Source organism: Nocardia sp. NPDC059154 (genome assembly GCF_042755705.1).
Taxonomy (GTDB): Bacteria; Actinomycetota; Actinomycetes; order Mycobacteriales; family Mycobacteriaceae; genus Nocardia.
The window spans coordinates 57,535-115,205 of the sequence record NZ_JBHZCS010000020.1 but is presented as its reverse complement, the minus strand read 5'-3'; the positions used below and the strand labels follow the sequence as shown (position 1 = coordinate 115,205).

Here is a 57,671-nt window from a genome sequence, read left to right as displayed (position 1 = left end):
CCGCCGCCAGCCGTACCGGATTGCCGTCGCGGTCGGTGCGGCTGTGCCACTGGGTGTCCTCGGCATCGGCGGCCTGCTGCGCGAGTCCGGTCAGGTCCGCGGGCAGTCCGGATCGCCTGTGTACGAACAGTTCCTGCCAGCGGCCGTTCTGGTCGCGGACCAGAATCGCGACTGCGCTGGGGCCGCTCGCCAGATCGTCGTCGCCGCGCACAGTCTCCAGATCGATGCCGCCGTCCTCGTTCCAGTACACCTCGCGCGCCAGCCCGGTCACCACCCGGTCGACGCCCGCATCCAGGGCCTTCTCCCGCGAATGCCCATCGATGGAGGCCGCGAGGGACGCGAGCACGATCAGGCAGACGGCGGTCAGCGCGGTGAACAGCCCGGTCAGCAGCCACCGCGTGCGCCGCAGCCGGCCCGGCGTGGTCGGTTGCGACGTGGGCCTGCTTCGCAGCCGGCGGGCGAGCCGGCCGCGCGAATCATGGTCGGCCGCACCGGGATCGGCGTCCGCCGGTCGCGCGCCCGCCTCACCGGGACGGCCGTGGGATGTCGTGCGCCGCCGGAACTTCACGGCGTGATGGTGAAACCGGCGCCGCGGACGGTTTCGATGAGGGGCGGGGCGCCGAGCTTGCGGCGCAGCTGGGCTACCACGACGTCGACCACGTTCGACGCGGGTTCGGCCATTTCGTCCCAGCAGCATTCGATGAGTTCGGCGCGGGTCACGACGGTTCCGGCGCGGACCGCGAGGAGCTCCAGGACACCGAACTCCTTGGGAGTCAAGGTGAGCAGTGTGCCCGCGCGGTGGACGCGGCGGCGCGGCCGGTCCACCACGAGGGTGCCGACGACCGTGCGGGTGGGTGCGGGCAGCTCCCGGCGGCGGCACAGCGCGCCCACGCGGGCGGCCAGTTCGTCCATGGCGAACGGCTTCACGACATAGTCGTCGGCGCCGTGGGCGAAGCCGTCGAGCCGGTCGGCGAGGGCATCGCGGGCGGTGAGCATGACGACCGGGGTGCGCTGCCCGGAGTCCCGATGGGCGCGCACCAGGTCGAGGCCGTCGCCGTCGGGCAGGCCGCGGTCGACGACCAGGCAGTCGTAGGTGTTGACGGTGATCTTCAGGTCGGCGTCGGCGCAATCGCGGGCCAGGTCCACGGCGAAACCGGCCGCGCGCAGCCCGGCCGCGACCTCGTCGCCCAGATTCCTGTCGTCCTCGCACACGAGTACCCGCACCTGCGCAATTACAGCATCCGTACCGGTCACGCGGCCACGACCCCGGGCAGCGGACGCGGGGAACCGGGCAGGACGTCCCCGGCCGGGACGCCGAACCAGCTCTCGGCGAGGGTGGCGTAGAACTCGGTCATATCGACCGTCGCGCGCAGATTGCCGTCCGCGTCGAGGGCATGCAGTGATGGTGTTTCCCCGAAGACGCCGGGATTCGTCGGCCCGAGCAGCAGGGCCGTCCCGGCCGCGCCGTGGTCGAGGCCGTCCGAGTCGTTCACCGGGACGCGGCGGCCGAATTCGCTGTACGCGGCGACGAGCACGCGATCGGCGATACCCCGGGCGGCCAGGTCCCGGCGGAAGGCGGCCAGCGCCGTGTCGAGCTCCCGCATCAGGGTCTCGTAGCGGCGCGGGTGCTTCGAATGGGTGTCGAAGTCCGCGCCCATCGGGACGTGCACGATGCGCAGGCCGTGGTTGTCGTCGGCGAGCAGCCGTGCGGCCAAACGCAATTGGACCCCCAGGTCACTGCCCGGGTAGCCGTCCGCGGCCGCCGGGAGGGTGGCCGCCACATCCGAGAACCGCAGGGCGGACGCGCTGCCCGCCCGGGCGGTGGCGAAGAGCGGTGCGTCGGCGCGGTCGGGGTGCGCCAAGGCCCGCTGGGCGGCCAGCCAGGCGGCGCGGACGTTCTCGTCCTCGAAAACCGGGAACAGGCCGTCGTTTCCGGCATCCACGGACAGTGTGGTGACCCGTTCGCAGGCGAGCGCCGGTGTGGCGCCGACACCCAGCGACACGCCCACCGCGGGTGCGGCCGGGTCGCCGAGATGGTCGCAGAGCCGCCCGAGGAATCCGGTGTCCGGGCGGGCAGTGCCCTCGGGATCGCCGGTCTGCCAGCGGTGCAGCATCTCGAAATGCGACAGATCGGGTTTGGCGGTGCCCACGCCCGGAATCACCGAGACGCCTGCGGCGGCCAGTTCTCTCAGCTGCGGATGCAGGCCGAGCGCGCCGTCGATGGCGTGCACGTGCTCGGCGGCGATGGCGGTGCCGCGTCGCAGGTCGCGGTAGCGGGAGTCGGCGTAGGGCACGGCCATCGACAATCCGTCACTGCCGCCGGCCATTTCGATCACCACCAGCCGCCGCTTGTCGAGCGCCGCCGCCCGTACCGGCGCCGGCGGATGCCAGACGTCCGGCGCATCTGAAGAGCCGAGCAGCCGATGGCCCGCCACCCCGCCGACTGCGGCCACCGCCCCGGCGCCGATACCCGCCCGCAGCACAGTGCGCCGATTCAACGAGACCATGGAAAGTCCTTCCGGTTCATACCAGCGTGAATTCCGGCGAGGTGATGACCAGGGCCAGCAGGGCCGTCGCGGCCTGTTCCGGGTACCGGCGCAGTTCGAACGCCAGATCCCGGGCGGCGGTGCGGGTTCCGGGGCTCGGGTCGAAGATCGAGGCGCGGGTGAACGCGGCCGCGACCGGGTCGCCGGCCCCCGCGATCTCGGTCAGCGCAGGCGCGTTCACCGCCAGCGCCGCTCGCGCGACGGCCGTACCCGGCGCGACCCACCGACTCCCCGGCGGCCAGCCCGCCACATTCGGCGGATAGAACGGCGATTGACCGAGCGCGGTCATCGTCTCGAAAGCGGTTGCCGCATTGTCGATCCCGCAGACGGCGAGGGCGGCGGTGACCCATTCGACCGGATAGCGCGGGCGCGTGTACCTTGCCTCCGCGAACGACGGATCGTGCAGGATCGCCGCCACCAGGGGCCGAATCTCCAAGCGCGCCTGCGTGAATACCGCAGCCAGCTCGGTCAGCCGCTGGTCCGAGGCGACCCGGCCGACCAGGAAGTGGTGCAGTTTCGCGGCGATGAACCGCGCGCTCTCGGGCCGATCGCACAGCACGTCGACGGCATCGCGGACGGTGGTCACCCGACGTCCCAGCAGCTCCACGGCCCGCTGATTCCCGGATTCCGGATCGAATGCCACCGACCCGTGGTCGTCGACACTCCACCCCGACAACGCGACCGCCGCGGCCTCCACATCCCGCTGCGTGTAGTTCCCCCGCCCAAGGGTGAACAACTCCATGAGCTCCCGCCCATGATTCTCATTGGGCGCCTGCGCCACCGACCCGGCACCGTCGAGCCATTGCAGCATGGCCCCGTCCACGGTCACCGCCTGCGCCAGCTCCCGGAAATTCCCCAGCGCGAATTTCCGGAACAACAAATGCTGCCGCCACATCAGGTCCCAGGTATCGACCTTGTCGTGACTCGACGTGAAATGCCCATGCCAGAACCACACCATCTTCTCGTGTACCCCGGCCGCCGGATCCGCCACCGCCCGCAGCCACGAACCAACCGGCCCGCTCGACGCGGCATCGGCCTCCTCGTCGAACACCGGCGGCGCCGGCGTCAGCGGAGCGGCGGCCAGCACACTCTCGACGACATCCCCGCCACCGCCCCGGCCCACCAGGTCCTCCACCCGCCCCGGAAAGGGCCCGAAGGTGGTGCGCCGCAACACATGCGCAACGGCAGCCAACTCATCCATGCCCCCAGCATGCGGAACCGCCCGTTAGAAATTCATGAGGCAACCCACCCGCCACCTGTCCTCAGCATCGCGCCGGCGGCACTTCGCGTCGCCGGTGCGGCTAACAGACGGCGAGGATTGGTGCCCTACGAGGCACTGGCCCACCCCACCGATCGCTAGGAATGGGTCAGGAGGTGGCCGGCGGTCCAGGTCCGGTCGAACCAGGTGGGGGCGGCGGCGGTGAAATCGGGGGCGGGCCAGGAGCCGGCGCCGGCGGGGATGGAGCCGATGAGGTCGACGCCGGTTACGGCGGGGAGGTCGGTGCGGTTGCACTCGGAGGCGAGATCGGGGGTGGCGGGCCAGGATCCGATGACGAGACCTGCGCAGGGGACGCCGGCGGCGGTCAGGGCTCGGGTGGTCAGTTCGCTGTGGTTGAGGGTGCCGAGGCCGGGGGCCGCTACCAGTAGCACCGGGGCACCGAGTTTTTGGGCCAGGTCGAGGAGGGTGAAGTCGCCGATGCGGACGAGCAGGCCGCCGGCACCCTCGACCAGGACGAGGTCCGCGTCCGCGCAGGACTCGATGCCGGCGATGGTCTCGGACAGGGTCAGCAGCGGTTGGCCGCAGCGCCGGGCGGCGGTGTCGGGGGCCAGGGGCTCCGGGTAGCGGGCCAGTTCCAGGGTGCGGGTGACCCCGCTCAACCGGGTGATTTCGGCGAGGTCGCCGGGTTCACCGGGGGCTACGCCGGTTTGGGCGGGTTTGCAGACGGCGACGTCCAGACCTGCGGCGCGGACGGTCGCCGCCAGGGCCGCGGTGACGATGGTCTTGCCGACGTCGGTGGAGGTTCCGGTGATGAACAGGAGGCGGCTCATGCCGGGACCACCTGCCGCCCACGGGCTTCGGCGAGGACCTCGCCGAGAACGGTTGCGATGGTGGCCAGCTCGGCCTCGGTGAGGTCGGCGCGGGCGGTCAGGCGCAGGCGGGAGGTGCCCTCGGGGACCGACGGCGGGCGGAAGCAGCCGACGCTGAGACCGCGGGCGCGGCAGGCCTGAGCGGCGTCGTAGGCGACCTGGGCATCGCCGAGGACGACCGGGACGACGGCCGAATCCGGTTGGCCGACACCGGCGATGCGGGCCAGATCGGCGGCGCGGTCGAGCACCCGCTGGGCCATCTCGGGGTCGCGGCGCAGCAGCCGCAGGGCCGCGCGGGCCGCGCCGACGGCGGCGGGCGCCAGGCCGGTGTCGAAAATGAAGGTGCGGGCGGCGTCGATGAGGTGGGCGCGCACCCGTTCGCTGGCCAGCACCGCGCCGCCCTGGGCGGCAAAGGCTTTGGAGAGGGTCGCGGTGATCACCAGGTCGGGCTCCCCGGCCAGCCCGCACTCCTGCACCAGGCCGCGGCCGCCGTTGCCGCGCACCCCCAGGCCGTGCGCCTCGTCCACGATGAGCACCGCGCCATTGGCCCGGGTCACCCGGTGCAGTTCGGTCAGCGGCGCGAGATCCCCGTCGGCGCTGAACACCGAGTCCGTCAAGACCAGTGCACGGTCCTCGGTGCGCTCGGACAGCAGGCGGTCCACGGCCGCCGGGTCGCAGTGCGGTGCGATCTCCACCCGGGCCCGCGACAGCCGGCAGGCGTCGACCAGCGAGGCGTGGCTGCCCGCGTCCGAAACCACCAGTGCGCCACGGCCGGCCAGCGCGGTGACCGCGCCCAGGTTCGCGGCGTAGCCGGAGGCGAACACCAATCCGGCCTCTGCGCCGACGAATTCGGCGAGTTCGGTCTCGAGCTGTTCGTGCTCGGCGGTGGTCCCGGTGACCAGGCGCGAGCCGGTCGCGCCGGCGCCCCAGTACCGCACCGAGGCGACGGCGCCCTCGATCACCTCGGGGTGGCGGACCAGCCCGAGGTAGTCGTTGGAGGCCAGGTCGATGCTCACCGTGTCGGAGGTGCGGGGGCGCAGTTCACGGCGCAGCCCGGCGTCCACGCGCTCGGCGGCGCGGGTGTCGAGCCAGCTCAGGGGATCGGCAGTCACAGCTCGGAAGCATACTTGAACACCGTTCAGGGGGCCATGGGTGTCGGCACACGGCGCTATGCTGGGAAGTCGTAAGGAGGCTGCGCGATGCCACGATGGGCAATAGTGGTCGAGCAGACGACCGGCTTCGGCGACAGCAAAACCTGGAGTCCGAAGATCCTCACAGAGGTGGTGGGAACCCGCGAACAAGCCCTCGCGAAAGTCCCGGACCTCGTCTCGAAATTCCAACCCGATCATCCGAAGCTGATCAGCCGCCGCACCATCCTGCGGGACGGCGACACCTACATGCTGATCGCCCGTGGCTGGTCCGACGACTATCACTGCGTATTCAAGGTCTGGGAAGTCCTGTCAGACAGTGACAATTCTGACAAGGTGCGCGAAAGACGGGCCAACCGTTGACGGCTCGCACCGCGCGAGCCGGCACGGCAGCACACCGGTAGCCGAGACCGCGTCGGCCTACCGGACCAATCGGCCCAGCAGGGCCGACGCGGTGGCGACGCCGAGGGTGGCGGCCCCGGCCAGTACACCGAAGTCCAGCCAGAGGTCGGCCTGTGTGCCGATCAGCAGGCCGCGCAGCGCGTCCACCTCGTAACTGAGCGGGTTGACGTGGCTGACGACCCGCAGCCACGTCGGCATGAGGTCCACGGGGTAGAGCGCGTTGGAGGCGAAGAACAGCGGCATGGTGATGGCCTGGCCGATGCCCATCAGCCGATCCCGGGCGCGCACCAGCCCGGCGATGGTCATGGACAGGCAGGCGAAGAAGGCCGTGCCGAGGAAGACCACGGGAACGGTGGCGAGCACGCGCAGCGGGTTGCCGGTGAGGGCCACACCCATGAGCAGCGCCACGATCACGATCACCAGGATCTGGGCGATGGCGCGAACGCCTGCGGCGAAACACTTTCCGGCGATCAGCGCGGCCCGCGGGGTCGGGGTGACGAGCAGTTTGGTGAGAATGCCCGCATCCCGGTCCCAGATGATCTGGATGCCATAGAAAATCGCGATGAACAGCGCCGACTGGGCGATCACGCCGGGAGCGAGGAAGTCCAGGTACGGCACCGAACCGGTGGGCAGGGCGTGCAGGCGGGAGAAGGTGGTCCCGAATATCACCATCCACAGCACGGGCTGGATTGCGCGGGTGAGGACTTCGGTCTGGTCGTGGCGCAGCTTCTGGATCTCCACCAGCGCGAAGGTGCCCATGCGGGAGGCCAGCCGGGGCAGGCGCGCCCAGCCGCGCGGCGCCAGGACCGGCGTGAACGCCGTATCAGCCCCCGCGCCGGGCGGTCCGGCGAGTGCTTCGGACATTGCGCATGTTCCCTTCGGTCACATCGTCGAGGCTCTCCCCCGCGTGATGCCGGAAGACATCCTCGAGGGTCGCCCCGGGGCCGATCCCGGCCTTCAGGTCGGTGGGCGAACCGGTCGCGCGCAGCACGCCCTTGTGCAGCAGCGCGATTCGATCGCAGAGCGCGTCGGCCTCGGCCATGTAGTGGGTAGTGAGCAGCACGGTGGTGCCGTAGCCGGCGCGCATCTCGGCGACCCGCTCCCAGACGCTGTCGCGCGCAATGGGATCCAGCCCCACCGTCGGCTCGTCCAGCACCAGCAGAGCGGGGCGGTTGACCAGGGCCTGGGCCAGTTCGAGGCGGCGGATCATGCCGCCCGAGTAGCCGCCCGCCAGCCGGTCGGCCATGTCCAGCAGGTTCATGGCGTCGAGCACCTCGTCCACCCGCTCGGCCCGCTCGGCGCGCGGCACGTCGAACAGCCGGGCGAACCAGGCCACATTCTGCCGCCCGGTCAGCCCGGCCTCGATCGAGAGTTGTTGCGGCACATAGCCGAGGTTGGAGCGGACGTCCACGGCGCGGGTCGTGACATCGAGCCCGAACACCCGGACAGTGCCGGACTGGATGGGCATGAGCGTGGTGAGCAGCTGAATGGTGGTGGACTTGCCCGCGCCGTTGGGGCCGAGCAGGCCGAACACCTCACCGCGTTCGATGGTCAGGGCGAGATCGTCGACCACGGTGCTGGTTCCGTAGCGGTGGGTCAGGCCGACGCATTCGACGGCGGGCACGCTGGTCATCGGTCGCCTCCGCGGGAGTGCTCGCGTTCGTGCAGCAGATCGGTGAGGCGCGTCATGGCCGCCAGACCGCTGCGCAGTTGCGCGCGTTCGGTTTCGGTGAGCTGGTCGAGCGCTTCGGCGACCACGGCGTGCCGCTGCCGCCGCGTCTCGTCGGCGATCCGCTGCGCGTCCGGGGTCAGGGACAGTCGCATCGTCCGCCGGTCCCGCGGATCCGGCTCACGCACCACGAGCCCTGCCTTGACCAACTCTGTCACCAGCGTCGACACACTGTTCGCCGCCGAACCCAGTTCTCCGGCAGCCTCTTTCACCGAGATCCCCGGCCGCCGCCCTACCAGCCGCAAGAACTCCGACTGCGCCCCGGAGAGCCCCGGCTCATCGAACGACCGCCCGGCCAGCCGGCCAACCTGCCGCCGCAAGCGGCCCATGGAGCCGAACAGCAGCGTCATCAGCTCGGTATAGCTGTCGCTTTCTGTGTTCTCCCGGGGAGTCTCGGACACGCTCCCACAATAGCTCTGTTTCAGAGGTATTTCGACCGGAGCGCGAATCCGGTGGTCAGACGGCTGCGGCGGCGCACATGGCGGCGGCTATGCGGCGGACGTCGTCGCGGGTGCTGATGAAGGGCGGCATGCAGTAGATGAGATTGCGGAACGGACGTAGCCAGACGCCGGATTCGACTGCGGCGGCGGTGGTTCTGCGCATGTCAACCGGGTGGTTCAGTTCGATGACGCCGATCGCGCCGAGGGTGCGGACGTCGGCGACGGCGGGGAGGTCACGGGCGGGGGCCAGGCCCTCGGCGAGGCCGGTGTGGATGTCGCGGACCTCGCTCTGCCAGTCGCGCGAGAGCAGCAGTTCGATCGAGGCCACCGCGACCGCGCAGGCGAGGGGGTTGCCCATGAAGGTCGGGCCGTGCATGAGGCCGCCGTGCGAGCGGCTGATGGTCTCGGCGATCTCGGTGGTGCACAGCGCGGCGGCCAGGCTCATGTAGCCGCCGGTGATGGCCTTGCCCACGCACATGACGTCGGGCCGGACACCCGCTTGTTCAGCGGCGAAAAGGGTTCCGGTGCGGCCGAATCCGGTGGCGATCTCGTCGAACACCAGCAGGACGTCGTGCTCGTCGCACAGTCGGCGCAGATCGGCCAGGTAGCGCGGATCGTGGAAGCGCATGCCACCCGCGCCCTGCACCACGGGTTCCACGATGACCGCGGCCAATTCGTGCGCGTGCGCGGCGAGGGTCCGCTCCAGCTCCGAGACATATTGCGGCTCATAGGCTTCCGGCGGCGGGCCCGCGAAGACCTGCGGGACCAGGACATCGGTCCACAGCGAGTGCATGCCGCCCTCGGGATCGCAGACGCTCATGGGGGTGAAGGTGTCGCCGTGGTAGCCGCCGCGCCAGGTCATCAGCCGGTGCTTCTCCGGCCGCCCCAGCGCCCGCTGGTACTGCAGGCACATCTTCACCGCGACCTCCACCGACACCGAGCCGGAGTCGCAGAGGAAGACCTTGTCCAGGCCCTCGGGCGTGAGCTCGACCAGCAGCTGCGACAACCGCACCGCCGGCTCGTGGGTGAGCCCGCCGAACATGACGTGACTCATCTTCCGCGACTGAGCGAGCAGGGCGGCGTCCAGCACCGGGTGCTGATACCCGTGCACGGCGGCCCACCAGGAGCTCATGCCGTCCACCAGTTCCCGGCCGTCGGCCAGGGTGAGCCGGGTGCCGGACGCGGAGGCGACCACCAGCGGCGCGGTGGTGGCCGGGAAACCGCCGTAGGGATGCCACACGTGGGCGGCGTCGATCGCGGTGATCTCGCCGGTGCGCTGCGCACCGACGGGTCGGGTCGGTGCCGCAACAGTTTCGGTCGGTGCCGCAACAGGCTCGGTCGATGCCACGAGAAGTCCTTCGAGGAGCGGGCTTGAACGGCGTTCAAGTTACCACGAACCCGGCCACCCACCGGCACCCCCGGCGTATTCTTTGACTCGGTCAAAGGATTGGAGCCAGCATGGCCGTCGAGACGACCGATCGCCCGGTCGAGGCACAGCACATCGCCGCCGTCCGCGCCTTCAACCGGCGCTACACCCGCATCATCGGCGTCCTCCAGGGCGAGATGCTCGGCACCGAGTACTCGCTCACCGAGGGCAGAATCCTGTTCGAGCTGGCCCATTTCGGGGCCACCGAGGTGGTGGACCTGCGGCTGGCCCTGGATCTGGACCCGGGATACCTGAGCCGCATCCTGGCCCGGTTCGAGGAGCGCGGCCTGGTCGCCCGCCGCCGATCCGCCGCCGACGGCCGGCGGCAGGTGGTGGAGCTGACCGAGGCGGGCCGGGCGGCCTTCACGGAGCTGGACCAGCGCACCCAGGACCAGATCGGGGATCTGCTGGTCCCGCACTCTCCCGTGGTGCGGACCCGGTTGGTCGGGGCCATGCGGACCATCGAGCAGATCCTCGACACCGACTCCGAGCCCGATCCCGCCGGCGTGATCCTGCGCGAACCCCGGCCCGGCGACCACGGTTGGGTGATCACCCGCAATGCCGTGCTCTACGCCGAGGAGTACGGCTGGAACGCCGAATACGAGACGCTGGCCGCCACCATCGTCGCGAACTGGCTGAGTTCCCATGACCCGCAGCGGGAACGGGCCTGGATCGCCGAATACGAGGGCAGCCCGGTCGGCTGTGTCTACTGCATGCGCGAGGACGACACCACCGCCCGGCTGCGACTGCTGCTGGTGGAACCGTCCGCCCGCGGACTCGGCGTGGGCAGCGCACTGGTCGACGAATGCCTGCGCTTCGCCGCCGCGGCGGGATACACCGAGATGGTGCTGTGGACCAACAGCGTGCTGGACTCCGCGCGCCACATCTACCAGCGCGCCGGATTCGAACTGGTGGAATCGAATCCGCACCACAGCTTCGGCGTCGATCTGGTCGGGCAGACCTGGCGGCGGGGACTCGGCGGGGAGGACGATCCCGCCCGCTAGGGTCTGGATCATGCCTCCCGCGACTCCCGGCACCACCGCGCTCGGTGTCTGGCCGGGGACCGCCTATCCGCTGGGCGCGACCTACGACGGCGCCGGAACGAACTTCTCGGTGTTCTCCGAGGTGGCCCGGCGGGTGGAGCTGTGCCTGATCGACGCGGACCACCGCGAGACCCGGGTGCCGCTCGACGAGGTGGACGGCTATGTCTGGCACGCCTATCTGCCCGGCGTCGGGCCCGGGCAACGATACGGTTTCCGGGTGCACGGGGGCTTCGATCCGGAGCGGGGGCTGCGCTGCGATCCCAGCAAGCTGCTGCTGGACCCGTACGGCAAGGCGTTCGAGGGCGACTTCGGGACCGCCACCGCGCCCTACAACTTCGGGCAGAACTCGCTCGGGCACACCATGACCGGGGTGGTCATCAACCCGTACTTCGACTGGGCCCACGATCGCGCGCCGAAACGGCCGTACCACGAGACCGTCATCTACGAGGCGCACGTGAAGGGCATGACCGTCACGCATCCGGAGGTGCCGCCGGAATTGCGCGGCACCTTCGCGGGCATGTCGCATCCGGCGATCCTCGAACACCTGCGGGGGCTGGGCGTGACGGCCGTGGAGCTCATGCCCGTACACCAGTACCTCGACGATCGCATTCTGCTGGACCGGGGACTGCGGAATTACTGGGGCTACAACAGCTTCGGCTATTTCGCGCCGCATCGGGGCTATGCCGCGGGCTCCTCCCCCGCCGCCGCGGTGACCGAATTCAAGACCATGGTGCGTGCCTTCCACGCCGCCGGTATCGAGGTGATCCTCGACGTGGTCTACAACCACACCGCCGAGGGCAATGAATTCGGGCCGACCATCAGCTTCCGCGGCATCGACAATGCCGCGTATTACCGCCTGGTGGACGATGATCCGCAGCATTACATGGATTACACGGGTACCGGCAACAGTTTCAATATGCGCCACCCGCACGCCCTGCAGCTGATCATGGATTCGCTGCGCTATTGGATCCTCGAGATGCACGTGGACGGATTCCGCTTCGACCTGGCGGCCACCCTGGCCCGCGAATTGCACGATGTGGACCGGCTTTCCACCTTCTTCGACCTGGTGCACCAGGATCCGGTGGTGAGCCAGGTGAAGCTCATCGCCGAACCCTGGGATGTCGGCGAGGGCGGATATCAGGTCGGCAATTTCCCGGTGGCCTGGACCGAGTGGAACGGCAAATACCGTGACACCGTACGGGATTACTGGCGCGGGCAGCCGGCGACGCTGGGCGAGTTCGCCTCCCGGCTCACCGGGTCCTCGGATCTGTACGAGACCACCGGCCGCCGGCCCAGCGCCAGCATCAATTTCGTGACCGCGCACGACGGATTCACGCTGGCGGATCTGGTGTCCTACAACGAGAAACACAACGACGCCAATGGCGAGGGCAATCACGACGGCGAGAACTACAACCGCTCCTGGAACTGCGGCGTCGAGGGCCCGACCGAGGATCCGGAGATCCTGGCCCTGCGCGCGCGGCAATCCCGTAATCTGCTCGCCACCCTGCTGCTCTCCCAGGGCACCCCGATGCTGTTGCACGGCGACGAATTCGGCCGCACCCAGCGCGGCAACAACAATGTCTACTGTCAGGATTCACCGCTGTCGTGGATGGACTGGACGTTCATGGACATCAATGCCGATCTGCTCGAATTCACCAGGCGCGCGGTCGCGCTGCGCGCCGCGCACCCGGTGTTCCGGCGGCGCCGCTTCTTCGATCCGGCGCCCGATCCCGACGACCTCGGCGATATCTCCTGGTTCACCCCCGGCGGCGCGGCCATGACCGACGCCGACTGGGAGACCGGCTTCGCCCGCTCGCTGGCGGTGTTCCTCAATGGCGACGGCATCAACGAGCCGGGCCCGCGCGGGGAACGCATCGCCGACGACTCGTTCCTGCTGTGCTTCAACGCTCACGACCAAGCCCTGGATTTCACCCTCCCCGACGCCCGGCACGGTAATGCCTGGTCGGTCGCCCTGGACTGCGCCGCGCCCACCGGCCGACCCGCCGCCGACACCGTCCTCCCCGCTGCCGCAACGGTGCAAGTGCCCGCACGCTGTCTACTCGTGCTGCGCCGTACGGCATGATCGATACCGCCATGACCAGCTCGCCCGAACACCTCACCGGACCCATCGCCCGGCAGACGCCCGTGCGCAGCACCTACCGCCTGCAGCTGCGGCCCGACGCGCTCACCTTCACCGATGCGCGCGCCATCGCCGAATACCTGCAGCAACTGGGCATTTCGCATCTGTACCTGTCGCCCGTCATGACCGCGACACGCGGCTCCACCCACGGCTACGACGTCACCGATCCGACCACGGTGTCGGCCGCGCTGGGCGGGCCGACCGGGCTCAAGGCCCTCGCCGACGAGGTGCGCAGCCGCGGTATGGGACTCATCATCGATCTGGTGCCCAACCATGTGGCGGTGGCCGATCCGCGGCAGAACCAGTGGTGGTGGGATGTGCTGCGGCAGGGCAAGAAGTCCAAGTACGCCATCTGGTTCGATATCGACTGGACGCCGGGCAATGGCGCGGGCGGGCGCATCGCGCTGCCGGTGCTGGCCGGGGAGAACGATCCGGCGGCGCTGACCGTGGACCGCTCCGGGCCCGAACCCATGCTGGCACTGCACGATCTGCGCTTCCCCATCGCGCCCGGCACCGACGGCGAGAACGCGCTGCGCATTCACGACAAGCAGCACTACCGCCTGGTCAACTGGAAGTCGGGGCTGTGTGGATACCGCCGCTACTTCACCGTGGGCGGGCTGGCCGCCATCCGGCAGGAGGAGCCGGCGGTCTTCGAGGCCACCCATCGGGAACTGGCCGCCTGGTGCGAGCACGACCTCATCGACGGTGTGCGCGTGGATCATCCCGACGGACTGGCCCAGCCCGCCGAGTACCTGCGGCGGCTGCGCCTGCTCATCGGACCGCAGCGGCTGCTGCTGGTGGAGAAAGTGCTCTCCAATCGTGAGCCCCTCGACGCCACCCTCCCCATCGACGGCACCACCGGCTACGACTCCCTCGCCGACATCGGTGGCGTGCTCATCGACCCGGACGGCGAGAAACAGCTCACCGACCTGTCGCGGCAGTTCACCGGGCACGGCAGCGACCGGGCCTGGTTCACCGAGCAGGAACACCGGATTCGCCGCGCCGTCGCCGAGACCATGCTGGTGCCCGAGGTGCGGCGGCTGGTGGCCGCGGTCAAGCGCGACGCCCGCGCCGACGCCTTCGACACCATGGCGCTCACCAATGCCGCCATCGAGGTGCTGTCGTTCATGCCGGTCTACCGCACCGACTACGCGCCGCTGGCGGGCATGGTCGGGGCCGTCGTCGCCGAGGTGGCGCGGCGCAATGCCGAACTGACCGCGCCGCTGCAGGTGCTGGTGACCGCGCTGGCGACCGGCGGCGAGGCCGCCACCCGCTTCCACCAGGTGGGCGGGGCGATGAGCGCGAAAGCCGTGGAGGACACCATGTTCTACCGCGCCGCGCGGCTGGTGTCGCTGCAGGAGATGGGCGCGGACCCGGCCCGCTTCGGCTGCTCGCCCATCGAGTTCCACCTCGCCAATGCCGAACGCGCGCAACGCTGGCCGGCCGGCATGACCGCGCTGTCCACCCACGACACCAAGCGCGGCGAGGACGTGCGCGCCCGCATCGGCATGCTCTCGCAGGTGCCCGACATCTGGGCGCGCTCGGTCAGCACCTGGGAGGAGATCGCACCCGGACCCGACGGCGCGACCACACTGTTCCTGCTGCAGAACATGTTCGGGGTGTGGCCCGCCGACGGCCGCCCCGCCGCGGCCGTGCCCGGGCTGCGCGAGCGGCTACATCAGTTCGCGGAGAAGGCGGTTCGCGAGGCCGGCACCCAATCCTCCTGGGAGGAACCGGATGTCGAGTTCGAGACGGCGGTGCACCGCTGGATCGACACCGTCATCGACGGACCGGTCGGCGCCGAACTGGGTGAGTTCGTGGCCGATCTGGCCGGCCACGCCTGGACCGACGCGCTGGCGCAGAAGCTGCTGCAACTGTGCGGCCCCGGTATCCCGGACGTCTACCAGGGCTGCGAGCTGTGGGAGGACTCGCTCGTCGATCCCGACAACCGCCGCCCGGTGGACTTCACCCACCGTTCCCTGCTGCTGCAATCCCTCACCGGCACACCGGATCTCGACCCGACCGGTGCGGTCAAGATGTGGATCGTGGCGTACGCGCTGTGGCTGCGGCGCGAACGCCCCGACTGCTTCGTCGGCGGCGCCTACATCCCGCTGTTCGCGGCCGGCGACCGCGCCCAGCACCTGCTCTCCTACGCCCGCGGCCGCACCGGGGAGACCCCCGAGGTGATCGTGGCCGTCACCCGGCACAGCATCCGACTGGACGAGGCGGGCGGCTGGGCCGACACCGTGCTGGATCTGCCGCAGGGACACTGGACCGACCGGCTCACCGGCCACACCTTCTCCGGGCGCGCACGACTGGAGAAGCTGTTCGCCCGGCTGCCGGTGGCCCTGCTGGTGCGCTGAGCGGCCGGCCGATCAGGCGGCGGATTCTTCCGGACCGCCGCCCGCGTCGTCACCTGCGGCACGTGACACCTGGTCGACGGGCTCGATGAGATCCGGCGGCACCGGACCGCCCCGATGCTCGCACCAGCGGTGAATATTGGCCGGGCGGTAGCCCTTCCGGTCCGGAACGCTGGCGGCCAGGAAGCTGTCCTGGTCCTCGGGTTGCAGCAGCTTGCGCCAGGAATCCCAGTAGAAGCGCGGGCTGCGCCAGCCGGTCGCCAGACGGGCGTAGTTCAGCACCCGGAAGCCCGGGCTGAGCGAATCGTGCAGGTGCGTGGCGTCGAACGGGCAGCTGCTGAGCAGGGTGTCGAGGCGGTCGTGATCGAAGGCCAGTCCCTCGGCCTCGGCCTCGGCGATCATCCAGCGCAGGGTGATGTCGGACAGCCCGCAGTCGGCGTAGCCGCCGCCGATATCGCTGTGCACGCCCTCGAACCAGACCTGCTTCACCCGGTCGGGACGGTCGTAGAGCTCGCGCTGATCGGCGGGAATCTCCCACAGGCAGGGCGCGAAGGCACGCCGCCGCTCGTCGATGGCCAGCGCCTGCCGCGCGCACAGCACGATGCGCGAGAGCCGCACATCGTGGAAGCTGTGCAGCCACGAGGTGATACCCGGGACGCCCATCGCGCCCACGGTGTCGAAGACGCCGAGGAAATTGATGACCGGCCTCTCGGGGTGGCAGTTCGCGGCGCGGAACGCCGCCCACTCCGGCGGATCCGGATCGTCGGGGTTCTGCTTGCGGGTCTTGTAGATCTCCAGCGCCTTCGGGTACTTACCCCCGATGATGGCCTCGTAGGTCAGGATTCCGAGCCGGTTGATCATCCCCGCCAGGCTGCGGGCGGTGTACGCGCCGCGGCTGAAGCCGAAGATGTAGATCTCGTCCCCGGGCTCCCAGTTCAGGGCCAGCTGCCAGTAGGCGGCCGACAGATTGGCCTCCAGGCCCAGACCGAACGCGCCGCCCAGCAACTTGTCCGACATGAAGCCGCGCGAGCCCGGACCCGAGACGTAGTTGATGCGCTGACCGACGGACTTCCCCTCCCTGTCCGTCCCGGTCAGCTTGACCGTTTCCGCGATCTTCACGATGTTCGACACCGTCGAGCTCGACTCGGCCTTCCAGGTGCCGTCACAACACACGACCAGCCTTTTCATGAACGTCAGCCTCCCGCCCTGACCGTTCGGTTTCACGCGTAGTGAACTACCCGATCATCGCGCCCGGGCCACGCGGTCGTTAACCCCGGCGCGTGCCCCCACAAGTACCCCTCCCCGCGGCGTTAACATCCCGCGCTCGCCCGGCGATCGCTCACGATTCGTTCACGATCCCTGTGGCACGGTGGCGGCATGTCCGACGATGGAGTGAGCGCCCGCAGCGTATGTGTCCTGGTGTGCGAGGACGACGAGCGGCTGGGCGAGCGGGTCGCGGACGGACTGCGGGCGGCCGGATTCATCGTCGATCTGACCCGCAATCTCACCGACGCCGCCGAGCAGTGCGGGGTGCGGATCTACGACTGCCTCATCGTGGACCGCGGGCTACCCGACGGCGACGGACTGGAACTGGTACGGCGGCAACGGGAATCGGGTGATCGCACCCCCGCATTGCTGATCACCGCGCGCGACAGTCCCGCCGATCGCAGAGAGGGCTACGCAGGCGGCGCCGACGACTATCTGGCCAAGCCGTTCTCGCTGGGCGAGCTCGCCGCGCGGGTGCGTGCGCTGTGCTCGCCCCGGCGCTCGCCGCACTCGCCCGTGCTCACCATCGGGGATCTGGTGGTGGACCGATTACGCCGGCGGGTGCGCCGCAGCGGAATCCTGCTGACCATGACCACCCGCGAATTCTGCGCGCTGGAACTGCTGGCCGCGCGCGCCGGAACCCTCGTCACCCCGGCCGAGATCGCCGCCTTCTGCAGCGATTCCACCTCGACCGCGGGCGTGGACGAGGTGATCACGCGGCTGGACCGCAAGCTCGGCCGGCCGCGGATCATTCACAGCTCGGCGGCGGGATACCTCCTGCACGCCTGAAAGCCCCACCGGGGCAACCGGACCCGTGTGATCCGAACGAGGGGTCGGATCACACGGGTCACCGGTCAGGTCAGATACCGGTAGGCGGGCGAGTTCGGATCCAGCCGCTCACACTGGATCGGCGACTTGTCCATCCGCCCGAGCAGCGGTTCCAGGCCCTCCGGGGTGCCCAGTTCGATACCGACCAGGGCGGCACCGGTTTCGCGGTTGTTGCGCTTCACGTACTCGAACACGGTGATGTCGTCATCGGGGCCCAGGACCTCGTCCAGGAACCGGCGCAGCGCGCCGGGCTCCTGCGGGAAGTCCACCAGGAAATAGTGCTTCAGGCCCTGATGCACCAGCGAACGCTCGATCACCTCGCCGTAGCGGGAGACATCGTTGTTGCCGCCCGAGAGCAGCACCACCACCGTCGCACCCGGCTCGATCTCGACCTCGCGCAGCGCCGCCGTCGCGAGCGCGCCCGCCGGCTCGGCGACGATGCCCTCGTTCTGGTACAGCTCCAGCATGGCGGTGCAGATGGCGCCCTCGTCCACGTGCATCATGCGGAAAGATCCTGCGCCCGAACCGGTTTCGGTGCTCGTCAGCAGGGGCAGCGAGGCGTGCGAGCGGACCTGGCCGCCGAAGCGCACCACCGCCTGGTAGCCGACCCCGCCGACCCGGCGCACGGCGGCGCCGTCCACGAACGGGTCGATCTCGGGCAGCGTCACCGGGCCGCCGGCCACCAGCGCGGCCGTCATGGACGCCGCGCCCGTCGGCTCCACCGCGAGAATCGCGGAGTGGGGCGACCGTTCCCGCAGATAGGTGGCGATACCAGCCAGGCAGCCACCGCCGCCCACCGGAATCACCACCAGATCGGGCTCGCGGCCGAGCTGTTCGAGGAATTCGGCGGCGATGGTGCCCTGACCGGCCGCGGTGCGCGGATCGTCGAAGGGCGGGACCATCGTCGCCCCGGTGCGCTTCACATCGTCGGCGGCGGCCGCGGCGGCCGCGTCGAAGGTGTCGCCGACGGCGATGAGTTCCACGAATTCGCCGCCGTGGACGCGGATTCGGTCGCGCTTCTGCTTCGGGGTGGTGGTGGGCACGTAGATGCGGCCCGTCACGCCCATGGCCTTACAGGCGAAAGCCACGCCCTGCGCGTGGTTTCCGGCGCTGGCGGTGACCACGCCCGCGGCCTTCTCGGCGGCGGTCAGCTGCACCATGAGGTTGTAGGCGCCGCGCAGCTTGTAGGAGCGGACGGCGGTGAGGTCCTCCCGCTTGAGGTAGACCTCGGCCCCGGTCAGCGCCGACAGCCGCGGAATCCGTTGCAGCGGCGTCGGCTCGATAATGTCCGAAATTCGCTTCGCGGCGGCATCGATCTCGTCCGCTGTCAACTCGGGCAGCGAACCGGACACTCTCTCGGCGATAACAAGCGGATCAGACACCCGAACATGCTAGCTGGGAGCATGCGGCGGGCCTGCGGCAGCGCCACGAAAAGGTCCCGGTCACCTCGGACCGGGACCTTCTCTCACCGACCGCCGTGCTTCCCGGCGATACGGCGGGCGGCGCTCAGGGGCGCGCGGTGAGGACGAACAGCGGGATCTGGCGGTCGGTCTTCTTCTGATATTCGGCGTAGTCGGGCCACACCTCGACGGCCCGCTTCCACCAGAGAGTCTTCTCGTCGCCGGTGACCTCGCGGGCGTCGTAGTCCTTGACCACGTCCCGGTCGCGCAGTTCCACATGCGGGTCAGCCTTGAGGTTCCAGTACCAGACCGGGTGCTTGGGCGCGCCGCCCAGAGAGGCGACCACCGCGTACTCGCCGTCGTGCTCGACCCGCATGAGCGGGGTCTTGCGGAGCTTGCCGGACTTGTTGCCGCGGGTGGTCAGCAGAATGATCGGCACACCCTGCAGGAGGTTGGCCTCCGCGCCCCCGGAGTTCTCGTACTGCTCGGCCTGCTCTCGCGACCAGTCGGACGGGCTGGGTTCGTACTCTCCGATAAGTGGCATGAACTGGGTAACCGTCCACGATCATGTGTTGTTCCCGACAGAGGTTTCGGTTGCCCGAACTTTGTGTCACCGTCTACCCTTACCGTATGGCAGTGGTTCACCCTACGGACACCGAGCGGCCCCGCTCGGACGTTTCCGTGGACATCGCCGGGACGGCGTGGCCGGTCTACAAGCTGGAAGCCTTGTTCGCCGGTGTGGTGGTCTGCCTGACACTCGCCCTGATCACCGGATCGGTGCAGGCCGCGGTACTCGGCGCGACGGTGATCGCGACGCTGCGCTGGATCATCGGCGCGGCGCGCAGCCTCCGCTGATCCGGACCTTCCGGCCCGTGTCCTTCGACCACCTCGGCGTCATCCCTCAGGTCTTCCTCGATCCCACCTCGCTGTGACAAACACGTGTGCCCCTCGCCGAGGCGAGGGGCACACGGTGCGACGGGGGTGTAGGGATCAGACCGCGCCCAGGCAGCCCGGGCCGAGGAGGGCTTTCAGATCCCCCATGAGGGCCGAGGAGGGCGAGACCCGCAGGTTGTCGGCCACCTTCAGCATGGTGGTGCGATCCCGAGAGCCGACGTGCTTGATGTGGACGTTCGCAGTGCCCGGATGCCGGGACAGCACTCGCTTGAGCTCGCCGATCTTGTCGGGGGTGCACAGCCGGGTGGGGATGACCACCGACAGCGGCTTGTCCACGCCGATGGACGAAAGGTCCGGCACCACAAGGTCGTTGGCGATCAGGGAGACGCGATCGTCGCGGGCGCTGACGCGGGCCTTGACCAGGACGATGGCGTCCTCGGTGACGTCCATGCCGTAGACGGAGTAGGACTGCGGGAAGAACAGCACCTCGATACCACCGGTGAGGTCCTCGAGCTGGGCCGAGGCCCAGGGCAGGCCGTTCTTGTTCACGCGGCGGGTGACATTGGCGAAGATGCCGCCGATGGTGACCTGCGCGCCGTCCTTGATATCGCCCTCGAGAATGGCGGGGATCTGGGTGTCGGACTGGGCCGCGAGGACGTGCTCCACGCCGTTGAGCGGGTGCCCGGACACGTAGAGGCCCAGCATCTCCCGCTCCAGGGCGAGCTTGTGCTTGGTCTCCCATTCCTCGTCGGGGACCTTCACATTGAAGACGCTGGCGATGGACTCGTCGGCGTCGTCGAGGCCGCCGAAGAGGTCGAACTGGCCGATGGCCTCGGCCTTCTTGGTCGACATGACCGCGTCGATGGCATCGGAGTGCACCAGCAGCAGGCCCTTGCGCGGATGCCCGAGCGAGTCGAAAGCGCCTGCCTTGATGAGGGATTCGGTGACCTTCTTGGTGCAGGCGATGGCGTCGATCTTGTTCAGGTAGTCGGAGAAGTCGGTGAACTTCGACTTCTCCTTGCGCGCGGCGATGATCGAGGCCACCACGTTCGCGCCGACATTGCGCACCGCGCCCATGCCGAAGCGAATGTCGTTGCCCACGGAGGCGAATTCGAGTTCGGACTCGTTGACGTCGGGCGGCAGCACCTGGATGCCCAGGCGGCGGCAGTCGGCCAGGTAGACGGCGGCCTTGTCCTTGTCGTCACCGACGGAGGTGAGCAGACCGGCCATGTACTCGGCGGGATAGTTGGCCTTCAGGTACGCGGTCCAGAAGGAGACCAGGCCGTAGCCGGCGGCGTGCGACTTGTTGAACGCGTAACCGGCGAACGGGAGAATCGTGTCCCACAGCGCCTTGATGGCGGGCTTGGTGAAACCGTTCTCCAGCATGCCCTTTTCGAAGCCCTCGAATTCGGCCTCGAGGACTTCGGCCTTCTTCTTACCCATGGCGCGGCGCAGAATGTCGGCTCGGCCGAGGGAGTACCCGGCCACCTTCTGCGCGATCTGCATGATCTGCTCCTGATACACGATCAGGCCGTAGGTATCGCGCAGGATGTCCTTGAGGGGCTCTTCGAGCTCCGGGTGGATGGGCTTGACCTCTTGCCGCCCGTTCTTGCGGTCGGCGTAGTCGTTGTGCGCGTTCATGCCCATGGGGCCGGGGCGGTACAGCGCGAGCACGGCGACGATGTCCTCGAAGCCGGTGGGGATCATGCGGCGCAGCAGATCTCGCATGGCGCCACCGTCGAGCTGGAACACGCCGAGGGTGTCACCGCGCGCGAGCAGTTCGTAGGTGGCCGGGTCTTCCAGGGGCAGGGTGTCGAGGTCGAGTTCGATGCCGCGGTTGGCCTTGATATTGACCAGCGCGTCACCGATGACGGTGAGGTTGCGCAGGCCCAGGAAGTCCATCTTCAGCAGGCCGATGGCCTCACACGACGGGTAGTCCCAGCCGGTGATGATGGCGCCGTCCTGCGCGCGCTTCCAGACCGGGATCGCGTCGGTGAGCGGTTCGCTCGACATAATCACGGCACAGGCGTGCACGCCGGCGTTGCGGATCAGGCCCTCGAGACCGCGTGCGGTCTCGTAGATCTTGTTGACGTCCGGGTTGGTGTTGATGAGCTCACGGACCTCGGCGGCCTCTTTGTACCGCTCGTGCTCGGGATCCATGATGCCGGAGAGCGGAATGTCCTTGGCCATGATCGGCGGCGGCAGCGCCTTGGAGATCTGGTCCGCGATGGCGAAGCCCGGCTGGCCGAACTGCACGCGGGCCGAGTCCTTCAGCGCCGCTTTGGTTTTAATCGTACCGAAGGTGATCACCTGGGCGACCCGGTCGCTGCCCCACTTGTCGGTGGCGTAGCGGACCATTTCACCGCGACGGCGATCGTCGAAGTCGATATCGATATCGGGCATCGAGACGCGTTCGGGGTTCAGGAAGCGCTCGAACAGCAGACCGTGCGGAATCGGGTCGATGTTCGTGATGCCCATGGCGTAGGCGACCAGCGAGCCGGCCGCCGAACCGCGGCCCGGGCCGACATTGATGCCGACCGAGCGGGCGTAGGTGATGAGGTCACCGACGACGAGGAAGTAAGCGGGGAAACCCATTTCGTTGATGACGCCGAGCTCGTACTTGGCGCGCGAGATGTACTCCTCCGGCGGCCCGCTCGGGAAGCGCCGGTCCAGGCCGACCATGACCTCGTGCTCGAGCCAGGTGGCCTGGGTGTGGCCCTCGGGCACCGGGAAGATCGGCATCCGGTCGCGGTGGGCCCAGACGTCGTCGTAGGACTGGACGCGCTCGCCGATCACCACCGTGTTGTCGCACGCGCCGGGGACTTCCGCGTCCCAGATGGCGCGCATCTCCTCGGCGGACTTCAGGTAGTAGCCGGAGCCGTCGAACTTGAAGCGGGTCGGGTCCGAGAGCGTCTTGCCGGTCTGAATACACAGCAGCGCTTCGTGATTGGACGCGTCGTGCTCGTGCACGTAGTGGCAGTCGTTGGTGGCCAGCGGCGGAATGCCCAGCTTCTTGCCGACCTCGAGCAGGCCCTCGCGCACCCGGCGTTCGATGGACAACCCGTGGTCCATGATCTCCAGGAAGAAGTTCTCCGGCCCGAAGATCTCCTGCCACTTGGCGGCGGCTTCGAGTGCCTCGCGTTCGTGGCCCAGGCGCAACCGGGTCTGCACCTCGCCCGAGGGGCAGCCGGTGGTGGCGATGATGCCCTCGGCGTGCTCGGCGATGATGTCGGCGTCCATGCGCGCCCACTTGCCGAGCTGACCTTCGATGGAGGCCAGACTCGACAGCTTGAACAGGTTGCGCAGACCCGTCGCGTTCTCGGCGACCATGGTCATGTGGGTGTAGGAACCCGAACCCGAGACGTCATCGCTCTTCTGCGACGGGTCGCCCCACAGCACGCGCTTGGTGTTGAACCGGGACTCCGGCGCGATGTACGCCTCGATGCCGATGATCGGCTTGATGCCCTGCTTCTTGGCGGAGTTGTAGAACTCCGACGCGCCGTACATATTGCCGTGGTCGGACATGCCGACGGCGGTCATCCCGAGCCGTGTCGCCTCTTTGAACAGGGGCGTGATCTTCGCCGCGCCGTCGAGCATCGAGTACTCGGTGTGGTTGTGGAGATGGACGAATGATCCCGACGAGGCTGACACCCGGACATACTATGCGGCCCCACCGACGAGTTCCGAAGGCACGCGGTGGCGATCACGCGAATCGGCGTGGCGGACTCTGCGTGTCGTGTGCGACGTCACGCGGCGCGGCCCGCGACTATGCGACCGAAGCGGCAGCGGGCAGGACGGGGGTTGTGGTGCGGCGCGCCGCATTGGCGCCCCGCACCACCAGCGGCAGCACCCATGCCGACGCGAGTTGGTCCAGGCTCATCGACCCGATGCCGAGCCGATTGTGGACGAAGCCGACCGACAGTCCCAGGCGGGGTTCGGCCCAGCCGAACGATCCGCCCAGACCGATGTGCCCGAAGCCCGCGTGGGCTCCCGGAACGGGCAGCGAGTGATAGCCCATGTGCCACATCATCGGGATGTAGAACAGCGCACGGTCGAGCCGGTAGCTCTCCACCTGCCGCATGGCCCTGATGGTTTCGGGCGAGAGGAAGCGCCGACCCTGGTGCATGCCCTCGTTGGCGAGCGGGTCGTACACGGTGGCCAGGCCGGTCGCCGTGCAGACGCCGTTGCCCGCACCCAGTTCGGTGCGCAGGATGGGCGGATCGTCGCCTTCCAGCAGTTGGTCCAGGCCGGGCAGGAACAGCGCGCGGGCGACCGCGCCGAGTGGACCGGGCAGCGAGTAGGCGCGGCCCAGCACCAGCGAGGCATAGTTGGTGCCGACCGCCGACAGCTTGTTGCCGTGCAGCAGGGCGGCGCTGGTGCGCGACCCGGCCGGCGGGTTGCCCAGGTGGATGCCCTCGGTGCCCAGCGGTTCGGCGACCTCGGTGCGGAACAGCTCGGCCATGCCGCGGCCGGTGACCGCGCGGGCGAGGCCCGCCAGCAGCCAGCCGAAGGTGAGGGCGTGATAGGTCGGGATGCCCAGCAGATGATCGGGTTTGGCGGCGGCCAGGTGGTCTTCCATCATGCGGTGGTCGAGCACGTCGTCCAGGCCGCGGGCGATCTCGGGCAGCCCGTACAGCCCGGCCCGGTGGGACAGCACCTGCCGTACCGTGATCCGCCCCTTGCCGTTGGCGGCGAATTCCGGCCAGTAGTGGGCGACCGGGGCGTCGTAGTCGAGGAGGCCGCGATCGGCGAGCCGGTGGATGACCGTGGCCGCAATGCCTTTGGTGGCGGAGAAGACGATGGCGCCGGTGTCGGCGTCCCAGGGCCGGCGCGGCCCGGCCTCCCCGATCCAGATCTCGACCAGCGGTTCCCCGCGCAGGTGCACCGTGAGCGCGCCCCCGGCGCCCGGGCGACCGCCGACCATCCGCGCGAAAGTGCGCACCAACGGACCGAATTCAGCGGCCGCGTAGCCGCCCACCGTGGCCGGCAGGTCCATGAGACCCGGCGGGGAAGCGTCATTGCTCACGAATTCCACGGTACGAGCGCCTGGTGACACCGGCAATGAGAAACGGAGAGAGTTACTCCCGTTGGCCCAGTGGTTATTCCGGGTGTCCGAGTAGTGACACCGGCGTTATCGGCGCGAGCCTTTCCGAGACCAGAGCGAGTTCCCGGGAGTGCGGGCGGGGGCTGCGTAGGCTGTCGCCATGCGAAGGGCGTGGTCGTTGGTTCCGGCGGTACTGCTCGTGATCGCCCTGGCGCTGACCGGGTGTTCGTCGTCGAAGCAGGAGGCCGCGCCCGCCGGCCTGACCGGGGACTGGCACGGGAGCATCGAGATTCCCGACCATCCGCTGGCCGTGGGGGTCAGCTTCACCGGCGGGGACCAGGCCACCATCGACATTCCCGCCCAGGGTATCGAGGCCGCGCCGCTGAGCGGAGTGAAGAACGATGCCGACGGCGTGGCCTGGACCATCACCAAGATTCCGGGCAATCCGTCGTTCCAGGGCAAGTACGACAAGGGCTCCGGCAGGATCCAGGGGCAGTTCAGCCAATCCGGCCGGACCTTTCCGCTGAACCTGATGCGCGGCAAGGTCGAGGGCCCGCCGCGTCCGCAGGAGCCGAAGCCGCCGTTCCCGTACAAGTCCGAGGATGTCAGCTTCCCCAGCGGGGACATCACCATCGCCGGGACGCTGACCGAGCCCAACACCGGCGGGCCGTTCCCGACGGTCGTGCTGATCAATGGCAGCGGGGCCAACGACCGCAATGAGGAACTGCTGGGCCACAAGCCGTTCCTGCTGCTGGCCGACACCATGACCCGCGCGGGTTACGCGGTGCTGCGCACCGACAAGCGCGGCGTCGGCAAGACCGGCGGGCACCTGGACACCTCGAGCTACCAGGATCTGACCGATGACATCGGCGCCGGAATGGCCTTCCTGCACGGGCGGCCGGAGATCGACGCCAAGCGGATCGGCCTGCTCGGGCACAGCGAGGGCGGGTATCTCGCGCCGCTGTACACCATGCGGCCGGACAGCGGAGTGGCGTTCGTGATCATGATGGCGGGGCCGGCGGTGCCGGGCTCGGATGTGCTGGTGGAACAGAATCGGCTGATCCTCACCGCGCAGGGGGCCACCGCGGAGCAGATCGATCAGCAGGTGGCGTTCAACTCCACCCTGTCGACCCTGCTGCGCTCCGGGGATCTGGAGGCCGCCAAAACCTATGTGCGACAGCACAATGACACCTTGCCCGCCGATAAGAAGCTGTCCGACGCGCAGATCGACGAGCTGGTGACGCCGTACATGGCGGCGCTGGTCGGCTACGACCCGGCCCCGGCGCTGTCGGCGCTGCGGGTGCCGGTGCTGGCCTTCTACGGCAGCAAGGATCTCCAGGTGTCCGCGGCCCAGAACGAGGGCCCGGCGCGCACGCTGCCGGCCGCCGATCCGGATGCGACCGTGCACGTCTTCGACGGGCTCAATCACCTGATGCAGCCCGCCGACAAGGGCACGCCCGACGAGTACGCCAAGATCGAGACGACCATCGATCCGCAGGTGCTGACCTTCGTGACGGATTGGCTGACGCAGCGATTCCCCACCGCGCACTGACCGACTCGTGCACATTGCCAGAAGTAGTGGCGTGCATGCGATCCGGTTGCCAGAGTGGTGTCGTGGGAATCTACGAAGACCGGGTACTGCCCAGGCTGGTCGACCTGTGCTGTGGCTCGGAGCAGATGAACTCCGAGCGGCAGCGGGTCTGCGCCGGGCTGCACGGGCGTGTCGTCGAGATCGGGTTCGGATCCGGGCGCAATGTGCCGTTCTATCCCGATTCGGTGAAGTCGGTGAGCGCGGTCGAGCCCGCCGACCTCGGGTGGCGAATGGCCGCCGGGCGGCTGGCCGCGGCGACGGTTCCGGTGGAACGGGCCGGCCTGGACGGGCAGGCCCTGCCGTTCGAGGACGACAGCTTCGATTCCGCGCTGTCGACGTGGACGCTGTGCACCATCCCGGATGTCGAGGCCGCGCTCGCCGAGGTGCGCCGGGTGCTGGCGCCCGGAGGCACTTTTCATTTCGTCGAGCACGGTCTCGCACCGGATCCCGGTGTCCAGAAGTGGCAGCACCGGTTCAACCCGGTGCAGAAGGCATTGGCCGGCGGCTGCCACCTCGACCGCGATATTCGCGGGTTGATCGAGGCCGCGGGATTCGAGATCCGCGAAATCGATCGGTATTACCAGCAGGGGCCGAAGCCCTGGGTTGCCTTCTCGTTGGGCACCGCGGTAGCCGGGTGAGGAGTTACCGCGGTGACCCGCGTGAGAACTATTGCGGCCAGCCGCCGTACGGGACGGTGATCAACTCCATGTAGTGGCCGACGGGGTCTAGGAAATAGATCCCCCGGCCGCCGTCATTGTGGTTGATCTCGTTGACGCCCTGCTGACGCGGGTCGGCCCAATAGGTCATGCCATACCGCTCGATCTTGTCGTAGGCGGCGTCGAATTCTTCCTCGGAGACCAGGAAGGCGTAATGCTGCGGTTGCGGCTCGCCCTCGAAACCCGGTGGCAGATTGGCGAAGTCGAAGGTGACGCCATTACCGACGGTAATCGGAATGAACGGACCGTACGGCTTGCCCACCTCCAACCCGAGGATGTCCGCCCAGAATTCGGCGGAAACCCGATTGTCCGTGCACGCGACAATGGTGTGGTTGAACTGGATAGTGATAGGAATTCTCCTGCGTTCGTGACGATCCCGACCCTGGACCGGTACAAGTCGGCCGACAGGAGCATCGCCACGCCCTCGACGGTAACCACCCGCCGCCGATTCCGCCAAGCGCCCTGTGCGAACCGTCACAGCCCGCCCCGGCCCCAGAAAATAGGGGCGGCTCAGGCGCGGCGGGGGGCGGAGTACTCCTGTTCCGGGCGGCCGGTGCTGCCGTAGCGCAGTTGCATGCGCAGGTCGCCGACGCCGACCAGGCTCGCGAGGTAGCGCTGAGCGGTGGCGCGGGAGATGCCGATGGCGGCCGAGACCTGGGCTGCCGACATCGGAGCGTCGGCATTGTGGACCGCTTGCAGGACAAGGTCTTTCGTGGGTGAAGCGACGGCAGGCGCCCCGGGTGCGGCGGCACCGGCAGGGGCCGCGGCCGGGCGCAGCGCCGCCAGGGCGGCGTCCACATCGGCCGCGGTGACCTCCGGGGCGGCGAGCAGCCGCCGATATCGCGCGTAACCCGCCAGCCGGGCCGCGAGCACGGCATGGTCGAACGGCTTCACCAGGTAGCCGAGCGCCCCGGCCGACAGGGCGGCGCGCACGGTCTCCGATTCCGTTGCGGCGGTGAGCATCATGGCGTCGGACGGCATCTCGCGGACCAGGTCGATGCCGGAACCGTCGGGCAGGTAGACGTCCACCAGGGCCAGATCGACGGGGGCCTCGGCCATGGCGATGCGCGCGGCGGCGAGTGTGTTCACGGTCGCCGACACCGCGAATCCCGGTAGCGCCGAGACGATTCCGGCATGCAGATTGGCCACCCGGAAGTCGTCGTCGACCACCAGCACGGTCAGCTCTCCTCGGCCCACGCCGCCTCCTCGTCCGTCAGCACACCCGGCATCCGGGCAATGAACTCCGCTCCGCCCAACGGACTCCCACCGGCGTCCGAACGGCCCCCGGTTACACCCACGCCTCCCGGGTCGGCCAATCGCACATCCCCGCCCCGAGCCCGTGCCACCTGTCGCGACAGCGCCAAGCCCAGCCCCCGCCCACCCGGGCCACCGCCCGATTTCGTCGAAACCCCCTCGGCGAAGACCGAATCCATCAATCCGGGCGCGATGCCCGCCCCATTGTCGGCGACAGCGATATGCAGTGTCCCGCCCTCCTGCACCAACTCCACCTCGACCACCGGCCCCTCCCCCCTCGCCGACCGTGCTGTCTCGAAACTCCACAGCACCTTCCGGATTCACGTCACCGTCGACCCGAGCGCCGGAGGCGATGATCGAGCCGGAATTCGCCGCACGACGAAGGCTGCCGCCCACGCTGCCACCACCGGAATCCAAGTCAGCAGCTGAGGCCACGGCCCCAGCAGAATCTGCCGACACGCCGCCGCCAGGGCGATCGGTAGGCCAACCGTCCGGATTCCGCTCGGACACAGCCGAACCCGCACCACCGACGGCCGCAGCGGCGTCGATGGCGTTGTCGAGAAGATTCCCGAGGACGGTGGTGACATCGACTGGGGCGGCGAGGTTCGCGTCGACCCAGGTGTTGGGGCCGAGGCGGAGGTGGACGCCCTGTTCGCGGGCGTGGGCGGCCTTGGCGGAGAGGAAGGCCTGCAGGTAGGGGTCGCGGATGGTGTCGATGCCGGGGAGGGCCGCGCCCAGGGGGCCGGAGCCGAGGAGTTCTTCGATGTAGTGGGTGGCCTCGTCGGGGCGGCCGGTATGGAGGAGGCCGCTGAGCAGGTGGAGGCGGTTGGCGAATTCGTGGCGCTGGGCACGCAGGACGGTGCTCATGGTGGAGACGGCATCCAGTTGACGGGTCAGGGATTCCACGTCGGTGCGGTCGCGGACGGAGAGGACCGCGCCGAGCGGGCGGGAGTCGCGGGTGACGGCGCGGGCGGTGACGACCACGATGCGGTCGCCGACCGCGGCCTGGACCGGTTGACCGTCGGCGGCGCGGAAGGCTTGCAGGACACGGGGTGTCAGGCCGATGGCGCCGATATCGCTGCCCGGTTCGGGGTCGATGCCGAGCAGGCGGCGGGCCTCGTCGTTGACGACGGTGATCCGCCAACCGGCGTCGGCGGCGACCACGCCCTCGCCGATGCCGTGCAGGACCGCGTCCTGCTCACGCACCAGGTCCGCCAGATCAGAAGGTTCCAGCCCCAGGGTCAGACCGTGCCAGCGACGGGCCAGCAACACCGATCCCGCAATGCCCGCCAGGAGCGCGCCGCCGATCAGCAGCCCGGCTCGGCGCAAGTCCCGGAGCAGCTGATCGTGGACTGCGGCCGTGGAGATCCCGACACTCACCTCCCCCACCACCCGGCCGCCCGCCGGGCTCGATGGTAGTGCGGTATCCGGTTGCAGGACGGGAACTTTCGCACGCACGGATTCACCGAGCGTTCCGTGTTCCCGGATCACGACCTCCCCGCCGGCCAGCGCCCGGGAGGGGTCGGTGCTGACCATTTCGCCGAGCCGGTCATGGTCGGGGTGGGCCAGGCGGATGCCCGCGTCATCGGTGATCACCACGAAGAGCGCGCCGGTGCGCAGGCGGGCGTTGTCGGCGATCTGCTCGAGGTCGCCGCCCGCGAGCTCCGATTTCAGGGCGGGACCGGCCTGCAGCGGGCTGTCGGCGTACCGCGCGACGGCGGCACGGACCTGCGGGTCGGAGGCGACGGTGCGGGCGATGGCCAGGGCCCGCTGGCCGTACTCGCCGGAGAGGCGGTCGCCGCTGACATAGGCGAAGACACCGAAGGCCAGCCCGACGGTCAGGCCCACCACGGCGATCTGCAACAGCAGGATCTGGGTCCGGAGCCGGACGGAACGGGGGCCGAGCGAGAACACGGGCGACAGTGTAGACAACCCCTCGCAACCACCTGAGCAGAATGCGCAGAACGACCGAATCGCCGCTTGTGTGACTTGCGCGCACAACCGGGTGCAGTGTGACCCGGCCCACGTAGCTTCTGTCCAACGCCGCAGCGGCGGCATCGGAAACAGGAGCACTGATGAGCACAACGACCACTGAGCCCGGGCCGGGTCCCGCGCCTTTGATCGAATTGCGGGGCGCGACCAAGCGGTTCCCCGGCAACAACGGCGGCATCCACACCGCGGTGCGCGACCTGAACTTCACCGTCGCGGCCGGCGAATTCGTCGCCGTCGTCGGCCCCACCGGCTGCGGCAAGTCCACCACGCTGTCGCTGGTGTCCGGCCTGGAACCGGCCTCGGCGGGCCGGACCCTGGTGCGCGGCAAGGATGTTCGCGGCATCCCGGACGGCGTCGGCTACATGTTCCAGCAGGACGCCGTGCTGCCGTGGAAGACGGTCATCGACAATGTGGCGCTGGGCCCGAAGCTCCGGGGCGTGTCCAAGGCCGAAGCCCGTGAACGCGCTGCCCGCTGGGTGCGCACGGTCGGGCTGGCCGGGTTCGAGAACTACTACCCGCATCAGCTCTCCGGCGGCATGCGCAAGCGGGTGGCGCTGGCGCAGACGCTGGTCAACGATCCCGAGATCATCCTCATGGACGAGCCGTTCAGCGCGCTCGACGTGCAGACCCGCCAGCTCATGCAGGACGAACTGCTGCGCGTGTGGTCCGGCACCGACTCGGATGACCGGGAAAAGGGCCGGGCGGCGGTCATCTTCGTGACCCACGATCTGGAAGAGGCCATCGCCCTGGCAGATCGGGTCGTCGTCATGACCGCGAGCCCCGCCACCGTGTGCGGCGACTTCAAGGTCACTCTCGACCGGCCGCGCAATGTCGAGGAGGTCCGCCTCACCGAGGAATTCCGCGACCTCTACAGGGAAATCTGGGAAACGCTGCGCGATCAGGTCGAGGCGGCCCGCACGAAGGGAGCGGCCCGTGTCGCTTGATGTCATGCCGCAGACCGCGGTCGCCGCAACGGAATTCGAGGTGGAGACCGAGGAGCAGATCCTGGCGCGGGTGCGGTCGCAGGCGCGCAGGAACAAGATCCGGACGTGGGGGCTGCGCGCGCTCATCGTGGCCCTGTGGCTGGGCGCGTGGGAGCTCACCGCCACCTACTGGATCGACCCGTTCTTCTACTCCAAGCCCTCGCTGATCTGGGACCGCCTGGTCGAATGGTTCACCGAGGGCACGCAATTCGGCTCCATCTGGCTGCAGCTGTACACGACGGTGCAGGAGGCGGTGCTGGGCTTCGCCATCGGCACCATCGCGGGCATCGCGCTGGGTGTGCTGCTGGGCCGCTCCCGCTACTGGGCCGACGTGCTGGCCCCGTTCATCAAGGCGCTCAACGCGGTGCCGCGCATCGTGCTGGCGTCGCTGTTCATCATCTGGTTCGGCCTGGGCCTGCAGTCCAAGGTGGCGACGGTCGTGGTGCTGGTGTTCTTCGCGGTGTTCTTCAACGCCTTCACCGGTGCGCGTGAGGTGGACGGCAATGTCATCGACAACGCCCGCATCCTGGGCGCGAGCCGCCGTCAGGTGCTGAGCTCCATCGTGCTGCCCAGCGCGACCACCTGGATCCTGTCCTCGCTGCACACCGCCTTCGGTTTCGCGCTGATCGGCGCGGTGGTCGGTGAGTACGCCGGCGCCGGCAAGGGCCTGGGCCTGCTGATCAGCAATGCGCAGGGCACCTTCGACGCGGCGGGCATCTACGCGGGCATGATCATCATCACCGTCGTCGCGCTGGTGGCGGAGTGGCTGATCGGGCTGGCGGAGAACCGGCTGCTGAAATGGCGTCCCTCGCAGGCCGCCTCGGGCCACGGGATCTGAGCCATGAAGTACCGCAAGCACATTGCCGTGGTCCTGCTGGCGATCAGTGCGCTGCTGCTGGTGACCGGCTGCCGCGATTCGCGCCGCATTCCGACCGAGAACGGGCGGCCGCAGATCACCATCATGGTGGGCGGGCTGGAGAAGGTCATCTACCTGCCGGCCATGCTCACCGAGAAGCTGGGCTTCTTCGAGGCCAATGACATCGACGTGCACCTGCTGGGCGAGCAGTCCGGCGCGACCGCCGAGACCGCGCTGCTCACCGGCGACGTCCAGGCCGTGGTCGGTTTCTACGACCACACCATCGATCTGCAGGCCAAGGACCAGTGCCTGAAGACGGTCGTGCAGTTCGCCGACGTGCCCGGCGAGGTCGAGCTGGTGTCGAAGCAGGATGCCGAGGCCATCAAGTCCCCGGCGGACTTCAAGGGCCGCAATCTGGGCGTGACGTCGCTGGGCTCGTCCACCGACTTCCTCACCCAGGCGCTGGCCGGGCAGGCCGGTCTGCGGACCTCCGACTACACCCGGGTGAAAGTCGGTGCGGGACAGACCTTCATCGCGGGCATGAACCACAACGGCATCGACGCGGGCATGACCACCGACCCGACCGTCGCCAAGACGGTCACCTCCGGTGACGCCAAGGTGCTGGTCGACATGCGCAACGAGCAGGGCACCCGCGCGGCGCTCGGCGGCCTCTACCCCGCCGCCTCGCTCTACATGCGCTGCGAGACCGTGGCCGGCCACCCGGACATCGTGCAGAAGCTGGCGAACTCGTTCGTCCAGACCCTGCAGTGGATCAAGACCCACTCCCCCGAGGAGATCGCCGCCAAGATGCCCGGCCAGTACGCGGGCGGCGATCCGAAGCTCTACGTCAAGTCCATCGCCGATTCGATCAGCATGTTCAACGGCGACGGCCTGATGAAACCCGAAGGCGCGCAGAACGTCCTGCGCATTCTCGGCCAGTACTCGCGCAATGTCGCACCGGTGCAGGCGCGCATCGACCTCGACGCGACCTACACCAACGAGTTCGTGGAGAAGGCCCAGGGCGCTCGCAAACCCTGACCGGCCCACGTGGAACCGCACATCGAATGAGGGGTGTGCGGTTTCGCGCTATTGCGGGACGGCGACCACGGGGCGGCGGGAGCGGCGCAGCGCGTCGACGGTGAAGATGGCCAGCGCCAGCCAGATCAGCGCGAACCCCGCCCAGCGGGACGCGGGCATGGGCTCGTGCCCCACCGCCACACCCCAGGCCAGCTGCAGCCCGGGCGTGAGGTACTGCAGAATTCCCATGGTGGACAACGGCACTCGCGGGGCCGCCAGCGCGAACAACACCAGTGGCACGAGGGTGACCGGGCCGGTCAGCATGAGCAATCCCGTATGCGGAAGTGAGGAACCGAAGGTCGCGTTGCCGGTCACCGCGATCACGATCACCGCGATCAGCGCGAACGGTGCGGCCGCCAATCCCTCTGCCGCCAAGCCGGGTAGCGCGTCGAGCCGAATCACCTTCTTGACCAGCCCATAGGTGGCGAAGGAACAGGCCAGGATCAATGCGATCCACGGCGGCCGGCCGTAATCGATGGTCAGCACGATCACCGCGGTGGCCCCCAGCCCAAGCGCGACCCACTGCGGAGCCCGCAGCCGCTCCCGGAAGACGATGACCCCGAACGCCACCGTCACCAGCGGATTGATGAAATACCCCAGCGCACACTCCACCACGTGATGCGAGATCACGCCGTAGACGTACGCGCCCCAGTTCATCGAGATCGCCGTCGATGCCACGGCCGCCAACCGCCAGGTCCGCGCATCGATCCGCCGCAGCTCCCCCAGCCGCCCGGCGAGCGTCATCACCAGCAGCGAGACCACCAGCGTCCAGAGAATCCGCTCGACCAGGACCTCGCCCGCGCTCGCGAAGGACAGCAGTCCGAAGAAGGCCGGAAACAGTCCCCAGATGAAATACGCTCCGATGCCGAAGGCGATGCCCGCGTCCCGGGCGCCCTCGTGTCCCGTCGGCCGATCCCGCCGAGTCGTGTCGACCGCTGCGTCCGAGTTCCCCGGTCCTTCCGCCACCCGATTACGTTAGCCCGCGCAACAAACGTCACGACAGCGAATACATAGGATGATCCTCACACGCCTATCCCGCGCGTGACGGGCAGCTACGGGTCAGTTTCTTTGGTCGCCCTTTACTGTGGAGGGCATGTCGATTACTGCGCAGGCAGCTAGTCCACCCAGCCCACCCGCGCTGGGGCTCACCTCCGCCGAGGTGGAGCAGCGGCGGCGGGACGGACTGACCAACGACGTGCCGGAGCGGGCCAGCCGGTCCGTCAAGGACATCGTCAAGGCGAATGTGTTCACCCGGATCAATGCGATCCTCGGTGTGCTGTTCATCCTGGTGCTGGCCACCGGCTCGCTCATCGACGGCATGTTCGGGCTGCTGATCATCGCCAACAGCGCGGTCGGCATCATCCAGGAGGTCCGAGCCAAGAACACCCTCGACAAGCTGGCCATCGTCGGGCAGGCCAAGCCCGTGGTGCGCCGCGAGGGCATCGCCGGCGCCGTCGCGCCGCAGGAGATCGTGCTCGACGACATCATCGAGCTCGGTCCCGGCGACCAGATCGTCGTCGACGGCGAGGTGATCGAGACCGAACTGCTCGAGGTCGACGAGTCGCTGCTCACCGGTGAGGCCGACCCCATCGACAAAACCCTTGGCGCGCAGATCATGTCGGGCAGCTTCGTGGTGTCGGGCAGCGGCGCCTACCGGGCCACCAAGGTCGGCAGGGACGCCTACGCCGCCAAGCTCGCCGACGAGGCCAGCAAGTTCACGCTGGTCAAGTCGGAGCTGCGCAGCGGCATCGACACCATTCTGAAAGTCATTACCTACCTGCTGATTCCGGCGGGCCTGCTGTCCATCTACAACCAGCTGTTCTCCTCCAAGGAATCCTGGCGGCCCGCCGTCAACGGCATGGTGGCCGCGCTGGTGCCCATGGTGCCCGAGGGCCTGGTGCTGATGACCTCCATCGCCTTCGCGGTCGGCGTGGTCCGGCTCGGTGCGCGCAAGTGCCTGGTGCAGGAGCTGCCCGCCATCGAGGGGCTGGCCCGGGTGGACGTGGTGTGCGCGGACAAGACCGGCACCCTCACCGAGAACGGCATGCGGCTCGCGGAAGTCCGTCCGGTGAACGACATTCCGGAGGCGACACTGCGCGAGGTACTCGCCGCGCTGGCCGCCGACGACCCGCGGCCCAATGCCAGCGTGCTGGCCATCAAGGAGGCACTGCCGGGCGCGCCCGGCTGGGACTCCACCGGGGTCGCGCCGTTCTCCTCCGCCAAGAAGTGGAGCGGCATGTCCTACGGCGAGCACGGCAACTGGCTGATGGGTGCGCCGGACGTGCTGCTGGACCCGGCCTCCGAGATCGCCGACACCGCACAGGACATCGGGGCCAAGGGGCTGCGCGTCCTGCTGCTGGCCCGCAGCGACCGGCCGGTGGACGCGCCCGACGCGCCCGGGCAGGTCACCCCGGCGGCGCTGGTGGTGCTCGAGCAGAGGGTGCGGCCCGACGCCAAGGGGACGCTGGAATACTTCGCCTCCCAGCATGTTTCGACCAAGGTCATCTCCGGCGACAATGCGGTGTCGGTCGGCGCGGTGGCATCCTCGCTGGGGTTGCCCGGGGGCAACGACCCCGTCGACGCTCGCAAACTTCCGACCGATCAGAACGAGCTGGCGGACGTGCTGGAGCGCAAGACCGTGTTCGGCCGCGTCCGACCGGATCAGAAGCGCGCCATGGTCGGTGCGCTGCAGTCACGCGGCCACACCGTCGCCATGACCGGTGACGGCGTCAACGACGTCCTCGCCCTCAAGGACGCCGATATCGGCGTCGCCATGGGCTCGGGCAGCCCGGCCACCCGCGCGGTGGCGCAGATCGTGCTGCTGGACAACAAGTTCGCGACCCTGCCCTATGTCGTGGGCGAGGGCCGCCGGGTGATCGGCAATATCGAGCGGGTCTCCAACCTGTTCCTCACCAAGACCGTCTACTCGGTGGTGTTGGCCTTCCTGGTCGGCATCGCGGGCATCGGGTCGCAGATCTTCAGCTACAAGGCCATCGGCTACCCGTTCCTGCCCCGACACGTGACGATCGCCGCCTGGTTCACCATCGGCATCCCCGCCTTCATCCTCTCGCTGGCCCCCAACAACGAGCGCGCCCGCACCGGATTCGTCGGCCGCGTCATGCGATTGGCGATCCCGTCGGGTGTCGTGATCGGCGTGATGACCTTCATCTCGTACCTGATCGCCTACAAGGGGCCCGACGTCAGCGAGACCGCGAAGATCCAGGCCGGCACCACCGCCCTGATCACGCTGCTGATCATCGCGGTCTGGGTGCTGGCCATCGTCGCCCGCCCGTGGAACTGGTGGAAGATCCTGCTGGTGGCGGGTTCCATCGCGGGATACCTGATCCTGTTCGCGGTCCCGTTCACCCGCCACTTCTTCAAACTGGACCCGTCCAACATCGCGCTGACGACATTGGCCATCGTGTGCGGCGGAATCGGCATCGTCCTGGTCGAGGTTGCCTGGTGGCTCAGCGCCAAGTACCTCGGCGAATCGCCCCACACGCCGGTACCGGTGGACGAAGACGCCTGATCCAGAAGCCGTTTCGAGCCGGGGCCGTGCCGCGACCCCGGCTCGAATCATGTTCAGCGCGATGTCGTTCGTCGGCAGCAGCCCGCTGTCGACGATGTGCGAGCCGAGGCCCGCCACGCAGCCCGGGAAAACGTTGGGGCGGTTCCGGATTGCGGCGAGCCGAATAGCTTGGACCTGCGGTGACGGTCGAATTGGTCGCATGATTTGGCTCGCCGTGGGTGGTGCCGTCCTGGGCAGTAATTGAATTCGCAGGTACCTTGAGCGCCATGGAGGTCTTGCTGCATCAGCTCGACGCATTCGCCGACGCGCCGTTCTCGGGCAATCCCGCCGCGGTCATGCCGCTGCTGTCCTGGCTGCCGGACGAACTGCTGCAGCGGCTGGCCGAGGAGAACAATCTCGCCGAGACGGCCTTCTACACCTCGGCGCTGCCGACGGAAGCGGGTGCGCCGCCGGACAACTCGCCCGCCTTCCATCTGCGGTGGTTCACGCCGACGGTGGAAGTGGACCTGTGCGGCCACGCCACCATGGCCGCGGCGGCGCAGATCCTGGACGACATGCATCCCGGGGCGGATCGGGTCCACTTCTATACGCGCAGTGGGTGGTTGCGGGTGGATCGGGACCGGGACGATCTGGTGCTCGACCTGCCGTCGGTGTCATCGGTGGAAATCGATGTGCACGACGGACTTCCGCATCAGCTGGCGCAGGCGCTGGGGGTGCGGCCGCTGCGCGCGTTCGAGGGGACCGATGTGGTGCTGGTCGTCACCGCCGAACACGAAGTGCGCGAATCCCGTCCGAACTTCTCGGCCTTTCCCGAATTGAACCGCGCCGCCATTCTCACCGCGACCGGCGACGAGGTCGACTTCGTGTCCCGGGTCTTCGCACCCGGTCAGGGCATTCCCGAGGACCCGGTCACCGGGTCGGCGCACGCCCAGCTCACCCCGCTGTGGAGTCGCGAACTCGGGCGCACCAGCCTCACCGCCCGCCAGCTCTCCCGGCGCGGCGGGGCCCTGCGCTGCGCCCTCACCGGCGACCGGGTGCGGCTCACCGGCCGCTGCCGCCGCTACCTCGACGGCGTAGTCCGCCTGCCGGACTGAGCAATTCAGCGCTCGGTGACCTGGCGGGTGAGAGCGTTCAGATCCGTGGTGCGGTAGCCCGGGTAGCCGTGCAGCAGCTCCAGCCATTCGGCGGGGACGGCCGAGGCGCCCCAGCGAGCGCCGAGCAGGCCGCCTGCGATGGCCGCCGTGGTGTCGGTGTCGCCGCCCGCGCGCACCGCGAGTTCCAGTGCGGCGGGCAGGGTTTCGGCATGGGTGATGGCCCACCAGGCCGTCTGCAGGGCGTGCACCACCCAGCCGTTCTTGGGGAAGTCGACGGGGCTGCCGGTTTCGGCCTTGTCCAGCAACGGTTCCCAGAAACCCGTGTCCACCTGGGACAGCGCCTCGCGCAGGCCGTCATAGGTGCCGAACAGGATGGCGTGGCGGATGGCCAGGGTCCAGAGCTTGCACGCCTGCATGGCCTGCATGTCGTAGTGGGTCAGCGAACTGACGAGTTTGGCTGCCTTGCCGCACTTCTCGGCATCGTCGAGATAGGCGAGCGCGACCGGGGCGGTACGCATGAGCGAACCATTGCCCGCCGTCAGGCCGGTCAGATCGTGGGCGCGCATCTGCATGGCGCGCCCGGTCCGATCACGCCACTGCAGCACCTCACGGGTCTGGTTGCCGATGTCCTTGGGTCTGGAATCCCACCACGCCACGAATTCGGTCGCGACCGCGTCCAGCCCCTCCGGGCTGCAGAGGTCCCCGACCCGCGCGGCCGCCTGCGCCACCGCGACCGCCATCGCCGTGTCGTCGGTCCACTCACCCGGCGCCCACGCGAACGCGCCACCGCCTCGCATCCGGATCTCGGCGTCCGGACCGGGCACGGTGAACTCGTAGCCTGCCCCCAGCGCGTCTCCGGCCGCGGTCCCCAGCAGTACCCCGGCGGCCCGGTCGGCCTGCTCCGGCGTCAATTCCATGTGCGCTCGCCTCTTCCGCTCCGATGCGTCCACATCGATCTATCACGACGTTACCCACCGCGCGGGCACGCCGAACCGCGCAGCCGCCGTCTTTACGGGTTCTGCACTAGGCTCGGGGACACTCCCGTGCAGCGTCGCCGCCGCAGTTGTTCCGTGCACTCCCGCTCCGTTACTCGGATGGAAGATCCGGAGGTTCTGCCGATGAACCAGGTCGCCGATCCCACCCTGACCGGGGCACACCCGTCGGCCACGCCACTCGCCCCCGTTCCAGACTCCGGCCACATCTTCGACGTCACCCGCCGCCTGGGCACCGTCGACATGGACGAGAACCAGTACCTGCGCATCGACGGCACCGCCCGCCACCTGCAGGACGCCGGCGTCGACCACCTCGCGCACATCGGCGCCCTCGCTTCACATCCGCACTGGATCGTGCGCCGCACCGTCATCGACGTACTGCGCCCCATCACCTGGCCCACCCAGCTGCGCATCCGCCGCTGGTGCTCGGGCATCTCCCCGCGCTGGTGCACCATGCGGGTCCGCATCGACTCCGACACCGGCGGCCTGATCGAAACCGAGGGCTTCTGGATCCACATGAACAAGGAGACGATGAGCCCGTCCCGGGTGGCCGACGAATTCTTCGAGCTCATGAGCACCACCACCGACGAGCACCGGCTGCGCTGGCGGCAATGGCTCGATGAACCCCAGCCGCCCACGCCCGCCACCCGTTTCCCCCTGCGCCGCACCGACACCGACCACTTCCAGCACATCACCAACACGGCCTACTGGCATGCGGTCCACGAATTCACCGTCGGCGCAACGGATCTCGTCCAGGGACCGCACCGTTTCATCCTCGAATACAACAAGCCCATCCGGTACGGCGAAACCTTGGACATCCATACCGCCCGCACGTCCGACGCCCTCACCCTCTGGTTCTCCGTCGACCACGGCACCCGGGCCATCGCCCGACTCCGCCCGGTCGCATCCTGATCGCCGCGGGCCGATGATTGCGACGGTCTCGGCCCGTCTCGACTCGTATCAGCCCATCGAGGAGGAACGATGCTCGCAGATCCGGTATCGGCAGAGGACCTGAACATCTACGGCAAGGCCGAGCTGCCCTGGGACCGCGTCCAGAAGGCGATCGACGCATGGATCGGGCTGCCCGAGACTCCCCAATTCCTCGGCACCGTCAGCCCATCCGGCAAACCGAGCTCGGCAGGGATCGGCGGCATCGAAGCCGACGGCCACATCTACTTCACCAGCGGGCCCGACAGCAAGAAGTCCCGCAACCTGGCCACCAACCCGTTCTGCACACTGTCCATCCGATTCCCGGATGTCGACCTCGTACTGTCCGGAGCAGCGCACCGGATCATCGACCCTGCCGAACTCGATCGCGTCACCGCCGTGTACCGCGCCGGCGGTTGGCCCGCAGAGCGATCCGGCGACGCGATCACCGCACCCTACAGCGCCCAGAGCGCCGGACCCGCCCCCTGGCACCTCTACCGCCTCACCATCCACACCGCGGTAGGCGTGGCCCTGACCGACCCCCACGGCGCCACCCGCTGGCACTTCGCCCACTGACCGCCATCGACAGTTGCGTCCGGCTCCTCCGGACCTGACCGCCCCGCACCCCCAAACCCGAAAGATAAAGAGCCAAAAGACAAAGATGCCTGGAGAAGAGAGGGGCTGGGCTCACGTCCGCGCCTGCAGCTACCAGCCCCCTCACCTTTGAAGCCGCATGTGGGGTTACTGCAGGAGGCATTCCCTTGGATCACGGGGTTGGGGTCGCCACGTGATGGCTTGCGCCCGTTGGGGACACTGCGGATCAGCAGTAGAGCCGGGGATCGACCTCCCGGCGGGCGGGCGGCAGTGTGGTGAGGACAGGGAGCCGGCCAGCGGGCTGGATTGGTCTCTGCCTGCCCGGGATGGGGTCACCCGCCTCGTGGGCTCGTGCGTCGGCCACGAGCGGCGACCAGTTGTCAGGACTCCGAGCCCTTGGGCCGTGAAGATGTGGTTGGTCGACGCACGCCGACGGCATCGAGCACGTGCACCTGGTCCTGCATGAGCGCGATGAGTGGTGAGATGCCCACGTGCGGGCGCACCAACGCCGGAATCTGATAGCACAGCGATTTGCCGCCACAGGTGGCATGAGCACCAGGGCGTCGCCGCCGGCGATCACCTGGTCTTCGGTCGCGATCCCCCGACGGCGGTCGCCTGTAAAGCGGTAAAGGTGGCGGCGGCTGTCGGAGTGGTGGCCGTCGCAGGTACCGAATGCGATCGTGGTCCGGGTCGGCGATCACAGTAGTGGCCGAGGCGGTCATCCGGGAATCACGCCACCCGTGAACCCCACCTCTGGCAACTGGATTCGATGGCAGCGGCGACCTGCTGCCCCACGTGATGTCTGTCGTTCACGCGAGCCGTGCCGGAGAGATCGAGACGTTTCGGTGCAATCCACCCGGTCCGCCCCCGATAGGGGGAATCCTTGCCCATCACAACGGTTTTCCAACCCTCGGCACTGTCGTTGACCAGCGCGTGGCAGTGATCGCACACCAAGGTCAGATTGGTCAGATCCGTGGGCCCGCCCTCGGCCCAGTCGGTGATGTGGTGCACCGCGCACATGCTCGCGGGTGCATCGCATCCCGGGCGGGTACAGCCCTTGTCGCGAGCGATAAGGGCCAGCCGCTGGGCCGGAGTCGCCAAGCGCTCGCAGCGGCCCAGGTACAGCGGCAGCCCGTCGGCATCGAGGACCGCCAGCACCGGGCGGGTGCCCTCGGCCATCTTCAATGCCTCGTCGATGCTCACGTGGCCGCCGGAAGCGGTGGTCGCGACCCCGGAACCACGCTCGAGATCGGCGACGGACATGGTCAGGATGGCCTGCACCGGCAGGCCCCGGTGCGAACCCAGCTTGGCCGGGTCGACACCTGGCTGCAGCAGCGCGAACAACGCGTCGTGAGTGCGCTGACCGGCATCGCGACGGTCACGACGCGCGGCCGCCTCCAACACCGTCGAATCGACGACTTTGACCGTGGCGGCAACGCTGTCGGCGTCGTCGATGTTGCACATGCCCGGACGCGCCAGCTTCGCGAACACCGCATCGAGCAGAGCCCGCAACTCCGGGGTGATCCAGCCCTCGATCCACGACATGCCATCCACCCCGGGACGACCCAGGATCAAACCCCGGCGGCGACGGCGGTCGGCGTCGGAGACGACCTTGCCGTCGGGGTCGACACGGGCGAGGATGCCGCGACCGATCTTGGGCAGGTCATCGGGCCACCCGACCCGGGAGTGATCGACCAGGATGTCCTCGGCCTCGGCGCGCGTCTCGGCGGGGATGTCGGCGGGCAGGTGGTTCATCACGTCGACGATGTTGCGGACATGATCACGCGAGATCTGGCCTGTCTCATAGGCTTCGGCGGTCGAAGCCAAGGTGGCCGGACGCAGATGCCCGGAGGGCTCGAAGAACTCCCCGCACTGGCGGGTGATCTTCACCCGCACCGACGCGTCGTACCTCGACAATCCCAACGTCTGACGCAGGAACGGCACCACATCCTTCACCCCACTCGATGCGGGCAGCGAACGGTTGCAGGTTTCGATGATCAGACGTGAATCCAGCGCCGACAGTTGACGTTTGCAGGATTCCAGGCGCTGCATCAACTCCACGACGTCACCGTCGGCGAACGGGTTCAGGTTTCCGCGGAGGACGGAATTCGACAGGGTTTCGACGGCGGCCGCCAATTCGGCGATGCCGCACGTGTCGAGTGTTTCCCCTTTCGAATCCATGTGCTAATTCTACCGCTATCGCGACCGCAATAGAAGGCGAATTCGGTTGTGATACAACAGTTTTCAGACATTGAACCATTTCGAATTTCAACCTCAGTAAGGTGCCAGGTATGGAGGAATCCGGTGTCGCCCTTGCCATTCGAGCTGCGGAAGCTGCATCCGGAGTAATCCGTGATCAGTTCCGTGGCCCGGTCACCCGCTATGGCAAGGAGGATGATGACTTCGCTACCCAGGCTGATCTTGCCGCCGAGCGGACCATTCTCGATATCCTCCGGGCCGCTCGTCCCGGCGATCGTTTCCTCGCCGAGGAGTCCGGTACCACCGGGGCCCGTTCGGACCGCACCTGGTTGATCGATCCGCTGTGCGGCACGCGGAATTTCGCTGCGGGGACACCGCTTGTCGCGGTGAATATCGCGCTGCGCGCCGGGGAAGCCATTACGGCGGCCGCGGTGGCGGATCCCTTCTCCGGGGAGATCTTCTGGACCGACGGGACCACTGCCGCCGTTCGCCGCGACGGCAACGACCACCCGCTGCTCCCCCAATCCGCGAGCCGCCTGGTCGAGATCGACGCCGACAACCCGTCGCCCTACACGGACTGGTTCTCTTCTGGCCGGCTCATGGCCGACGAGTCCTTCACTGCCGCCTTCTATCCCCGCGTTCTGTCCACCTCACTGGCCCTGGTCTGGGTGGCAGCGGGCCGTCGCGCCGCCTACCTCGTGGACCGCGATCTCCGCGACGACGTCCATTTCACCGCCGGCATCGCCGTGTGCCGGGCAGCCGGTTGCACGGTCACCGGCCTTACGGGGCAAGCCCTCCACACTCCACCGCACGGCCTGCTGGCCGCAGCCGACCCCGCCACCCACGGCCGGTTGCTCGACATCGTCGCCGGGACTCGCTAGAGCGAGGTATGGTGCGCGAGCGATGGCCAGCGCGTCTATGGGATCGGAATTGCCGTAGGTACGGGCCGAATCTCGGGTGTTGGCCATGAGTTTCGGCGCCGGAACGCCCGGCGCCAGGTCCACGGGTGCCAGCGCGCCATATCGCTCGCGCATAGCCCGGTAGTGGCCGTGTGGGTCGGCCGCGAACGCCTCCGTGTAGAAGGGCTACGCGGGGGGCGTCTTTGCCCCCGGCGCCGTCGTCGAGAAGGCTGTGCTGTCGCTCAATGCCGGTTCCTTCGAGGGCCTCTCACAGACCGCATCGGCCGCCCGCCACCGGCACCCGCGGAGATGAGCGCACAACCCCCTTCGTCGTGCGCACATCTCGACGGGCCGACGTGCTGCTCCAGCTGGTGCAGTACCTCCTCGTCGGACAGCCCGACCGGATGCGCGATGAGCGACCTCGTGACGGCGGCGCTGCCGTCGAGAGTGCTGTGCTGTCGCTCAATGCTGGTTCCTTCGAGGGCCGCTCACAGACCGCATCGGCCGGTAGAACCTGTCGGTGCCGCCTCCTTGGGGCACAGAAGACGCTAACCGCGAAGTCCGAGACATTTCTGGCAAGTTTGCGACGCATTTTGGCAAGGCGGGTCGTGCGCTCGTTGTGAGCCGCCGACGGTCATGATGTCGATCCGGGCGCGCGATCACCCCGCGTCGCGGACACGAAATGGGGGAATGCTGTTGTCCAGCAACACAGTTTTCCCGACTTCGCGGTGCGGCTATCCGAGCAGCCGTTCGCGCATCTGCTGCGGGGTCAGCTCGAACTGACGCTGAAAGGCTGAGCTGAACCGGCGAACCGACGAATAGCCCGCCGCCTCGGCAATCTGGCCCATCTCGATGGCCCCGGGGTGAGACAGTCGCTCACGCGCACGCCCGAGGCGGATCTCTCGCAGCAGCGCAGCGGGCGTGACACCGTCCGTTTTCGTCAGAGCGGTGTACAGCGTCCTCCTGGAGACTCCGCACATCTGAGCAACTGCATCCGGCGTCAACTTGAGGTCGTCGGCGAGGCCTTCCATCGTTTCCCGGGCTCGTGCGGCCACAAACGCATACCTTTCCTCCGGGAGCGCCTCGGTGCGGTCGAGCAGCCCATCGAGCAGGGAGAGCGTGCTGCGATATGCGATACGGAAGTCGTGCGCGTTCCACGTCCTATGGTTGGCGTGGAGGTGAGTGATCTGATTCACCAGCATCGGAACCAAAGGACGTCTGGCATCCAGCGCGAGCGGGGCAGGATCGGCCAGGCCGCGACTGACCAAACGCCGCGGAACAGTCATGATCAGCGATTCCAGCGGTTCATCCTGCAGCATGACGAAGGGCAAGTCCCAGCGGATGAACGCGACCGTTCCCGGCCCGAAGATCTCGGCTCGGTCACCCTGCCCGAGCTTGAACTCCCCACGTAACGGCACCATCAAGCGATAGCCGTCGTCGCCATCGCCCTTGGCATCGCGGGCGGTTCGACGGTAATGCACGGGGCCAGAAGAGAACCGCACGATTTGCAGGTCGCCGGCTGCCTGGGCAAGCGTCTTCCAACCGAAGTCGCTGCCGTTGTCTCGCGCGTTGAATGCCAGGCCGACACTCCCCTGCCGACGCAGCACGTAGTCGTGCCAGTGCTCTCTCCGCTGCGCCGCAGTCTCGGACTCCGCCGGCGACTCCTCATCCCACCAATAGTCCGAATTCACGGGGTTATTCCTTTTCCCGCACGTCTCCAAAGCCTTCAATGTAGCAAGCAGCTTGCGCGCTCCGCACCGCGAGATGTTGATCCAGGCGATCACGCCAGAGGGAGCGGCCGCCGGATGTGCTGCGCTGCAATCACTCCGGGCGGAGGGTGGGTACTGCGGGCCGGGGTTGGCAGGTCCTGGATGATCGGCTTCAGTTGGCCACGCCTCGCTGCCTGTGTACCTCGCCGGCCCAACGAGACGCGCGGCCGCCACCCAGGTGGCGCGACAACCGCGAACCGTCCCGCGGCCCCGAATCTCGCTCCGACCGTATAGGCCTTGCCGAGAAACGATCATGTGCGCCACTGAATCTCGCAGCGCCGTCACCCACGGTCATGGGTATGATCTGGCGACATGCAGCCTAGTGGGGATTCCGGCCCCGACATCCTCGACCGAATCCCGGTGCCGCTGTACGCACCCGAGTTCGCCGCCGACCCGCACACCTTCTACGCCGCAATGCGCGAGAAATTCGGTGCCCTTGCCCCGGTGGAACTTTCGCCCGGCATCGCCGCCACTCTGGTGATCGGTTATCGCACCGCAGTCATGATCAACAATGATTCCGAGCGCTTCCCAGCCGATCCACGTGTCTGGGAGCGGGACATTCCCGCCGACTGCCCGATCCTGCCAATGCTGCAGTACCGGCCGAACGCGTTGCGCAGCGCGGGCCACGAGCACGCGCGGTATCGGAAGGCCAGTGTCGACAGCATCGACGCGATCAACATGTACCAGGTCGACGCCGTGATCGAAGAGATCGTGATCCCCCAGGTCAATACGTTCTGCGCCGACGGCGAGGCCGACCTGATCAGCCAGTACGCCTTCCCGGTCACCTTCGCCTACCTCAATGCCATGGTCGGGTGCCCGGCCGATATCGGCGGGCAGGTCGCCCAGGGCATGGCGATGATGTTCGAGGGCAACTCGGCCGAGGAGGGCAACGCGCTGTTCGTGACCGCGCTCGGCAACCTGGTGAGCCTCAAAAGGCGGGAGCCGGGCGATGACGTCACCACCCGGCTGCTGATCCACGCAGCGGATCTGACCGATGAGGAGCTGGTGCACCAGCTGGTGACGATCTACGGCGCCGGCATCGAGCCGCTGACCAACCTGATCGCCAATACGCTGCTGCTGATGCTCACCGACGAACGGTTCTCCGGAGTGGCGGCGCTGACCACGCGGGATGCGTTGAACGAGTTGCTGTTCACCGACCCGCCGCTCGCGAACTTCGGGATCACCTACCCGTCGCGGCCCATGATGGTCGAAAAGGCGTGGCTGCCCGCCAATCAGCCGGTGGTCACCAGCATGGCGGCCTGCAACAACGACCCCGAGATCGTGGGCCGCTACACCGGCAACTCCGCGCATCTCGCCTGGGGCACCGGACCGCATGCCTGCCCGGCCCAGGACGTCGCGTTCTCGGTTGCGCAGAACGCCATCGATCAGCTCTTCGACCGGCTGCCCGAACTCCGGCTGGCCTGCCCGGCCGACGAACTCGTCTGGCGGCCAGGGCCTTTCCATCGATCGCTGGCGAGCCTGCCGGTGGTTTTCCCGCCCGTCCGCTACCCGTTCTGACCGCCACCTCGGGATGCCGCACCGACCGGCATCCCGAGCGTCTCTCAGCCGTGTGCGGCCGGGGCCCTCAGCCGAGCCGCAGCGCGTTCGCGCACTGCTCGATATAGCTGTCCGAGTCGTACACCGTGCGCAAGGAACCAGTTTCGAGCTCGAACGCCGCGACCAACTCGCCAAGGTGCGGGGCCAGCATCTCGTGCAGCTGGACACGCATGTCCCGCAACGACTCTCGCGTCTTGGGCAACGGGCCGTCCGGAAGCAGATCCGCGCCGTGCGCCAGGCATTGACGCACGGCGAAGAGGGTGAGCATGTTCTCCATCACCCGCCGCGAATCGGACGGCAGATCGGCGGCACGCTCGGCCAGCCGCACCGCGGCACGATGCGCGGTGTGCGCGTCGGCGGCGGCCAACGCCAGGTCATAGACCCGGTCCCAGCGGGCCTGCCGATCGCCGCTCGTGTTCGCGTAGGCCTCGAGCGTGCGGTGCTGAAGGAACAGCGCGCGAGCGCCCATCCACTTCACCCAGCTGTCGGGGGTGTCGATATCGCAGGGCTCGAGCTCGTCCCAGCCATCCTGGGTCCACTCGTCGGGCCCGAACAGCCGGCGGTAACCCGCCAGCAGGGCGATCACGTAGCTGTCCCCTTCGGCGGTGGCCGCGGCATCGCGCAGGGCCCGATACTCCACGATCTTGTTGTGGGCGAATACACCCTGGGCGCCGAGCCGATCGCGCACCTCACCAACCACCCGCATCGCGGTGGAGGTCGCGAAGTACTTGGTCAGTGACACCAGGTCCGTCAGCGCCGGACCCTGCTCGTCGTCTCCGGCGTCGATGACGGCGGCGAAACCGTCCACGGCGATCTCCACCGCGGACGTGGCGAGATAGGTATCGACCACCGCCTCGACCAGCGGCGCGTAGTGCGCCGGCACCTCCAGCAGCGGGACACGCCCGCCCGCCATGCTTGCGATGTCGCGCTGCGCGGACTGTCGTACGGCGATCGACACCGCGGCCCGCGACACCGCCGCGGCCATGCCCGAAATACATAGCCGACCCACACGCACGCGGCTGATTGCACGCCACACCTGGTTGTCGCGCGGGATCGGCGAGATCAGCTCACCGTTGGCGTCGATGCGGGTTCCGGTGTGCGACAACAGGCATTCGCGCGGCACCCGGACATTATCGAAGCGGGTCATTGCGTTATCCATGCCCAGCCCCGGCTTCTCGGGCATGCGGCGGATGGTGAGACCGGGTCGCACCTGTCCGTCGGCGTCGCACATCCACACCAGGAACGGGTACACGCCGTGCGCGGTCTCGCCGATGATCAACCGCGCGAACACGATTCCGAATCGCGCTACGCCCGCGACCGGCGGCGCGGCGGTCGTCGGCATGAACTTGATCGCCGCATCGGTCGGCGTGTTCAGCACGAAGCCACCACCGTCGGCGGGGTCGTACACCGCGGTCGTCTCGAGATTGTTCAGGTCGCTGCCGTGACCGACCTCGGTGAGCACATAGGCACCGACCGCACGACCCGCCAGCAGCTCCGTCAGCGCAATATCCACTTGGCCGGTGCGCGAATGCTGTTCGAGCAGAGTGCCCAGCACCAGGTTCACCTGCACGGTCAGCAGTGCCCCCAGGTGAGGATCGACGACCGTGGACTGCTCGTGCAGGGTCAGGCACTCCCGCAGATCCGACACCGTCTCCACCGCCGACAGACTCGGCAACAGTCGCAGGTACCGCTCGTAGGCACGGGCACCGGGGTCCTTGGTCGCAGCCCACCAATCCTGGTCGAAACCTTCTTCGCCGAACAGCCTGTTGTACCGTTGCGCCGCGGCGCGCCGGCCGCCGAACAACAAGTCCGCGAAACTGTCCACATTCCTGTGAGAGACCATGACTCTGCCTTCTCTTCCACTCATTACCGATTCCAAGCGACTTGTCGTGCGTCACTTGGCATTACGCATGGCCCGGTAGCCGGGGTGTCCGGCGACCGAGACCATCGGAAGCTGTCAGTTCATTGGGGAATCAGCGGCCCGATGAAGTGGCCTGTCGAGAGTTCAACCCATCGCCCACCTTCGGGCGGCATCGCCTGTCGACCGGCCATCGAGGAAAGCCGTTCGCGCCATCGCACCATGCTGCGACCCCGCAGGAGCCACAGTGTTGCGGTAGGACAAACAAGACACGAAACAGATTGTGACACAAAGTTCTTCAAATCGAGTTATGTAATGTTGGGATCACCGGTCGACTCACCCTCGGCACCGGGTCCGATCAGGCCGCTGACGACCGGATGCACGTCGACGCGCTCCGCGGAATGAGCCACATCTGCCAGCAGCAAGCTGTAGGTGCCAACCTGCATTACCCGGTCGCCGCGCTCGGTGAGCAGCGCGGAGAAAAATCGTCGGCGGGGTGGCTGTTTCGCCGAATGCGCCGGCGCGTTCCTGGGTCGCCGCTAGGTACGCCCCGTCACGAGCAGCCGGATGTCACCGCCCTTTGCGACAACTCACCGCGCGCCGATCATGGCGTCGGATGCCCCCTCCGCCCGCCTCGAGAAGATCCGAGCGGAGCTCCTCGGCCTGGGCTGGTCATCGAGGACCGGGCGCTGGCGTAGGTCAGTTGCCGGGGACCGGCCCGTCGTCGAGGGGCGGACTGGCGGATTCGAGTTGTTCGGGCAGGAGCGGGGATACCGCGAAGACGGCGGCGGATGCGTCGGCGGGGAGTGCCTCGACGGCGCGAACTCCCGGGTGCGCGGCCAGCGTGCGGAGTTGCGCCGGCGTGCCGTGCAGAACGATGGCGACGACGCACGGGCAGTCGGCACCCAAGCGGCTCGCCACGAGGTTCTTCACCCGGGTGGAGCGGTCGTCGTAGGTGGGCGTCGACTCCATCTGGGCGGCAGCGGATTTCACCGACGCCACGGCCACGGCATCGCCCGCGGGGACACCGATCGAGATGATCGGCGTCGCCACGCGGTCGACGGCCACGTGATAGTCGATCTCCGAGATCCGCAGGCCGCCACTGAATTCCGGGATGCGGTCGGCGGTGACACCCTCGGTGAACGACAGCAACGCCCAGTGCCCGTCGGAGTCGGTGCCCTGCAACGACTTCTGGGCCCGCTCCAGGTAGTGCGTCACCGGCTCACCGCTCTCCGGCCCCAGCCGGTCGGTGGAGATGATCGCTGACCGGGGCGGGATCGCCCACCCCAGCACCACGATCAGGATCGCGAAAAGCACTGCGGCCGCACCGATCCCGGCGCGGCGCGGCGTCAGCGCATCCACTCGAGACCCCGGATCAGTGCGCGCGCAGGACGTCGAGGGCGTGTTCCAGATCGGCGGGGTACTCGCTGGTGATCTCGATCCAGCGGCCGTCGGCGGGATGGTTGAAGCCCAGCTGGCGGGCGTGCAGCCACTGCCGTTCCAGCCCCAGCCGCTCGGCCAGACGCGGGTCCGCGCCGTAGGTGAGGTCGCCGCAGCAGGGATGCCGCACCGCCGAGAAGTGCACGCGAATCTGGTGGGTGCGACCGGTTTCCAGGTGGATGTCGAGCAGGCTCGCCGACTGGAAGGCCTCGACGGTGTCGTAATGGGTGATCGACGGGCGGCCGTCCGCGGTGACCGCGAACTTCCAGTCGTTGCCACGCGCGCGTCCGATGGGCGCGTCGATGGTACCGCTGCTCGGATCCGGATGACCCTGCACCAGCGCGTGATACCGCTTCTCCACGGTCCGGTACTTGAACGCCCGCTTGAGCTGGGTGTAGGCGTGCTCGGACTGTGCGACCACCATCACACCCGAGGTGCCGACATCCAGCCGGTGCACGATGCCCTGCCGCTCATGGGCTCCCGAGGTCGAGATGCGGTAGCCCATGGCCGCCAGGCCGCCCACCACGGTGGGGCCGCTCCAGCCGACACCCGTGTGCGCCGCCACCCCAACGGGCTTGTCGACGGCCACGATGTCGTCATCGGCGTAGAGGATCTTCATCCCCTCCACCGGGGTCGCCTCCACCGTGAGTTCCCGCTTGGGCTCCGGGAATTCGACCTCCAGCCAGGCCCCGGCGGTCAGCCGGTCCGACTTGCCGGCCGAGATGCCGTCCAGCTGGACGCCGCCGTCCTCGGCCATCGAGGCCACCGCGGTGCGAGACAGCCCGAGCAGGCGCGACAGCCCGGCATCGACTCTCATACCGTCCAGCCCGTCGGGCACCGGCATGCTGCGGGTCTCCCTCATGCTGCCTTCCCCTCCGCGCTCGACGCCGCCTGCTGCCGATGCATGCGAGTGCCGTCGGGTTCGAACCCGAACACCGTCAGCGCCACCAGCAGAATGGCCCCGCACACGATCGACGAATCGGCCACATTGAACACCGGCCACCAGCCGACCGCCACGAAATCCACCACATGACCCTGCAGCGGGCCGGGCGCGCGGAACAGACGGTCGATGAGATTGCCGAGCGCGCCGCCCAGCACCATGCCCAGGCCGATGGCCCACGGCAGCGAGCGCAGGGTCCGGCCGATGCGTATGACACCGATCACCACGGCCGCGGCGACCAGGGTCAGCAGCCAGGTCATGCCGGTGGCCATGGAGAACGCGGCGCCCGGATTGCGGACCAGGGTCAGGCGCACGCTGTCGCCGATGAGATAGATCGGCTTACCGGGCGTCATGGTCGCGACCACGATGGTCTTGGTCAGCAGATCCAGGCCCAGCAGCACCACCGCGATGAGCAGGAGCACCGGCAGACGCAACGGCTGCGCGGGGGAAGTCCCGGCATCGGCCGCGGGGCTGATCTCCCCTGGCGATGTGTCTGGTTCCTCTGCGCCGGATTCGCGCGGCCGATCGGTACTCACCCTGACATCATTCCCTATTCATGCCGGGCGCCTCTGAACACCCCGAAACCACGGCCCCACAGGATCCCAGCTGTTTTTCAGGAACGCGCCGTAACCTGTTCGACGTGACGGTGTTGTCTTCCTCCCCCAGCTCGGCGAAAGCCACCGCACGCTGCTCCGGCACCCCGCGCCCGCCGCGGCGAGGCGCGGGCACGCGCACCACGCGCTCGGGAGTCCTGCTCCTGGTTCTCGCGGTGACCCTGACCGCCTTCGGCGTCGGCTGCAGCGATCGTACGGAGACCACGGCCGAGGCCGACGGCACCGAACCGGTGGGCATCAACAAAGAGGTCACCATGCCCATCGAGGCCGTGACCGCCACCGTCGTCGAGCCGGGCGCCGAGCCCCGCTCGCCGCTGCGCCGCACCCTCGAGACGGGCGCCACCCAGCAGGTCACGCTGAGTACCGAACATCACATCGAGCAGCAGATCAATCAGCAGGCGCTGCGCGACATCTCCCCGCCCGCGATGACCATTCCGCTCACCGCGCAGTCCGGCACCGACGGGGTGGAACTGACCGTCGGCAATGTCACCTCCCCCGACCCGACCCTGGCCAAGGCGCTGCTGCCCGCGGACGGTTCCCACGTCGGCTTCGACGTCAGTGACCTGGGGGCGATCACCGCGCTCAAGCTGGCGCCCAAGCCCGCCACCTCCGACTCCGCGCGGGCCGCACTGGAGCAGGCGTTCTATCAGGCCGTGTACCAGTCCATCGCATTCCCGCCCGACGCCGTCGGCGTGGGCGCGGTGTGGACGGTGCGGCAACAGGTTTCCGGCAGCGTGCCGCTGGAGCAGGTGACCACCTGCACCCTCACCTCCCGGGACGGCAACCAGCTCACCATCGAACTGAATGTGGTGCAGACGCCGAAATCCACTGTGTGGCATCTGCCCAACGAGGCGGGCCAGCTGGAGATCGTCGACTACCTCATGCACGGCACCGGCACCATCGCAGTGGATCTCGGTCTGCCGCTTCCGGTTTCCGGTTCGGTCGAGGTGGGCGGCAACCAGACCTACCGCGACCCGCGCAGCTCGGTGACGCTGCGGCAGACCCTGCGCACGGAGGTGCAGTGGGGCGCCTGACGCGGCTCGCGCTGCTGGCGGGGGTCCTGGCGCTGGCCGCCACCGCCTGCGGCAGCCACAAGGATTCCGCGCCCACACTGCCGAGTCTGGGGCCGGCCGTGCAACCGTCCGGAACGCCCGGGGGCGCACCGGTTCTCGACCAGTTCACGCTGCGTTCGGAGCTGCTGGACGTGTCGGTGATGCCCGCGGGGTTCACCGCGCTCGACGATCCGCCGCCGGGGAGTTCCGGTGGGGCGGGCGCCAAGACCGATCCGGCGCCGTGCGCGAATGTGCTGGCAGCCATGGCCGTTCAGGCTCCCGGGTCGGCGGCGCAGGCCGCGGCCCAGTTCGGCGGGCCGAATTTCGCCAGTGTGGATATCGATGCGGCGTCGTATGCGAATGGCGGAGCGGCGCAGGCTTTTTCCACCGTCCAGTCCATTCTGCCGGGCTGTACCAGGTACTCCGGTAAGGATGCCGACAATACGAAAGTCGAATTCCGGCTGGGCGGTTTGAATCAGCCGCAGGCCGGTGACGGCTCGACCGCATTCCAGGTGCGCACCACCAGCGACGGGCTCACGTTGTACACCGATGTGAGCATCACGCTGGTCGGTTCGACGGTGGTGCAGATCGCCTACTCGGATGCGAAGGAACCCGATCCACAGCAGCTCAGCGCCATGACCGCAGCGCAGGTGCGCAAGCTGCAGGGGGCTGCGGGTCCGTAGTCACGGAACTTTTCCCGCATATGCGGCAATTCGGGTGATCATTCGGAAATTCGAGTAATTCTTGTCGGCACCGGGGCATAAGCTCGACGCGTCCGGCAACAACCTCGAACGGAGGTTTTCGATGTCCGATGTCAAACCCATTCCCGAGGGCTACCCGACCGTCTGCCCCTCGCTCGCCTGCAATGGCGCCGCTCAGGCGATCGACTTCTACAAACGTGTTTTCGGCGCCGACGAACGTTTCCGCATGCCCGGGCCCGACGGCACGGTCGCGCACTGCGAAATGCAGTTCGGCACTTCGGTGATCATGCTCGGCGACCCGGCGCCGTCCATGGGGTTCCTGGATCCCAAGGCGGTCGGCGGCACGCCGGTCAATCTGTACGTCTATGTCGACGATGTCGACGCCGCCCACGCCGCGGCCCTGTCGGGCGGGGCGCAGGAGCTACAGCCGCCCGCCGACCAGTTCTACGGTGACCGCACCTCGGGCATCGAGGATCCGTGGGGTCACCGCTGGACCCTCGCCCTGCACGTCGAGGACGTCGAGCCGGAGGAGATGGCCAAGCGTATGGCCGACATGCAGGGCTGAGGCCCGGCATGCGGTCCGGTAGCACGGTCTGAAAACGCCTCCGCACCCGTTTCCGCGCGGAAACGGGTGCGGATCGCGGTCGCCGGCCGGGCGGCTATTGCCGCCCGGCCACGGTGATCACTGCCAGCCGGTCACATTGATCGGGCCGGGATTCCAGAGACCGCTGTGCGGGTCCGTGGTCACCACGGGCTTGGCGGTCTGTGCGGAACCGTCGATCCGCTCGAGCCGCTGCAGCTCACCCCAATCCATGCGCGGGTCGTGGTCGAGGTAGGTCGCCAGGGTGACCGGGCGCAGCAGCATCGAGCTCCAGCCCAGGGCGCCGCCGCCGTCATGGCTCTGCCACAGCGTGGTCATGGCCGCGCCCCCGCGGTCCGGCATGATGCGGTAGTCGGGCACCTCGGCGATACCGTCGAGGTGATCGAACGGCCGCTGGCACGGGAACTGCAGGCCCACTTCCCAATCCAGCAGCACCGGCTTGTCCCGGCCGACGTAGTCCTCCAGCGTCACCGTCTGCGGGACGCGCGGCGGGGTGAGCGCCACCCACTGCTTGGGGTCGCTGTCACGATCCTCGGCGAGTACGCGAATCGCGGTGGCCTGGGCCGGAATATCGCTCAGCGGCACCCGCAGATTGCGCCACGTCGGCGCGGGGCCGATATCGATGGGCGTGACGCGGCCCTGCGGTTCGACCGAACCGTCAGCGCCCGGCATACCGTACTCGATCTCGACCGATTGGCCCGGCGTCACGATGCCGTCCTTGCTCACCGAGCGGATCCGCCCGGCGGCCGTCATCGCGATGATGCCGGAGCGATCCTGCTGCCCGGGCAGGGCGTACCAGCCGGTGGTCAGGGTGGAGACCGCCTCGGAGCTGTTGTAACTGCCCAGCACCGGGGTATCGGAGGCGAGCCCGAAAGGCAGTGGCGCGGTGGTTGTTCCGTCCACGGTAGTGCTGCCGCGGTTGCTGACCGCACTGGAGACGCTGCCGCCGGTATCGACGTCATCGTCGGGGCGTAGATCGGTGGACACGCCCTTGGGCGAGAAGCCGACCGCGTCTGCGGTGAAGGTGCTGAGCGCATCGCCGTTGAGCGGCTTCAGCATGCCCTGGTTCGGGTCCGTCTCGACCAGCACGTCGCGGGCCAGGCCGCACGGCTTGCCCAGCACCGCATCCACATTCGAGCGCGCCAGCGAGTAGGCGGGGTACTGCGCGACCGCGCCCTTGGCGAGCGAGCCCACCTCGAACAGCACCATGAACGCGGCCGCCACGGTCAGCGGCGGAATCGCCACGAAGCGCCAGCCCAGCTTCGAGATCCGGTGCGGGCCGGGCTGTTCCGGCGCGCGCACATGGAACCAGCCGGCCAGGGCGAGCAGCGCCACCGTGAGCGCCAGGAAGATCTTGTCGACCTCGATCCCGGCCAGCACCACCGACTTGTCGTGCCAGGGCACATTCCAGTTCGAGACGTACCACCAGCCGTTGATGCTGGAGAACGCGACCGCGAGCGCGAACGCGATCACCGCAGCGAACAGCGCGCGGTTACGCGGGGAACGCATCACCCGCGGACCGACCGCCACCGCGGTCAAAACCGCGATGACTCCGGCCAATCCGGCGTAGATGCCGTTGTGGTGGGTCCACTTGGTGGGGGTGAACATCATCAGCGCGATGACGCCCACACCGGTGCCGAGCACCCGTCGTACCGGGCCCGGCGCGGTGAACGGGATCCGGCCGCCCTTGCGCAGCAACACGAACGCGCACACCAGCAGGCCGATCCAGAACGCGAACATGCCGAAGCGCCGCGCCAGCGAACCATCGATGGTGGGCATGAAAAGGTATTGGTAGCGAATGTATTCGCCGTCCCAGTGCACATCCGGGCCGACCGCGGTGTGCACCCGGCTCATCTCGAACATCGACGACAGCGGCTGATCGCAGAACATGATCGCCAGCACCACCGCACCGGCCGCCGCCAGCGGAGCGGCGAGGGTGAGGTACGCGCCGAAGCGGGCCTTCAGGATCGTGAAGGCGCTCGCGCCGGGGGCGGTCGGCTTGCCGAGCACGGTCGCGTGCTTGTTGAGGATCCGCCAGGCCGGCCGGATACCGGCCAGCAGCGGCGCGAAACAGATGATGCCGGACGGGCCGACGGTGCAGGTGAACGCGCCGATCATGATGGCCACGCCGTAGGGCAGCAGCCGGCCCGTCGCGATCGCCCGCTCCACCGAGACCCAGGTGAGCAGGACCCCCAGTGCCACCAGCGGTTCCGGGCGCAGGCCGTTGTTGTACGGCAGCCAGACGGCGAGGAAACCCAGCGCACCGGTCCACACCGCGACGTTGTCGCGGCGGATCCGCGCGCCCAGGCGGGGAATCACCTCGCGGCTGAGCACCAGCCAGATCACGATGCCGGCCAGCAGGGCGGGCAGGCGCATCCACACGCTGGCCGGGCTGACCTGCGCCATGTGGCCGATGAGGTCGTAATACGGAGTGCCGACCGGGGTTTCGGGGACACCGAAGTAGCCGAAGTAGTTGGCCATGTACCCGGCGTGGATCGAGGCCCGGCCCATGCCGTACTGGTAGCCGTCGTCGGAGGTGGTCGCGCCGATGAAATGCCAGAGGATCAGGGTGCCCAGCACCACGGCGTCGACGGGCTTGAAGGTCCACCAGTGCTGCGGCAGGAAGCGGCGCGCGCGACGGCCGTCGAGGCGGTCCAGGCGGAACAGCGCGAACAGGGCGATGAGGGTGCCGAGGATGGCGGTCCAGATGGCGATCCGCTTGATCGTGCTCGGCGTCGAGGTGAAGCGGCTGTCCACCTGCGCGCTGACCTTGGCGCCGTCGGAGACGGTCAGGTCGCTGAAGATGCCGACCAGCTGCGGCCGGTAGTCACCGTTCAGGGTGACCGGGGCGGCCGTGGATCCGCTCAGGGTCGCGGTGGAGGAGGTGAAATCCGAGTGCACGGTGAGCGCGCAACCCGCGCCGAGCTGGTCGACGGGCACGCTCACCAGCGTCTTGTGATGCAGGATCGCTTCCAGTTTGCCCGGCGTGGTCACACCATCGGTGGTGGATGCCGCTGTGACCCGGGCCACGAAGCCGTACTTCTCGAGGTCCGGCGCACCATTGGGCGCGGTAGCGGCGAGCGTGCCGCCCTTCGAACCCAGCTGCGTCACAGCCGAACAGGGAATGGTGACGTCGAAGTTCAACGGCGCGTAGGTCACCAGCGGAGCCTCGATGCTCTGCGCCGAATTCCCCTGCGGCCAAGTCAAAGTCGTGTGGTCCACCCGGACCGGCAGGAAGGGCACCGCCAGCGCCGCCAGCACCGCGATCACACCGGCGATCAGAGCGGTCGGCCGAGCCCAGCCCCCTCGAATCCTTCTCTCGGGTTCAGCACCAGCACTCCCGGCGGCGTCCTGCCCCGCCTTCTCCAACACGTCGGTCACGACCGCCGATCCTAAGCGGAACTCATCTTCCCTCGCTCGCCCCTCTCCACGATCGACCCCGCAAACCCCCGGGACACCACCCCACCCGGTCGAATATCCATGCTCCCGCACCACTTGCTGTGTGCCACCTCACAATTCCGGGCCCGATCCAGACCGAGCTACCGCCCCGCCCGCAGTCCCGGCACGACCACCTCAGGATCCACACCGAGCCGCTGCCTGCCACCAGAACAGAGCTGAGGCCCCCGGACGGGCCGGAGCCGAGGCATAGCCCGCATCCGAGGCACAGTCCGGCCCCCGGAGC

47 protein-coding genes and 1 pseudogene (1 of these 48 running past the window's edge) are annotated in these 57,671 nt (G+C 68.4%); 20 read left to right on the top strand and 28 right to left on the bottom strand.

What is annotated here, in order from left to right:
- The 6 genes from ACFXN1_RS19180 to ACFXN1_RS19155 all read right to left on the bottom strand — a co-directional run.
- Positions 1 to 568, bottom strand: the 5' portion of a protein-coding gene (locus ACFXN1_RS19180; RefSeq protein ID WP_379440034.1) for a sensor histidine kinase. 830 nt of this gene lie to the left of the window's left edge; only the first 568 of its 1,398 coding nucleotides appear in the window; it begins with the start codon at positions 566 to 568; its stop codon lies beyond the left edge, outside the window.
- Positions 565 to 1,254 (bottom strand): response regulator transcription factor, encoded by a 690-nt coding sequence (locus ACFXN1_RS19175; protein ID WP_379421418.1) that lies wholly within the window; start codon positions 1,252 to 1,254, stop codon positions 565 to 567. Before ACFXN1_RS19175 ends, ACFXN1_RS19180 begins: the two co-directional genes overlap by 4 nt.
- The gene (locus tag ACFXN1_RS19170; protein ID WP_379440032.1) at positions 1,251 to 2,507 is read right to left on the bottom strand and encodes a DUF1501 domain-containing protein; all 1,257 of its coding nucleotides are present in this window, start codon (positions 2,505 to 2,507) and stop codon (positions 1,251 to 1,253) included. Before ACFXN1_RS19170 ends, ACFXN1_RS19175 begins: the two co-directional genes overlap by 4 nt.
- Before the next feature lie 16 nt (positions 2,508 to 2,523).
- Positions 2,524 to 3,747 (bottom strand): DUF1800 family protein, encoded by a 1,224-nt coding sequence (locus tag ACFXN1_RS19165; protein WP_379440031.1) that lies wholly within the window; start codon positions 3,745 to 3,747, stop codon positions 2,524 to 2,526.
- Between the two features lie 155 nt (positions 3,748 to 3,902).
- Positions 3,903 to 4,595, bottom strand: a complete 693-nt coding sequence (gene bioD, locus ACFXN1_RS19160) for a dethiobiotin synthase (protein ID WP_379440029.1) — start codon at positions 4,593 to 4,595, stop codon at positions 3,903 to 3,905.
- Positions 4,592 to 5,746, bottom strand: coding sequence for an 8-amino-7-oxononanoate synthase (locus ACFXN1_RS19155; protein ID WP_379440028.1), 1,155 nt, complete (start codon positions 5,744 to 5,746; stop codon positions 4,592 to 4,594). Before ACFXN1_RS19155 ends, bioD begins: the two co-directional genes overlap by 4 nt.
- Before the next feature lie 105 nt (positions 5,747 to 5,851).
- Between ACFXN1_RS19155 and ACFXN1_RS19150 the strand changes: the two genes are divergently transcribed.
- Complete coding sequence (locus tag ACFXN1_RS19150) at positions 5,852 to 6,145, top strand: hypothetical protein (protein ID WP_379440026.1); 294 nt, start codon at positions 5,852 to 5,854, stop codon at positions 6,143 to 6,145.
- A 57-nt stretch (positions 6,146 to 6,202) separates the two neighbouring features.
- On the opposite strand, the gene ACFXN1_RS19145 is transcribed toward ACFXN1_RS19150, so the two are convergent.
- The 4 genes from ACFXN1_RS19145 to ACFXN1_RS19130 form a co-directional block, all read right to left on the bottom strand.
- Complete coding sequence (locus ACFXN1_RS19145; RefSeq protein WP_354843208.1) at positions 6,203 to 6,943, bottom strand: ABC transporter permease; 741 nt, start codon at positions 6,941 to 6,943, stop codon at positions 6,203 to 6,205.
- Positions 6,944 to 7,007: 64 nt separating this feature from the next.
- Entirely contained in the window at positions 7,008 to 7,817 is an 810-nt protein-coding gene (locus ACFXN1_RS19140) for an ABC transporter ATP-binding protein (protein ID WP_379440024.1), read from the bottom strand.
- Complete coding sequence (locus tag ACFXN1_RS19135) at positions 7,814 to 8,314, bottom strand: MarR family winged helix-turn-helix transcriptional regulator (protein ID WP_379440022.1); 501 nt, start codon at positions 8,312 to 8,314, stop codon at positions 7,814 to 7,816. The genes ACFXN1_RS19140 and ACFXN1_RS19135 overlap by 4 nt, the downstream gene beginning before the upstream one ends.
- Before the next feature lie 55 nt (positions 8,315 to 8,369).
- Positions 8,370 to 9,617, bottom strand: coding sequence for an adenosylmethionine--8-amino-7-oxononanoate transaminase (locus ACFXN1_RS19130; protein WP_379440043.1), 1,248 nt, complete (start codon positions 9,615 to 9,617; stop codon positions 8,370 to 8,372).
- A 194-nt stretch (positions 9,618 to 9,811) separates the two neighbouring features.
- Between ACFXN1_RS19130 and ACFXN1_RS19125 the strand changes: the two genes are divergently transcribed.
- Genes ACFXN1_RS19125 through treY form a run of 3 tightly spaced genes read left to right on the top strand, consistent with a single transcriptional unit; the run spans position 9,812 to position 15,325 of the window.
- Positions 9,812 to 10,783, top strand: coding sequence for a GNAT family N-acetyltransferase (locus ACFXN1_RS19125; RefSeq protein WP_379440020.1), 972 nt, complete (start codon positions 9,812 to 9,814; stop codon positions 10,781 to 10,783).
- Between the two features lie 10 nt (positions 10,784 to 10,793).
- A complete protein-coding gene (glgX, locus tag ACFXN1_RS19120; protein ID WP_379440019.1) occupies positions 10,794 to 12,905 on the top strand; it encodes a glycogen debranching protein GlgX in 2,112 nt (703 codons plus the stop codon).
- Between the two features lie 11 nt (positions 12,906 to 12,916).
- The gene (gene treY, locus ACFXN1_RS19115) at positions 12,917 to 15,325 is read left to right on the top strand and encodes a malto-oligosyltrehalose synthase (protein ID WP_379440017.1); all 2,409 of its coding nucleotides are present in this window, start codon (positions 12,917 to 12,919) and stop codon (positions 15,323 to 15,325) included.
- Positions 15,326 to 15,337: 12 nt separating this feature from the next.
- Here the strand turns inward: treY and ACFXN1_RS19110 are convergent, their stop codons facing one another.
- Complete coding sequence (locus ACFXN1_RS19110; RefSeq protein ID WP_379440016.1) at positions 15,338 to 16,510, bottom strand: DUF2235 domain-containing protein; 1,173 nt, start codon at positions 16,508 to 16,510, stop codon at positions 15,338 to 15,340.
- Positions 16,511 to 16,699: 189 nt separating this feature from the next.
- On the opposite strand from ACFXN1_RS19110, the gene ACFXN1_RS19105 reads away from it, so the two are divergent.
- A complete protein-coding gene (locus tag ACFXN1_RS19105; protein ID WP_379401691.1) occupies positions 16,700 to 17,377 on the top strand; it encodes a response regulator transcription factor in 678 nt (225 codons plus the stop codon).
- A 65-nt stretch (positions 17,378 to 17,442) separates the two neighbouring features.
- On the opposite strand, the gene ilvA is transcribed toward ACFXN1_RS19105, so the two are convergent.
- Together ilvA and ACFXN1_RS19095 are read right to left on the bottom strand one after the other, a co-directional pair.
- Positions 17,443 to 18,798 carry a threonine ammonia-lyase IlvA gene (gene ilvA / locus ACFXN1_RS19100; protein WP_379440014.1) on the bottom strand — a complete coding sequence of 452 codons (1,356 nt, stop codon included), beginning with the start codon at positions 18,796 to 18,798 and terminating at the stop codon, positions 17,443 to 17,445.
- A gap of 124 nt (positions 18,799 to 18,922) precedes the next feature.
- Positions 18,923 to 19,360, bottom strand: coding sequence for a nitroreductase family deazaflavin-dependent oxidoreductase (locus tag ACFXN1_RS19095; RefSeq protein WP_379440012.1), 438 nt, complete (start codon positions 19,358 to 19,360; stop codon positions 18,923 to 18,925).
- A gap of 86 nt (positions 19,361 to 19,446) precedes the next feature.
- Here ACFXN1_RS19095 and ACFXN1_RS19090 point away from each other — a divergent pair, with 86 nt between their 5' ends.
- The gene (locus ACFXN1_RS19090) at positions 19,447 to 19,671 is read left to right on the top strand and encodes a hypothetical protein (RefSeq protein ID WP_379440011.1); all 225 of its coding nucleotides are present in this window, start codon (positions 19,447 to 19,449) and stop codon (positions 19,669 to 19,671) included.
- 135 nt (positions 19,672 to 19,806) lie between these two features.
- Here ACFXN1_RS19090 and dnaE read toward each other — a convergent pair whose 3' ends face one another.
- Together dnaE and ACFXN1_RS19080 are read right to left on the bottom strand one after the other, a co-directional pair.
- On the bottom strand, positions 19,807 to 23,361 hold the full coding sequence (gene dnaE / locus ACFXN1_RS19085; RefSeq protein WP_379440009.1) for a DNA polymerase III subunit alpha: 3,555 nt from the start codon (positions 23,359 to 23,361) through the stop codon (positions 19,807 to 19,809).
- A 115-nt stretch (positions 23,362 to 23,476) separates the two neighbouring features.
- On the bottom strand, positions 23,477 to 24,736 hold the full coding sequence (locus tag ACFXN1_RS19080; RefSeq protein ID WP_379440007.1) for a serine hydrolase domain-containing protein: 1,260 nt from the start codon (positions 24,734 to 24,736) through the stop codon (positions 23,477 to 23,479).
- 178 nt (positions 24,737 to 24,914) lie between these two features.
- On the opposite strand from ACFXN1_RS19080, the gene ACFXN1_RS19075 reads away from it, so the two are divergent.
- Both ACFXN1_RS19075 and ACFXN1_RS19070 read left to right on the top strand, forming a co-directional pair.
- Positions 24,915 to 26,306, top strand: a complete 1,392-nt coding sequence (locus ACFXN1_RS19075) for an alpha/beta hydrolase family protein (RefSeq protein ID WP_379440006.1) — start codon at positions 24,915 to 24,917, stop codon at positions 26,304 to 26,306.
- A gap of 62 nt (positions 26,307 to 26,368) precedes the next feature.
- Positions 26,369 to 26,983, top strand: a complete 615-nt coding sequence (locus ACFXN1_RS19070; RefSeq protein WP_379440004.1) for a class I SAM-dependent methyltransferase — start codon at positions 26,369 to 26,371, stop codon at positions 26,981 to 26,983.
- Positions 26,984 to 27,011: 28 nt separating this feature from the next.
- Here the strand turns inward: ACFXN1_RS19070 and ACFXN1_RS19065 are convergent, their stop codons facing one another.
- The 4 genes and pseudogenes from ACFXN1_RS19065 to ACFXN1_RS19050 form a co-directional block, all read right to left on the bottom strand.
- Positions 27,012 to 27,410, bottom strand: coding sequence for a VOC family protein (locus ACFXN1_RS19065; protein ID WP_379401736.1), 399 nt, complete (start codon positions 27,408 to 27,410; stop codon positions 27,012 to 27,014).
- Positions 27,411 to 27,571: 161 nt separating this feature from the next.
- Positions 27,572 to 28,258 carry a response regulator gene (locus tag ACFXN1_RS19060; RefSeq protein ID WP_379440042.1) on the bottom strand — a complete coding sequence of 229 codons (687 nt, stop codon included), beginning with the start codon at positions 28,256 to 28,258 and terminating at the stop codon, positions 27,572 to 27,574.
- On the bottom strand, positions 28,240 to 28,560 hold the full coding sequence (locus ACFXN1_RS19055; protein WP_379440040.1) for an ATP-binding protein: 321 nt from the start codon (positions 28,558 to 28,560) through the stop codon (positions 28,240 to 28,242). Before ACFXN1_RS19055 ends, ACFXN1_RS19060 begins: the two co-directional genes overlap by 19 nt.
- 568 nt (positions 28,561 to 29,128) lie before the next feature.
- Positions 29,129 to 30,373: pseudogene (locus tag ACFXN1_RS19050) on the bottom strand (hypothetical protein); the annotation flags it as partial.
- A 17-nt stretch (positions 30,374 to 30,390) separates the two neighbouring features.
- On the opposite strand from ACFXN1_RS19050, the gene ACFXN1_RS19045 reads away from it, so the two are divergent.
- From ACFXN1_RS19045 to ACFXN1_RS19035, 3 genes are read left to right on the top strand one after another with little or no spacing between them, the layout of a single operon-like run.
- On the top strand, positions 30,391 to 31,251 hold the full coding sequence (locus tag ACFXN1_RS19045) for an ABC transporter ATP-binding protein (RefSeq protein WP_379440002.1): 861 nt from the start codon (positions 30,391 to 30,393) through the stop codon (positions 31,249 to 31,251).
- A complete protein-coding gene (locus tag ACFXN1_RS19040; RefSeq protein ID WP_379440001.1) occupies positions 31,241 to 32,128 on the top strand; it encodes an ABC transporter permease in 888 nt (295 codons plus the stop codon). Before ACFXN1_RS19045 ends, ACFXN1_RS19040 begins: the two co-directional genes overlap by 11 nt.
- Before the next feature lie 3 nt (positions 32,129 to 32,131).
- Positions 32,132 to 33,184 (top strand): ABC transporter substrate-binding protein, encoded by a 1,053-nt coding sequence (locus tag ACFXN1_RS19035; RefSeq protein WP_379439999.1) that lies wholly within the window; start codon positions 32,132 to 32,134, stop codon positions 33,182 to 33,184.
- 48 nt (positions 33,185 to 33,232) lie between these two features.
- Here ACFXN1_RS19035 and rarD read toward each other — a convergent pair whose 3' ends face one another.
- On the bottom strand, positions 33,233 to 34,099 hold the full coding sequence (gene rarD, locus ACFXN1_RS19030) for an EamA family transporter RarD (RefSeq protein WP_379440039.1): 867 nt from the start codon (positions 34,097 to 34,099) through the stop codon (positions 33,233 to 33,235).
- A gap of 217 nt (positions 34,100 to 34,316) precedes the next feature.
- On the opposite strand from rarD, the gene ACFXN1_RS19025 reads away from it, so the two are divergent.
- Together ACFXN1_RS19025 and ACFXN1_RS19020 are read left to right on the top strand one after the other, a co-directional pair.
- Positions 34,317 to 36,752: an HAD-IC family P-type ATPase gene (locus ACFXN1_RS19025; RefSeq protein ID WP_379439997.1), complete on the top strand. Its 2,436-nt coding sequence runs from the start codon at positions 34,317 to 34,319 to the stop codon at positions 36,750 to 36,752.
- Positions 36,753 to 37,018: 266 nt separating this feature from the next.
- A complete protein-coding gene (locus ACFXN1_RS19020) occupies positions 37,019 to 37,846 on the top strand; it encodes a PhzF family phenazine biosynthesis protein (protein WP_379439996.1) in 828 nt (275 codons plus the stop codon).
- Positions 37,847 to 37,851: 5 nt separating this feature from the next.
- Here ACFXN1_RS19020 and ACFXN1_RS19015 read toward each other — a convergent pair whose 3' ends face one another.
- Entirely contained in the window at positions 37,852 to 38,763 is a 912-nt protein-coding gene (locus ACFXN1_RS19015; protein WP_379439994.1) for an ADP-ribosylglycohydrolase family protein, read from the bottom strand.
- A 201-nt stretch (positions 38,764 to 38,964) separates the two neighbouring features.
- Between ACFXN1_RS19015 and ACFXN1_RS19010 the strand changes: the two genes are divergently transcribed.
- Both ACFXN1_RS19010 and ACFXN1_RS19005 read left to right on the top strand, forming a co-directional pair.
- Positions 38,965 to 39,750, top strand: a complete 786-nt coding sequence (locus tag ACFXN1_RS19010) for an acyl-[acyl-carrier-protein] thioesterase (RefSeq protein ID WP_379439992.1) — start codon at positions 38,965 to 38,967, stop codon at positions 39,748 to 39,750.
- A 69-nt stretch (positions 39,751 to 39,819) separates the two neighbouring features.
- Complete coding sequence (locus ACFXN1_RS19005; RefSeq protein WP_379439991.1) at positions 39,820 to 40,341, top strand: pyridoxamine 5'-phosphate oxidase family protein; 522 nt, start codon at positions 39,820 to 39,822, stop codon at positions 40,339 to 40,341.
- A 747-nt stretch (positions 40,342 to 41,088) separates the two neighbouring features.
- On the opposite strand, the gene ACFXN1_RS19000 is transcribed toward ACFXN1_RS19005, so the two are convergent.
- On the bottom strand, positions 41,089 to 42,540 hold the full coding sequence (locus tag ACFXN1_RS19000; protein WP_379439989.1) for a DUF222 domain-containing protein: 1,452 nt from the start codon (positions 42,538 to 42,540) through the stop codon (positions 41,089 to 41,091).
- A gap of 110 nt (positions 42,541 to 42,650) precedes the next feature.
- Here ACFXN1_RS19000 and ACFXN1_RS18995 point away from each other — a divergent pair, with 110 nt between their 5' ends.
- On the top strand, positions 42,651 to 43,439 hold the full coding sequence (locus ACFXN1_RS18995) for an inositol monophosphatase family protein (RefSeq protein WP_379439987.1): 789 nt from the start codon (positions 42,651 to 42,653) through the stop codon (positions 43,437 to 43,439).
- Between the two features lie 752 nt (positions 43,440 to 44,191).
- On the opposite strand, the gene ACFXN1_RS18990 is transcribed toward ACFXN1_RS18995, so the two are convergent.
- On the bottom strand, positions 44,192 to 45,148 hold the full coding sequence (locus ACFXN1_RS18990) for an AraC family transcriptional regulator (RefSeq protein ID WP_379439986.1): 957 nt from the start codon (positions 45,146 to 45,148) through the stop codon (positions 44,192 to 44,194).
- 390 nt (positions 45,149 to 45,538) lie between these two features.
- Between ACFXN1_RS18990 and ACFXN1_RS18985 the strand changes: the two genes are divergently transcribed.
- Positions 45,539 to 46,744 carry a cytochrome P450 gene (locus ACFXN1_RS18985; RefSeq protein WP_379439984.1) on the top strand — a complete coding sequence of 402 codons (1,206 nt, stop codon included), beginning with the start codon at positions 45,539 to 45,541 and terminating at the stop codon, positions 46,742 to 46,744.
- Between the two features lie 67 nt (positions 46,745 to 46,811).
- Here ACFXN1_RS18985 and ACFXN1_RS18980 read toward each other — a convergent pair whose 3' ends face one another.
- The 4 genes from ACFXN1_RS18980 to lspA form a co-directional block, all read right to left on the bottom strand.
- Positions 46,812 to 48,626 (bottom strand): acyl-CoA dehydrogenase family protein, encoded by a 1,815-nt coding sequence (locus tag ACFXN1_RS18980; protein ID WP_379439983.1) that lies wholly within the window; start codon positions 48,624 to 48,626, stop codon positions 46,812 to 46,814.
- A 714-nt stretch (positions 48,627 to 49,340) separates the two neighbouring features.
- Complete coding sequence (locus ACFXN1_RS18975) at positions 49,341 to 50,003, bottom strand: hypothetical protein (protein WP_379439981.1); 663 nt, start codon at positions 50,001 to 50,003, stop codon at positions 49,341 to 49,343.
- Positions 50,004 to 50,016: 13 nt separating this feature from the next.
- Positions 50,017 to 50,943, bottom strand: a complete 927-nt coding sequence (locus tag ACFXN1_RS18970; RefSeq protein ID WP_379439979.1) for an RluA family pseudouridine synthase — start codon at positions 50,941 to 50,943, stop codon at positions 50,017 to 50,019.
- Positions 50,940 to 51,557 (bottom strand): signal peptidase II, encoded by a 618-nt coding sequence (gene lspA / locus ACFXN1_RS18965; RefSeq protein ID WP_379388877.1) that lies wholly within the window; start codon positions 51,555 to 51,557, stop codon positions 50,940 to 50,942. Before lspA ends, ACFXN1_RS18970 begins: the two co-directional genes overlap by 4 nt.
- A 215-nt stretch (positions 51,558 to 51,772) precedes the next feature.
- On the opposite strand from lspA, the gene ACFXN1_RS18960 reads away from it, so the two are divergent.
- From ACFXN1_RS18960 to ACFXN1_RS18950, 3 genes are all read left to right on the top strand, one after another.
- The gene (locus ACFXN1_RS18960) at positions 51,773 to 52,669 is read left to right on the top strand and encodes a hypothetical protein (RefSeq protein WP_379440037.1); all 897 of its coding nucleotides are present in this window, start codon (positions 51,773 to 51,775) and stop codon (positions 52,667 to 52,669) included.
- Positions 52,657 to 53,370: a hypothetical protein gene (locus tag ACFXN1_RS18955; protein ID WP_379439978.1), complete on the top strand. Its 714-nt coding sequence runs from the start codon at positions 52,657 to 52,659 to the stop codon at positions 53,368 to 53,370. Before ACFXN1_RS18960 ends, ACFXN1_RS18955 begins: the two co-directional genes overlap by 13 nt.
- A gap of 121 nt (positions 53,371 to 53,491) precedes the next feature.
- A complete protein-coding gene (locus tag ACFXN1_RS18950) occupies positions 53,492 to 53,953 on the top strand; it encodes a VOC family protein (RefSeq protein WP_379401668.1) in 462 nt (153 codons plus the stop codon).
- Positions 53,954 to 54,070: 117 nt separating this feature from the next.
- On the opposite strand, the gene ACFXN1_RS18945 is transcribed toward ACFXN1_RS18950, so the two are convergent.
- On the bottom strand, positions 54,071 to 57,370 hold the full coding sequence (locus tag ACFXN1_RS18945; protein ID WP_379439976.1) for an arabinosyltransferase domain-containing protein: 3,300 nt from the start codon (positions 57,368 to 57,370) through the stop codon (positions 54,071 to 54,073).
- Positions 57,371 to 57,671: the final 301 nt, after the last annotated feature.

Bases quoted from the DNA above. Each gene is read 5' to 3' on its own strand.
- ACFXN1_RS19170 (WP_379440032.1), bottom strand. From the start codon at position 2,507: ATGGTCTCGTTGAATCGGCGCACTGTGCTGCGGGCGGGTATCGGCGCC.
- ACFXN1_RS19165 (WP_379440031.1), bottom strand. From the start codon at position 3,747: ATGGATGAGTTGGCTGCCGTTGCGCATGTGTTGCGGCGCACCACCTTC.
- bioD (WP_379440029.1), bottom strand. From the start codon at position 4,595: ATGAGCCGCCTCCTGTTCATCACCGGAACCTCCACCGACGTCGGCAAG.
- ACFXN1_RS19145 (WP_354843208.1), bottom strand. From the start codon at position 6,943: ATGGGCACCTTCGCGCTGGTGGAGATCCAGAAGCTGCGCCACGACCAG.
- ACFXN1_RS19140 (WP_379440024.1), bottom strand. From the start codon at position 7,817: ATGACCAGCGTGCCCGCCGTCGAATGCGTCGGCCTGACCCACCGCTAC.
- ACFXN1_RS19125 (WP_379440020.1), top strand. From the start codon at position 9,812: ATGGCCGTCGAGACGACCGATCGCCCGGTCGAGGCACAGCACATCGCC.
- glgX (WP_379440019.1), top strand. From the start codon at position 10,794: ATGCCTCCCGCGACTCCCGGCACCACCGCGCTCGGTGTCTGGCCGGGG.
- treY (WP_379440017.1), top strand. From the start codon at position 12,917: ATGACCAGCTCGCCCGAACACCTCACCGGACCCATCGCCCGGCAGACG.
- ACFXN1_RS19110 (WP_379440016.1), bottom strand. From the start codon at position 16,510: ATGAAAAGGCTGGTCGTGTGTTGTGACGGCACCTGGAAGGCCGAGTCG.
- ACFXN1_RS19105 (WP_379401691.1), top strand. From the start codon at position 16,700: ATGTCCGACGATGGAGTGAGCGCCCGCAGCGTATGTGTCCTGGTGTGC.
- ACFXN1_RS19095 (WP_379440012.1), bottom strand. From the start codon at position 19,360: ATGCCACTTATCGGAGAGTACGAACCCAGCCCGTCCGACTGGTCGCGA.
- ACFXN1_RS19090 (WP_379440011.1), top strand. From the start codon at position 19,447: ATGGCAGTGGTTCACCCTACGGACACCGAGCGGCCCCGCTCGGACGTT.
- ACFXN1_RS19075 (WP_379440006.1), top strand. From the start codon at position 24,915: ATGCGAAGGGCGTGGTCGTTGGTTCCGGCGGTACTGCTCGTGATCGCC.
- ACFXN1_RS19045 (WP_379440002.1), top strand. From the start codon at position 30,391: ATGAGCACAACGACCACTGAGCCCGGGCCGGGTCCCGCGCCTTTGATC.
- ACFXN1_RS19035 (WP_379439999.1), top strand. From the start codon at position 32,132: ATGAAGTACCGCAAGCACATTGCCGTGGTCCTGCTGGCGATCAGTGCG.
- ACFXN1_RS19025 (WP_379439997.1), top strand. From the start codon at position 34,317: ATGTCGATTACTGCGCAGGCAGCTAGTCCACCCAGCCCACCCGCGCTG.
- ACFXN1_RS19020 (WP_379439996.1), top strand. From the start codon at position 37,019: ATGGAGGTCTTGCTGCATCAGCTCGACGCATTCGCCGACGCGCCGTTC.
- ACFXN1_RS19015 (WP_379439994.1), bottom strand. From the start codon at position 38,763: ATGGAATTGACGCCGGAGCAGGCCGACCGGGCCGCCGGGGTACTGCTG.
- ACFXN1_RS19010 (WP_379439992.1), top strand. From the start codon at position 38,965: ATGAACCAGGTCGCCGATCCCACCCTGACCGGGGCACACCCGTCGGCC.
- ACFXN1_RS19005 (WP_379439991.1), top strand. From the start codon at position 39,820: ATGCTCGCAGATCCGGTATCGGCAGAGGACCTGAACATCTACGGCAAG.
- ACFXN1_RS19000 (WP_379439989.1), bottom strand. From the start codon at position 42,540: ATGGATTCGAAAGGGGAAACACTCGACACGTGCGGCATCGCCGAATTG.
- ACFXN1_RS18995 (WP_379439987.1), top strand. From the start codon at position 42,651: ATGGAGGAATCCGGTGTCGCCCTTGCCATTCGAGCTGCGGAAGCTGCA.
- ACFXN1_RS18985 (WP_379439984.1), top strand. From the start codon at position 45,539: ATGCAGCCTAGTGGGGATTCCGGCCCCGACATCCTCGACCGAATCCCG.
- ACFXN1_RS18980 (WP_379439983.1), bottom strand. From the start codon at position 48,626: ATGGTCTCTCACAGGAATGTGGACAGTTTCGCGGACTTGTTGTTCGGC.
- ACFXN1_RS18970 (WP_379439979.1), bottom strand. From the start codon at position 50,943: ATGAGGGAGACCCGCAGCATGCCGGTGCCCGACGGGCTGGACGGTATG.
- ACFXN1_RS18950 (WP_379401668.1), top strand. From the start codon at position 53,492: ATGTCCGATGTCAAACCCATTCCCGAGGGCTACCCGACCGTCTGCCCC.